The organism is Candidatus Lernaella stagnicola, from assembly GCA_030765525.1.
GTDB lineage: Bacteria > Lernaellota > Lernaellaia > Lernaellales > Lernaellaceae > Lernaella > Lernaella stagnicola.
This window is the reverse complement of the sequence record JAVCCK010000023.1, coordinates 1-57671: the sequence shown is the minus strand read 5'-3', so window position 1 is coordinate 57671 and position 57671 is coordinate 1. Positions and strand designations below refer to the sequence as shown.

Sequence of the window (57671 nt, the reverse complement as noted above, 5' to 3'; positions counted from 1 at the left end):
CATCGAGAGCGGCGACGACGAAACGCTGGGCCAAGTCAATAAAAAGCTCACGACGGCGCAGGCGTTGGAGGCGATTGCCACGGCGCGACGCGTTGGGTTGGAGATCGTGGCCAACTACCTGCTGGGCTTGCCCGGCGAAAGCCGCGCCGCGATGGGGCGCACGGTCGACTTCGCCGAAAAGATCGACGCGGATTACTCGATCTTCTTCCTCTTCGTGCCGTTTCGCGGGGCGGCGATCACGCAGCGCTGCGGCCTCGAATTCGACCCGGCGTATCCCGGTTACCGCAAACCTTCGCCCGCGTACCAAGTGTCGACGGAGGAGGTCGAAAAGCTTATCGATCGCGCCTACGGGCGGCTGTATTATCGATGGCGTTACATCCTGCGGCGGTTACGGTCGATTCGCAGCCCGTGGATCGTGTGGGACCTGGCGTACATGGCCACGTCGCACCTGTGGCGTCGCTTACTTAGTCGGCCTTCCGGAACCGCCACATATAGAACCGGTGGTTGACCGGGCGGCTGCCTTCTTCCCGCCAGCCGCGCTCGTGAAAAAAATCCGCCAACGAAAAATTCCAGAAGTCGGCGAGCGGCCCCTCTTCCAGTAACGAGATTTGCCACTTCTTGAACGCGGACATCTGCGGGTTGTAGTCGAAGATCAAAATTCGTTCGCTTGCCGTGCGCGCCGCCGCATCGAGCACGTCGCGACGTATCCCGGGCGGCAGTTCGTGCAAGACGATCGAAAACAGAACCAGAGGAATCCCCGCCAGCGCCGCGATGTGGTCATCGACCGTGCCCGCCAGAAACTCGGCATGCGGGTGCAGTTCGCGGGCTTTGCACATCATGAGCTCGTCGAGGTCCAGGCCGATGTATGGTCCGCGCATGTGGCGCAGGTTCATGCCGAAACCGCAGCCGATCTCCAGCACGGCGGATGTAGCGACTTCCTCGGCGATCGCGCGGCGCATGCCGCGAACGCTGGGGAACATCTCCCAGGTTCGCGCCACAAGAAGACGCGCCCACATCGGATGAGGTGACAAGTGGTCGGTGTTCACGGCTTGACGTCGATGCCGCTGGGGTGCCGGTCGTAGGCAATCGGCAGCACGTCTTCACCGGCCAGCGGGTCGTTGTACTTTTCGATGAATTCGCGATCCTGCGCGCCGTGGCACATGTGGTCGCGCTTGGCCAGCATGTCCCAGCCGGACATGCGCCGGTAGATGGCATCGAAGGGCTCGTCGGTGATGTTGCCGAAGGCGATTTGGATGAAGGGGCAGGGGATGATGTCGCCGTAGCAGGTGATGTAAATCTCGCGCGTGCCGCAGGGGCAGCGGAATTCTCCCTTGCCGACGTTGCCTTGGAAAAACACTGCCGGGTCCTCGGCGATGCGCCGCAGCTTGTCGCGGTGCGTATCTTCGATCATCACTTCGTGCTGCCGCGACCAGCCGCCGGTTACCGAGGGGAACACCATTCCCAACGTGGCGTCGTATTTCTTGGCCAAAGCCAAGGTTTGGCTCACCTGCCCGGACTCGACCGCCTCGCGCGTCGTGACCATGCACAGGTGCCCGCGAACGCCGGGCGTTTCCTGAATGATGCGCAGCGTCTCGAAAATGTGGTCGAAGAGTCCGGGGATGCCGCGGCTTGCGTCGTGCTCGGCAGCGATGGGCGAGTCGAGGCTGATCTTGAACAGGTCCGCGCCCGCCGCGCGCAGGGTCATGATGCGGCGGCGATCGAGCAATGCGCCGTTGGTGTTGATGCCGATGAAGGTACGTTCGGGATGGAAGAACGAGATGATATCTTCCAAGCGCTTGTCCACCAGGGGCTCGCCGCCGGTGAAATTCGCCTCGTACACGCCCCAGCGGTAGCAGTCGTCGCCGAGTTGCCGCAGTTGGTCGTCGGTGAGTTTGGGGCGCGTGGGGTCGTCCATCTTCAGCGCCGAGCATTTCTCGCACTTAGCCTGACATTTGTAGGTCACGCCGTATTCGATGGCGGTAATCAAACGTTCGCCGCGCCATTTCTCGCGCAGCACGTGGCCCGCGGCGTGGTAGGCAAACCCCGGCTTCTTAACCAAATAGCCGCCGAATTTCGGCAACCGGCGGAGTATTTCGAAAGGACTTTTCATGGACTTCCTTGTTTTCTGGTTGTCCGGGAAGCCACGCGCGACCGTGGCAAAACATGGGCAATCATGCTACCATCCCGCCTTCTGTATAGCAATCAAAGTGAGGCGGGCTTTTTGCACCTATTGGCACTCAATTTCTCCTTGGATTCCGCGGCTGTTGTCCTTGACGACGGCAAACCCGTGGCGGCGGCGTTGCAAGAGCGTTTCGACCGCGTGAAACACTCGTCGGCCTACCCGACCGGGGCGATCGATTTCTGTTTGCGCAGCGCCGGAGTCTCGTTGGAGAACATCGAAGCCGTCGCCGTCTCGTGGAATCCGGCCGTGCATCTTCACGCACCGAATCGCCTGCGCGAAACAACTTACCGCGACCAACGCGAGTATCTGGAGATCATCCCCGCCAAGCTGCTGGCCCTAGCCGACCGCGAAGATGTCGGCGACCACCTGGAAATGCGTCTCCCCATCGGCGACCGCACGTTGGCCGTACATTTTTTCGATCACCACCTGTGCCACGCCGCGGGCGCGTACTATGCCTCACGATTTCCGGACGCGGCGATCCTCACCGCCGACGGCTACGGCGAGCGGATTTCCACCCTGCGCGCCGTGGGTCGTGACGGCCGCTTGGAAACCTTGGGAAGCGTCCCGTTTCCGCATTCGCTCGGCTCGGTGTACGCGGCGGTGACCGAGTTTCTCGGCTTCCGACCCAACAACGGTGAAGGCAAGGTAATGGCGCTGGCCGGGATGGGCGATTCCGAGCGCTTTCGCACCGAGTTCGACCGCATCCTGCGCACCCACGCGGGCGGCTTTGAGGTCGACCTTTCCTACTTCTCGTACTTCCAGCGCGGACGACATCGCTTCTCGCCGAAATTCGTACAAGCCTTTGGATCACCGCGTCGGCCCGACGGCGACCTCACCGCCGACCACCTCGATCTCGCCGCAGCGCTGCAAGAGGCTGTCGAACGCGTGCTCCTGCATCTGGCGCGCGAATTGCGCGAAGAAACCGGCGCGCCGCGTCTGTGTCTGGCGGGCGGCGTCATGCTCAACGCCGTGGCTATGGGACGCTTGGAGCGCGAGGCCGGGTTCGAGGAGATTTTCATCCTGCCGCCCGCGCATGACGGCGGCGGACCGCTGGGCGCGGCGTTTCTGCTCTCCGACCATCTTGGCGTAACGCCGCGGTTGTCCGAGCCGTATACCGACCACCTCGGCCCCTCGTTCGACGATGAATCCGTGCTTCGCGCCTTGTCGAAATACAACCTGCATCACCAGAAGCTGGAGAACCCAGCCGCCGTCGCCGCCGATATGATTGCTCGCGGGAGCATCATCGGCTGGATGAACGGTGCCATGGAGTACGGCCCCCGCGCCTTGGGCGCGCGCAGCATCCTGGCCGACCCACGGGACCCGGCGGCAAAGCAGCGGGCCAACGCCAAGGTCAAATACCGGGAGGAGTTTCGACCTTTCGCGCCGGTTTGCACGCTGGGCGGTGTCGACGAGTTTTTCGAAAACGCGCGGGCGACGCCCTTCATGAACAAGGTGGTTCGCGCTTTGCCCGAAAGCGTCGAGCGCATCCCGGCGGTCGTGCATTACGACGGCAGCGTTCGCCTGCAAACGGTGACGCGGTCCGAAGACGAGGCGCTGTTCGATTTGCTGTCACATTTTGAAGCGGCTACCGGCGTGCCGATGGTTCTCAACACTTCGTTCAATAAGCGAGGCGATCCGATTTGCGCGTCGGTCGAGGACGCGCTGGCCTGCCTGTACACTTCGGGTCTCGACGCCGTCATTCTCGGCAGCTATCTGCTTGAGAAGTAGCGCGTGGAATCGCTCAGTGTCATCATTCCGGCCTTCAACGAATCGCAAACCATCGCGGCGGTGGCGGCGGGCGTGCGCGACGCGTTGGAAGGGAAGATCGAATACGAGGTGTTGATCGTCGACGACGGCAGTACCGACGAGACGGCCGCTGTCGCGGAAACATTGACTGATCGAAACGTGCGCCTGCTGCGGCACGACGACAACCGCGGCTCCGGACGCGCGATCCGCACCGGCCTCGAACATGCGGCGAAGGACCTGGCCACGTACGTACCCGCCGACGGCCAGTTCAACCCCGACGAGTTGCCGGAGTTCGTGCATGCCGCGGCGAACGCGGATATCGTCATCGGTTTCCGGACGCATCGCGAAGGGTACGGCGTGGTGCGCAAGATGCAGTCGGCGGTTTACGTGTGGCTGGTCAATCTTGTCTTTCGCCAGCGTTTTCGTGACGTCAATTGGGTGCACATGTGGCGGATGAACACGGTCGGTCGGCTACCCGTCCAATCCGAAGGCGTGTTCATGCAACAGGAACTGCTGGTGCGGGCCCGACGACGCGGCCTACGCATTGTTGAAGTGCCGTCCCAATTTCATCGCCGTACCGGCGGGCTGGCCAACGGCAGCCGGCCCACGGTGATTCTCAAAACGATCGCCGACCTGTTGCGCTTTGTTCGCGCCGGAGCGGGGAGGGCGTCATGAGCGACGCCTTGGTTTCCCTTTTCGGCGCATCCGCGGTCGCGGTGTGTCGCCAAGCTCATGCGAAAGCCGTGCAACGCTTCGGCGAAGCCGAGAACTTCACGGACGGGTACGCGTGGTTCCCCTGCCGAAGCGCGGGATTCGACGACACCGCGCTCTACCTCGACCATTTGATCAAAACGACCGCTACGGTGCGGGCGACGATCACGGTGGAATCACCCGCCGGTGAATCGTTTCCCCTGCTGGGAGAAATCAACGGCGAGATGTTGCTCTTCGTCGACCTGTGCCGCGTCGTGGAAGATCATCTGGCCGAGGCGTATCGCGTTCCAACCCGCCCGGTCAGCGCCTATCTTCCCTTCAACTATCGCGTGGTGCCCGGTCGCTGGCGGCAGTGGATTCATCACCGGCTCGTGCGGCGCCGGCGGGCGCGGCATGTCGATCTGGAACGCACCGTGTATCCGCGCTGGCCGGTGCAAGACATCGTGGAGTCCGTGCTGGGCTCTCTGGGTTGTGAAGTGCAACGCGGGCGCGCCCGTTTCGTGTTCAGTCACGACGTGGACGGAGCGGAACAGTTAGCGTTTGCCCGGCGACTGGCGGCGTGGGAGGCCGATCGCGGCATTCGCGCCACGTTTTTCATCCCGGCGAAAGTGCTGTGCGAGCATGGCGACGACGTGGCGGCCTTCGTCGCTGCCGGACATGAAATCGGCGTGCATGGTTGGCGGCACGACAACCGGCAACTTCTTTACGAACCCGCGTACTACATGGCGCGACTCACGCAGTGCCGCGACGAGCTGGAACGGTTCGGCGTCAAGGGCTATCGAGCGCCGTGCCTGCTGACCAACCGCCGGCTGCGGCAGGAACTTGCGTCGCTGTTCGCGTACGACAGCTCCATTCCCGACACCGACGTCTACGCCGAGGCCGGGCTGCATCACGGCTGCGGTTTCCTGCGGCCCTATCCGCTCGACGGCATGACGCAACTGCCGGTGACCCTGCCGCTCGACGACCGCCTGGCGACGCTGGGCCGCGCCGATTACGCGGCGGTTTGGTTGGAAAAGGCGCGATGGGTGCTGGCGCGGGGCGGCACGGCGGTGTTGTTGACGCACGCGTTCCAGGACTATTATCCGCAGGGTTTCGAAACGGTGTTCGACGCGCTGTACAGTGGTTTGCAGCGAATCGGACCCGTGGAGATCGTGACGGCGTTTGAAGCGGCGCGCGGCATGGCATAATCTGAGGCGAACGACGACGACGGTAGGAACAACCATGACTACGAAGAAATACGCGCTGGGCAAACGCGCGTCGGTGCTTTTTTCGGGCGGCACGGATTCCATGCTGGCCGCGTATCTCATTGGCGAGAAGGTGGAGGAGCTAACGCTGCTGACCTTCGATCCCGGGTTCATTTTCTTCGTCGAGAACTCGCGGCGGCATGTGCCCTTATTGCGGGAACGACTCGGTGCGGAGCGGGTCAAACACGAAATACTGCCCGTCGACCCGCTGATCAAAAAAATCTTGTTCGGCGAAAAGAAAACCGACTGGCGCAGGTACGGCTTCAACCTCACGGCCCTGGTGTGCCTGGGGTGTCGCATGTCGATGCACGCCGCCGCAATCATCTACAACCTGGAACACGATATCCCGGTCATCGCCGACGGCAGTATCGAGAAGCAATCGACGGTTCCCGAACAACTCGAATCCTTCGTGCGCCGCAACCGCGAGCAACTGTGGCAGCGTTTCGGCATCCGCCATTACTCGCCGATCTACCGCGAAGTCGCCAGCGACCGGCGACTCGACGACCTGCGCCTGTCGCTCAAGCCCGCGCTCAAGCACCAGTTCATCTTTTTCGACACCCAGCCGACGTGCCCTTTCGGCGTGCCCGCCGACGTATATGCGCGGCTCTTCTATGGCGAACTGTCGGGACCGGCGCGGGAAGTCGACACCTTCGAATACAGCGAGCAGAAACGCCCTCTGGTTCGGCAGGCCGTCGAAACGCACTTCACCGAAGGCGGCGATCTTGACGAGCGCATCGCCGCGCTGCGCACCGTGTCGGACAATCTGCCCGCCGAATGGGAGGATCTCGTCGATGCTTAAGTTGATCGGCCGGTATTTCATCGCCTTGGTCATGATTCCCGTCGGCGTTGCGTTGGGCGTCTTGGGCGTCGCGCAAAACTACTTGCGCCGCGAGCACTATCGCCGCCGCAACCGGGAGATCGCCGCGCAGACGGCTTCGGAACAACGGTACACCGACGCATCGTCATGAGCCGCCTGCCCGCCGACCGGCCGCTGCGGATTGCCTTGGTCAACCCGCCGTTCCGCCGTCCGGTCATGCGGCGCTTCGTAGCATCATATTTCGCGCCCAATTTCTTGCTGCCGCCGACCGATTTGCTCTATGTGTCGGCGGCGCTCAAGCAACGACTCGGCAGCCAAACCGACGTGATCGATTGCATCGCGCGCGGCTTCGACCGCGATGGGGGCGTGGCAGCGGTGACGGCCGCCGAGCCGGACGTCGTATTTGCGCAACTGGGCTTCGCCACGCTCGAAAGCGATTTGGCCTTTTGCGATGCGGTTGGCCGGTCGACCGGCGTGCCGGTGGTGGCCATGGGCTACCTGCCGACCATGTTCGGCCGCGAAGTATTAGCGGCGTCGCAACTGGATGCCGTGGTGGGCGGCGAGCCGGAAATCGCGCTGGGCCGGTTGCTCGAAGCGTGGCGCGACGGCGAGTCGCCGTCAGATATTCCCGGCATCACCGCGCGGCAGGACGGGCGCATCGTGGCCGGGCCGCCGCCCGAACGCATCACCGACCTGGACGCGCTGCCTTTTCCGGACCACGACGCGGTCGATTTGAATCTTTACCGCGAAACCTTGCTCGGCAGCCCCATCGCCGCGATTTTCACGGCGCGCGGCTGCCCGTACCCCTGCACCTTCTGCGTGCGCACCTTCGGCCGCATGCTGGTGATGCGGTCGGCGGCGTCGGTGCTTGCGGAAGCGGAGCGTGTTGTCACCGACCTGGGCATACGCAAGCTGCGCTTCATGGACGACACCTTCAACATCAACGAATCGCGCACCGTGGAAATCTGTGAAGGATTGCAGCGCCTCGGGCCCCTGGAGTGGACGGCGCTGGCGCGTTTGGACCGCATCACGCCCGCCTCGGTGGAACACATGGCGCGCGCCGGTTGTCGGCGACTATATGTCGGCGTCGAAAGCGGTTCGGATCGCATGTTGCGCGAGTACAAAAAGGGCACTGACCTGGCGACGATGCGCCGCGCGATTGGCCGCATACACCAGGCGGGCATGGAAGCGTCGGGCTTTTTCATCGTTGGCGGGCCGAGCGAGACGCGGGCCGATTTCGAAGCGAGCGTTGCCTTTGCCAAAGAGACGAAGCTGGACTACGTGATCGTCACGCGCCTGCAATATTGGCCGGGCACTGAACTGTTCGAACGCGTGCGCGACCAACTCGAGGTGAGCGTCGTGCCGTTTCGCTGCCAACCGAAAGACGCGGCGGCATACGAGCGCCATTTGCGTCTCGAACGAAGCTTTTACCGCCGTTTTTATTTCCGGCCGCGCACGATTTGGCGCCAATTGAGGCGTTATGCGACGCGGCCCGGCGAGTTGCTGCGCGGCGCGATCGAGTTGGGTCGGTATTTGCTTTCGAGCAACAAGGAAGATTTTATTTAGGCACCTTCTGATACGCGGGAGGAGACGCGATGGCTAACATTTCGGCAGACAGCATTCCTTATTGGCTAATGTTGACCGTTCCCGACGCCTGTTTCTTAGCGGCGCTGCTAATGATGGCCTTGGTGAGCTCCCTGTTGGCGCGCCGGTGGTGGAAAGGGTTCTTGCTCGGCGGTGCGTCGGGTATTTTTTTCGTATTGTTGAGCCTCGGATTGCATGTTGCTTTCGACGGCATCCGTGTCACCCTCTGGCCCGGCGCCTCCGCGCAAGCCTTGGCGCTGGCGGGCGCTATTCAAAATTCCTTCATCGGGTTCGTCAAATTCGGCCTGATGATTACCGTCTTCTGGTGGATCTTGAAACGTGCCGGCGAGGCGGCGCGGCCTTGGCGTAACGCTTTCTGGTTGGGGCTGGGGTGCCTGATCGGCATGGAACTAGTCAACGTTACGTCGAACGCGATTGCCATGCTGTTGCAAGGTTCGCTGGATTTCACTCTCGGGTGGAACCGGGTCATTCTTCTGCTGGCGGCGCAACTGACCGGTTACGTCGCGTATTTCGGCACGACGATGGCCGTGGCGATGCTCGCGCGGCGGGTCGTGCTCAAACGGCAGATGTTGTACGCGATGTTGGCGTTTGTCTTCCCAGTCGTTTTTCTTACGGGCAGTCTATTTGTATTCGCGGACGAACTCGGCCAATTCCTGCGCGGCATGCTGAATCTTTTAGTCGGCCTCGTGGCGTTGGAGTACGTGGTGATCATCGAGTATTTCATCGCGCCGCTGGACGTGCCGCCGTCGACCCCGGTTCCGTCTTACAAAACGCAGGAAATCTGAAATCCGGTGCTTTACCTCCGGCGGGCCGGTGGGGTAGGCTTCGCTTTCGCAACCTCAAAGGAGACGCCAATGAAAAAATGGACCTGGATAATCGTAGTTGTCGCCGCGCTCGCACTGGTCACAGTCGCCGTGGCGAAGGAAGTGAAAACCGACAGCGGCCTCATCTACGACGACCTAAAAGTCGGCGACGGCGACGCCGCCGTGTCGGGCAAGACGGTCACCGTGCATTACACGGGCTGGCTGCAGCAAGACGGCAAAAAAGGCAAAAAGTTTGACAGTTCGGTGGATCGCGGCAAGCCGTTCAGCTTTCCGCTCGGCGCCGGGCGCGTCATCAAAGGCTGGGACGAAGGCGTGGCCGGCATGAAGGTCGGCGGCAAGCGTGTGCTGACCATTCCGCCGCAATTGGGCTACGGCGCACGCGGCGCCGGTGGTGTGATTCCGCCCAACACGACGCTCATTTTCGACGTCGAATTGCTCTCGGTTAAATAAGACCTCTGAAAAAAAACGCGACGCCGGGCGCCGGGCTGCGACAATAGTTCCGGCGCTCGGGCCGCCGCGAAACGCCGCCCCTTCCCGCAAGATCGGCCCGCGATGGAATCCAATCGTTTGCTGTGACAACTGCTGAAACGAAAATCGCTCGTTTGACGTAGAGCGCGAGCCTCGTTTTTCGGTAATGACAGCCAATCTCCCGAGACCGCCTATAAGCTATTGAAATATCATTATTATTAGCGACCCCAAGCTTGCCAAACAAATACTACCGGTTAAGTTGGTTCAAGCAGAAAGGAGGCCCCTGTGGCCTGGATGAACGAATTTTTAATGGCGGTTTGGCAGATCGTAGCGGATCTGGCGCCCGCGTTGTTGCTCGGCCTTTTGATAGCCGGGGCGATCCACGAGTTCGTGCCGCGGCACTTCATTCGGCGGCGCCTGTCGGGCAGCCGCTTCCGCAACGTGCTGGACGCGGTGCTGATCGGCGTGCCGATGCCGCTTTGTTCCTGCGGCGTGGTGCCCACGGCGATTTCCCTTAAAAACGACGGCGCGTCGAAGGGCGCGGCCACCGGCTTTTTAATCAGTACGCCGCAAACCGGCGTGGATTCGATTTTGGTATCGGCCTCGTTTCTCGGCTGGCCCTTTGCGATCTTCAAGGTCGCGGCGGCCTTCGTCACCGGCTTGATCGGCGGCGTGATCGTCAACGCGGGGGAGAAGGCTGAGGCCGCGCCGGTCATGGTGGGCGAGGATGACGACGGCCCGCGCCGGAGTTTCCTGCGCCGCGTGGGCGAGGCGATTCACTACGCGGTGTTCGACCTGCTGGCCTCAATCGACTTATGGCTCATCGCGGGCATCGCCGCCGCCGCGTTGATTACCATTTTCATACCCACAGGCTACTTGTCGCAGGTGTCGTGGACCCAAGGCTTGGGCGGCATGCTTTTGGCGCTGGCGATTTCGCTGCCGCTGTATGTATGCACAACCAGTTCGGTGCCGATCGCCGCTTCGCTGATCGCCGCCGGGATGCCGCTGGGTACGGCGCTGGTGTTCCTCATGGCCGGACCGGCGACCAACGCGGCGACGCTGGGCATGGTCTACCGCGGCCTCGGCAAGCGCGTCGTGATCGTTTACGTCGGCGTCGTGGCGGTCATGAGCATCGTGTTCGGCCTCACCTTCGACTGGGTGCTGGGCGGTGTGGCGGGCGATGTGATGCAGCATCAACACGAAGGCGGTTGGCTGACGATACTTTCCTCGTTGCTGTTGATCGCCCTGCTGGCGTTTTTCGTCATCCGGCGCATTTGGGCCAAGCTGTTCGCGGCGCAACCCGACGAAGCGGCGACCGACGGCACGGCCATGACCGTCCTGGGAATGACCTGTATGGGGTGCGTGGATCGTGTCAAGAAAGCGGCCGAATCCGTGCACGGTGTGAGCGAAGCCATCGTGGAATTGGACGCCGGGCGCGTGGTGATTCGCGGCGACCGTCCCGATGCCGAGGCCGTCGTGCGGGAAATCACCAAAGCCGGTTACAAAGTACAGACCTGATCAATTCGCCACGGTGAATCGCAGGTATTTCACCCACCCGTCGAGCGTGACCGTCACCTCGCCGTCACCGCTGTCGAGTTCGTTGCCTTCCTGATCGTAAAGCGTCCACGAGCCCGTGGCGTCCGGATGCAGGGGCACCGTTACTTCCGACGTCTGGTTGATGTTGATGTTGTAGTGCCACAGGCCGACCGTCCACGTCCCCGCGTCATCGGCGAAAGCCAGCGCGTAGTCGTTGTGATCCCAACCCAAAGCCGCGCCCAGGTCGCCCGCGTAGCGCGCCTCACTCATCAGGCTGTTAAGGCCTTCGTACGCGAGGAAACTCGGCTTGGCGATTTGATCGTCGCGGGGCCACGCATAGAGGCCGAAGTAATCCTCGGTGGGCGGGGACGCAACGCCGTCACCGTCCCAGAATGTGTACCAATAGTAACTTTCCACGTCGCGCGCGGCGGCCAGCATCAGGCCGCGGGGAAGGAACGCGCCTTGGCGTTCGTCGCCGATCAGCAGGCTCGGCCAACCGATTTCGGTGAGATGAATCGGCTTGTCGCCGCAGCCGATTTCCGCCAGCAATTCGCGGGCGTGGTCGATGGAATCCACGAGGCTGGGATATTCCCAAAAGCCTAGGTCGACGGTGGGCTCGGGCCCCGGCTGTTGGAGGGCGGTGTAGGGGTGGATGGCCATGCTGTCGAAGTAGTTGCAGATATCCGGGTGAGCGTCGGCGACGCGCACGATCCAATTCCACACAAAGGGCTCGAAGAAAATGTGAATATCAAAAGGCGAGATGCCGCCGAACATGACATCCGCCGTGGGGTCGTTGGCGTGGATCGTCGCGTACGCGGCTTTGAGAATGTTGCCGTAGGCCTCGGGGTTCGGGGCCGGTTTCCAGAAGCGCTCGGCGTTTTCCTCGTTCCAGATTTCGTAGCGGTCGATGCGGTCGCCGAGATGCTCGGCCACGGCCCCGGCGAATTCGCCGTATTCCGCGGGGTCGATTTCGTCGTGCGAGCCGCCGGGCATAGCCCAATCGACACCGTAGGCCAGCATGGCGTCGATGCCGATGCCGGCGTCGATCAGCAGGTCGGTCATCACGTCGTAGCCTTCGAAGTTCCACTGATCGTCTTCGGGTTCGATGTCGCGCCAATGGTAATCGCGGCGGAACTGGGTGATGCCCGAGACGGCATACTGGGAAATCTCGAAGGTGCGCTGCGCGTTGGGCGCGACGCCGTCGCTCATATGGCTGGAAACGCCCGACATATCGCCGAGGGTGCGGCCGGTCGGCGTCATGCCCTCGTAGGGGCCGGCGGGCGTGGTGTCGTCGTCATCATCATTGTCGTCGTCGTTATCATCATCGTCGTCGTCGTTGTCGTCATCGTTGTCGTCATCGTTGTCATCGTCATCGTCGCCGGGAGCGGTGTCATCGTTGTCGTCGTTGTCGTCATTGTCATCGTCGTCGTCGTCATCGTCGCAGGCGAGGGCGAGGGGTAACGTGAGCAGGGCGAGCAACAGGATCATCAGGGTGAGTTTTTTCACGACGGGTCTCCTTTTTCGGCTGTCAATCTTAGTGGAAACCGGCCGATTCGTCACCCGCCCGGTTAAGTAGATGATCCGTGTTCAGCCCGGCTTCCAATTGACATCTTGCCCCTTTTTTCTATTCTAGAGCCTCTTTGGGCCGTGCAACCGACCCGAAAGTTTAGAAAGGTGCATCATGAAGCGAGAAATCCCGATCCACTTTCAACCGCAGGACGAGGAAAAACGAATCTACCAGAAGTGGATAGAGACCAAAGCCTTCGCCGCCACGCCGCGCGGCGTCGGCAACTCGTACGTAATCATGATGCCCCTGCCCAACGTCACCGGCGCCTTGCACATCGGCCACGCCATGGACAACGTCATGCAGGATCTGCTGATCCGCTGGCACCGCATGATGGGCGACGACACGTTGTGGATGGCCGGCACCGACCACGCGGGTATCGCCACGCAGGCGATCGTCGAGAAGCGCTTGCACGAACTGGAGGGCAAAACCCGCCACGACATCGGCCGCGAGGCACTGGTGCAGCGCATTTTCGACTGGAAGGACGAATTCCAGACACGGATCATCGGACAGCTCAAGTCGCTGGGGTGCTCGGCCGATTGGGACCGGCTGCGCTTCACGATGGACGCCGTCTGCTCGCGCGCGGTGCGCTACACCTTCTTCAAGATGTTCATGGACGGCATCATCTACCGCGGCACGCGCCTGGTGAATTGGGATTGCCGCCTGCAGACGGCCGTCGCCGACGACGAAATCGCCTACGAAGAGGTGGACGGCCACTTTTGGTACATCAAGTATCCGGTGATCGATCCGCAGCCCGGCGAGCCGGAGTTTGTGGTCGTGGCGACCACGCGTCCGGAGACGATGCTGGGCGACACGGCGGTGGCCTGTCACCCGGATCCACGCCGGGAACTCGAACGGCGGCTGGCCGAAACCAACGAAAAGCTGCAAAACGCCACGCCGAAGGAAAAACCGGGCGTGGAGGCCGAACTCGAGCGCCTGCAGGAGCGCATCGAGACGATGTTGCCCATCCTGGAGACCTTTACCGCGATGGCCCGCGACGGGCGCATGATCAATCTGCCCCTGCATAACCGGCCGATTCCGCTGATTGTCGATGAATGGGCCAAACCGGAATTGGGCACCGGCTGCGTGAAGATCACGCCGGGACACGACCCGAACGATTACGACGTGTGGAAGCGACACGCCGACGAGATCGACATCCTCAACATTCTCAACTCCGATGGCACACTCAACGAAAACGCCGGCCCCTACCAGGGTCAGGATCGTCTCGACGCCCGCGACAAGGTCGTGGCCGATCTCGAGGCGCAGGCGTTGGTGGAAAAAGTCGAAGACCGCCGCATGGAAGTGGGCCACTCCGAGCGCTCCGGCTCGCCGATCGAACCCTATCTGTCGCTCCAGTGGTTCGTGAAAATGGGCGACGTGGACGGCGGCATCGTCTGCGGTCGCGGCACCGACAAGGAATTCACCACGCCCGGCTTGGCGCAGGCGGCCATCGATGCGGTGGAAGACCAGTGGCATTCGCCCGGCGGGTTGAACACGACCTTCCACCCGGACCCGGTGCGCTACGGAAAAACCTATCTTTCGTGGCTGCGCGAAAAACGTGACTGGTGCATCAGCCGCCAGCTTTGGTGGGGTCACCGCATTCCGATTTGGAAAGCGACGGTCCCGGCCGCGGCGGCGCCGGAACTGTTCGAAAAAATCAAACCGTATCTGGACGGCGAGAAAATCGGCGTCCGCCTGGGTTATGAGGATGGCAGCAGCGTCTTGCTCGACTCCGCGCGGCCCTTGCCGGCGATCGACGCGCCGGAAGTGGACGTGTTGGTCTGCCTGCGCGACGCGCCCGACGAGGATGAATTCGCCGCGATTTTCGAGGAATTATCGCTCGTGCGCGATCCCGACGTGCTCGACACCTGGTTCTCCAGCGCCCTGTGGCCGCACAGCACCCTGGGTTGGCCCGATCCGGAAACTGCGCAGGTGGAGCAGGGCCAAACCCCACTGGGCAGCCTCGAGGGCAAGCCGAACTGCCTGGAGAATTACTACCCCGGTTCGTGCCTGGTCACCGGTCGCGACATCATCACGCTGTGGGTGGCGCGGATGATCCTCTCGGGACTTTACAATCTGGGCGAGTTGCCTTTCACCGACGTGTTTATCCACGCCAACATCCTGGACGGCAAGGGCCAGCGGATGAGTAAATCGAAGGGCAACGGCATCGACCCGGTGGACATCATCAAGCGTTACGGCACCGACGCCATGCGCTACGTGCTGTGCGAACTGCAAACCGGCACGCAGGATATCCGCCTGCCGGTACAGGCCCTCAGCCCCTTCACCGGGGAGCCGGTCGACCTGGCGACGGCCAAACACGGGCGCACGATTTTCACGTACATCTGCCCCGAGACCGGCAAGGAATTCGACGTGCTGGGTACGATGAAAGACCTGCCGCAGGCCGAGATGATGAGCGACCGCTTCGATGTCGGCGTGCATTTTTGCACGAAGCTGTGGAACGCGGCGCGGCTCGCTTTTATGAACATCGAGCCATTTACGTGGTCGGCGCAGCAGCCCGGCGAATTGCCCGCGGAGGATCGGTGGATACTTTCGCGCACGTCCAAGGCCGTGGCGACGGTGCACCGGTATTTGGAGGAGTACAACCCGGCGGCGGCGATCAATGCGGCGCGCAGTTTTTTCTGGGCGGAATTCTGCGACTGGTATTTGGAGATCATCAAGCCGCGCTTGGCCGATCCGGAAAAGCAGGCCTTGGCCGGGCAGGTGCTGGCGACGGTGCTCGGCCACGTGTTGCGCCTGTTCCATCCGTTCACGCCTTTTATCACCGAGGCGTTGTGGGAGACGCTCAACGAACTCGCGCCTGAGCGGGGCATCGAGGAGAAGCTCGCCCCGTCGGAACTGCTGATTCATGCCGCGTGGCCGCAAGCAAGCGCCGCGTGGGAGGACACGGATCTCGAACGTCGTTTTGGGATCATGCAGGGGATCACGCGGTCCGTGCGCGACCTTCGCGCCAAGTACGGCCTGCCGCCGCGCGGCGCGTTGCCGGTCATCATCAAGGCCGGCGTTGGGGCGGCGGGGGAACTGGAAGAACTCGCCGACGTGCTGCAGCACATCGCGGTGCTTGAATCGCTGACCTTCGACCCCGAAGCCCAAGCGGACGCGACGGCGGCTTCAGCGGTGGTGGGCGACTTGCAGGTCTTCATGCTCGGCGTGGTGGATGTCGCCAAAGAGAAGGAGCGGCTTACCAAGCAGCGCGACAAGCTGGCCGGCGATGTGGAACGGACGGGCAAGAAGCTGGCGAACGAGAACTTCGTCGCCAAGGCGCCGCCCGCCGTCGTCGAGAAAGAACGCGCCCGATTGGCCGACCTGGGGCAGCAACTGGCCGCCGTCGAAGAGAACCTGCGCCTGCTGGCCGACGCGTAAAATCTGATCGCCTGACCGACAGCCGGCGTCGAGTGCGCCGGCTTTCTTCTAGCGTCGCCGCGGACGAAGCACGAAATAAAGCAGTATTCCCAAAGCTAAAAAACCGCCGGACAGCGGACCGGTCAGGCGAATGGCCGTCGCGCCGCAAGACCCGTCAGACAGCGCCACCATCGCGCCGGTGATGGCAATCGACAGGCCGTTGAGCGCCTTGGTCGTGAAATTGTATGTCCCGAAATACACACTGACCGCCTCGCCGCCGCGGTTGCGCGCGCACGTGGCGATCGCTTCGCCTTCCAGCCCCAGCATGACCGCGACCAGCGGCCCGGCCAGCGCGTAAAGCAGTATTGCCGTGCCGAGTAGCGACCCGATCGAAACGATGCCGAGCAGGTAAGTCAGAAAATAGATGACGCACAAGCCGCATCCGGCCCCGACCACCGCCCGCTCCCAACCGATCCGCAGCGAGAGCCGTGAGGCCCCCGCGAAGCAGGGGATGGCCACCAACAGCAACGGGCCGAGGATCAGGGCGACGTCGCCCCGGCTGCCGCGCAACAGATCTACCGCCACAAAGGGGGCGGCGGCGCTCAGCATGGTGAAAGCCATCTGAGAACCGGCGAACACGCAAAGTACGGAAAGAAAACGGCGGTCGGTCAGTGCCGACTTCAACAACGCCGCGGAAGGGCGCGGGCGGCGCGGAGCCCGTTCGGCGCGTGACGCGGCGGGGGCCGCGAAGTAGGCGGCGGGCATTAATATCACCGCCCCGACGGCAATGGCCAAGGCAGCCGCGAAAAAGCCGAAGCGGTCAACGATATAGGGCGTGACGACGAAGGCGATCACCGTGGCGACCAACGTCCCGAGGCCGAGTAGGCTGGAGAGCGAGGAGCGCGTCTTGCGGTCGCCCGTCGCGTAGTCTTCCACGAGACTCCAATACGGAATGGCGAACGCGGTGTAGCCGATGAAATACACGAACATGCCCGCGACCAGCAGGGTCCAACGCCAACCGACGGACATGCCGTGGTAGGGCGCGAAGATCATCGCCAGGCCGATGCCGGGCAAGAGAAAGGAGAACCACAACAGCGATCGTCGTTGGCGGCCGGCGGCGACCCAGCGGTCGGCGAAGGTGCCCGCGACGGGGTCGGTGGCGGCGTCGAAGATGCGAAAGCCCAGCAGCACGAGGCCGACCAGCGCTACGGGGAAAAGGGGTGGAGCCGAAGCGCCGGGGGGCGGCGCGTGGGTGAAGTCGATAATCCATTGGAAGAAGAAGCGTACCGTACACATGATGCCAAGCTGACCGGCGAAAAAGAGAAGTCGCTGGTGCGCGCGCATGCTTCGACTCACTTTGGGTTTGGTGGTGACAAAAGATTTGCCATGGAGCATAACATGCCGCGGCTTGGTGCGCGCGAAGCCCACGCTGTGTTGTGAAGAAGCCTTTTGGATTGCGTGACGTGAGCGCAATCACTATGCTACTTTTCTTGTCGCGATCCGCGCGCAGGTGCGGCGGAAAGCGGAAAGCTAGAAGAAGGAAACACGTGATGGCTGAGGACAAAACGAAAACGATCGCGCCGTCGAATTTCATCAAAGAAATCGTTGACGGGGAATTGACCGCCGGGAAACACGAGGCCGTGGTCAGCCGATTTCCACCGGAACCCAATGGCTACTTGCACATCGGCCACGCCAAGTCGATTTGCCTGAATTTCGGCCTCGCCGCGCAATACGGCGGCCGCTGTCATCTGCGTTTTGACGACACCAACCCCTCGACGGAAGAAACCGAGTACGTCGAGTCAATCAAGGAAGATATCCACTGGCTGGGCTTTGATTGGGCTGAACACGAATACTATGCCTCGGACTATTTCGAGCAGCTCTACCAGTGGGCGGAATTGCTCATCGGGAAGGGCTTGGCCTACGTGGACGATCTCGCCGAAGACGAAGCGCGCGAGTACCGCGGCAATTTCTTCAACAAAGGGAAAAACAGCCCCTTCCGCGACCGCACGCCGGAGGAGAACCTCGACCTGTTCCGCCGCATGCGGGCCGGTGAGTTTCCCGACGGCAGCCGGACGCTGCGCGCTAAGATCGACATGACTCATCCCAACATGAACATGCGCGATCCGATCATGTACCGCATCAAGCGCGCGCATCACCACCGCACCGGCGACGATTGGCTGATCTACCCGATGTACGACTACGCCCACGGGCAGTCGGACGCCATCGAGAACATTACGCATTCGGTGTGCACGCTCGAATTCGAAGACCATCGCCCTCTGTACGACTGGTTCCTCGAAGCTATCGGCGTGGAAAAACCGCCGCGGCAAATCGAATTCGCGCGGCTGAACCTTTCCTACACCGTCGTGAGCAAGCGCAAGCTGCTGCAACTCGTGCGGGAAAACATCGTCGACGGTTGGGACGATCCGCGCATGCCGACTATCGCAGGCATTCGACGACGCGGCTATCCGGCCGAATCGATTCGCCGTTTCAGCGAGCGCGTCGGCGTGGCCAAAGCCGACAGCACCATCGATGTAGCCCTGCTGGAGCACACCGTGCGCGACGTGCTCAACGAAAGCTCGCCGCGCGTCATGGCCGTGCTCCGTCCGCTGAAGGTGACGATCACCAATTTCCCGGAAGACGAGGTTATGGAGATCGACGCCCCCTACATGCCCGAGGATTTCAGCCGCGGTTCGCGAAACGTGCCTTTTACGCGAGAGATTTTCGTCGAGCAGGACGACTTCCGCGAAGATCCGCCGAAAAAATGGTACCGCCTCACGCCCGGCGGCGAGGTGCGGCTACGCTACGCCTGCATCATCCGCTGCGAGGAAGTCGTCAAGGACGATGAGGGTCGGGTCGTGGAGTTGAAGTGCACATGGGACCCGAACTCAAAAGGCGGCAACCCGGCCGACGGCCGCAAAATTCGCGGCACGCTGCACTGGGTGTCGGCGCGCTTCGGCGTTCCGGCGCAGGTGCGCTTGTACGACCGGCTGTTTGTCGACGAGAACCCCGACGATGCGGCCGAGGGCGGCAGCTTCCTGGACAACGTCAATCCGGATTCGCTGGAGATCGTCGACGGCGCGATCATCGAGCCCAGCCTGAGCGAAGCCGCGCCCGGCGATCGCGTGCAGTTTGAGCGGCTCGGCTATTTCTGCGTGGATACCAAGCTCACGACGCCGGACCGGCTGGTGTTCAACCGCACGGTCACGCTGCGCGACACCTGGGCGAAGATCGAGAAAAAGCAGGGCGGCGACAAGGGTGCGAAGAAGGCGAAGGCCAAGGCGGATCGCAAGTCGGCCGACGGTGTGGCGGCCGTGGCGCCCGAGATCGAATTCGACGCCTTTGCGAAACTGGACCTGAGGGTGGGCGTCGTACGAGAAGCCTCGCGGGTCGAGGGAGCCGACAGACTCTTGCGCTTGCTGGTTGACATAGGCGAAGAGAAGCCGCGGCAGATTATCGCGGGCATTCGCCCCTCGTATCCCGAGCCGGCGGAGTTGGTCGGCAAGCAAGTGATGGTCGTGGCGAACTTGAAACCGCGTCAGATGAAGTTCGGCTTGTCCGAAGGCATGATTCTCTCGGGTGGGCGCGGCAAGAGCTTCCGCGTCGTCACCTTTGACGGCGAATTGAAGCCCGGCGACAAGGTTAGCTGACCGGCGCCTCTTCCTCGGTGGCAAAACGGTCGGGCCGCGCGACCGTGTCGAGCACCTCGCGCACTTTCTTGGCCAGGTCATCCACGTTGAATGGCTTTTCGATGAAGGCGACACCTTCTTCGAGCACGCCGTGCCGGGCGATGACTTCGGCCGTGTATCCCGACATGAACAGCACGCGCAGGTCGGGGCGGAACTCCGTAATGCGTTCGTACAACTCCTTGCCGTTCATCCCCGGCATGATCACGTCGGTCAGCAGCAGATCAAGGCCGTCGGCGTTCTTGGTCGCCAGCGCGAGGGCGTCGGCGCCGGTGTCGGCCACCAGCACGCGGTACCCGTTGAGTTCCAGAATCTTTTTGACGAGGGTGCGCAGCATTTCCTCATCTTCGACCAGCAGCACCGTCTCACCGCCCTTGCTCGGCGGTATCGGCTCGAAGCTTGTTACATCGTCCGGCTTTTTTTCGACGGCGGGCAGATAAATGCGCACCGTCGTGCCGACGTCGATATCCGAGTCGACAAGGACGAATCCGTTGTTCTGTTTCACGATGCCGAACACGGTCGCCAACCCCAGGCCGGTGCCTTTGCCGCGTTCTTTTGTGGTGAAGAAGGGTTCGAAAATGTGTTCGAGGGTCGTTTCGTCCATGCCGGTGCCGTTGTCGCGCACCACGAGCTTCACGTATTCGCCGGGTTTGGCGAAGGTGTGTTCGGCGCAGAATTCCTCGTCGACGGTGGCGTTGACGGTTTCGATTACGATGCGACCGCCTTCCGGGAGGGCGTCGCGGGAATTGACAACGAGGTTGAGCAGCACCTGGTCGATCTGCCCCGGGTCGGCCTTGATGTAGTACAGGTCGCTCCGCGTCTGCAATTCGAGTTGCAGGTCTTCGCCGATGACGCGCTCGAGCATGCGGTGAGCGTTTTCAACCACCGTGCTGATCTGTAGGATTTCCGGCGAGATCAACTGTTTGCGGCTGAACGCGAGCAACTGCTTGGTCAACGCGGCGGCGCGTTCGGATGCGTGGCGTATTTGCTGGACGTCTTCAAAGACCGAATCGTTTTGGTCCAGACGCCGCAGGATCATATCGGCATAGCCGGTGATGCCGGTCAGAATATTGTTGAAGTCATGCGCAACGCCGCCGGCCAACCGGCCTACGGCTTCCATCTTTTGCGATTGGCGCAATTGCGCTTCGAGGGTGTCGCGTTCCCGCTGTTGCCGGCGGTGGCCGGTCAGGTCGCGAACGATGATGGAGGCGCCGATCAAGTGGCCGTGGCCGTCGGAAATCGGCGAGATGGTCAAGGCGACGTCGATCAGTTTGCCGTACTTGGTGAGGCGCTGCGTTTCGTGATTGACGATGCTCTCGCGGTGCTGGATTTTGTCGAGGATCCACTGCAGTTCCGGACCGCGTTCTTCGGGGACGAGGACGGCGATCGACTGCCCCGTGATTTCATCCGCGGTGTACCCGAACATTCTCTCGGCGCTGCGGTTCCAACTGGTGATCAAGCCGTCCGGTGCGTTGCCGATGATCGCGTCGGTCGAGGATTGCACGATGGCAGCCAGTCGAGACTGCATTTCGACGGCGCGCCGATGCTCGGTGACGTCCTCGCCGATCGCGGCCGTGCCGATGATTTGCCCGTCACCCGCCCGCAGAAAGGTGTTGTTCCAACGGATATGCCGGCACTCGCCGTCCTTGCTGTGAATATCGTGCTCGACGTGTGCGGGAATGCCGCCGGTGCGAACCGAACGCTCGAAAACCTCGCGCGCCTGCGGACCGGGGCGCATCGGGCTTTCAAACCAGTTTTGGCCCACGATGTCTTCGCGCTGCCAGCCGGTAAGACGCAGCAGGTAGTCGTTGGCGAAGGTCACTTTCCCCTCGGTATCGAGGGTAATCGCGACCAGTTCGACATTCTGCAGCATCGTGCGGAATCGGGCTTCGCTGGTTTGCACGGTCAGTTCGGCGCGCTTGCGTCCGGTGATGTCGAGCATGACGCCGTGATACAGCGGTGCGGCGTCGATCCGCTTGGGGTCGATCCACACGCGCATATCCAACCAGTGGATGGAATCGTCGCGGGCGATGATACGCAACTCTAGTTCGACATGCGGCGTGCCGCCCGTGGCGGCCTCCTCCAAATGGCGCACAACCCATTTGACGTCGTCGGGATGGATGATGTCGGGCAAACCGGGGCGGCCGCGGGTCAACTGGGCGGGCGAATAACCGAACTGCCGCACGTTGTCCGTGACGAACTCCACCGGCCAGCGCTCCGTGCCGCGCCACGTGATCGCCACGGCGGGGCTGCGGTCGATAACGTCCACTAACGCTTGGTTTTTCAGTTGCTCCTGGCGTAACTTTTGTTCGGCGCGTTTTTGCTCGGTGATGTCGCGCACGACCAGCAGCAATAAACGATCCTCGCCGATCCGGGCTTCCAGCGCGCTGATTTCGACCGGGAAGAACGTGTCGTCGGCGCGGTGATGGAGGGCCTCGTACCGCAAGCCCTCGCGTACCGACTCGTCGCGCAGTGCAGCTTCTTCGCCGCCGTCGCGCCGCAAATCGCGGTAGTTCATCTCGAGGAATTGTTCGCGCATAAACCCGTAGGTGGATACCGCCGCGGCGTTCACTTCCCGAATCACGCCGGTGTGGGCGTCGACGAACAAAATGGCGTCGCGGCTGTGCCGGGCGAGAAGCTGGTACTTTTCGAGGATTTCATGCTCGCGGCGCTGTTCGGAAACGTCGCGCATCACCGCGACCCATCGCTGTGCGATCACCGGGTCCTTACGCATGGGCGAAACGGTGGTTTCCATAACGAGTTGTCGGCCGTCGGCGGCGAGCATGGTCCACGTCCCGCGCCAAAAGCCGTCGACGCTAATTGCCGTTTCGAGGTCGCTTTTAAGGTCGGCGAATGCGCCAGGGCTCTGCAGCGTGTGGACGGCACGGCCGAGTAACTGCTCGCGGGTGTAGCCGAAGGTGTCGAGCGTGGCTGGATTGACGTCGACGATTTCGAATTCGTCCTTGCCGCCGAGAATCAAAAGGCAATCGTTGGAGCTGTCGATAATCGTCCGCAAGCGCGCGCGGCTGCGCTCGAGTTCTTCCCGCGTCTGTTGGATGGCGGTGATGTCCACGATGACGTCGCAGAGCGAAACAACCCGCCCCAACTCGTTGCGAATCGGATTGGCCGAACAATCGCACCACAGTTCACGCCGATCTTTGCGAATCAGACGTTTTTGCATGCGGTAATGCGGAATCTTGCCGCGACGCAAGCGATCGAAATAGTCCTGCGCGGCCTCGACATCGTCGGGATGGGTGATATGCGCTTCTTGGATTCCACGCAGTTCATCGGCGCGATAGCCGGTCAACTTATGCCAGTATTCGTTGCAATAGAGGTAACGACCGGACAAATCGCGCACCGCGATGCCGCAACTGGCGTTCTCAAAAACGGCGCGATAGCGCGCTTCGCTTTCAATCACCTGTTGTCGCGCGCGATCAAAAAAGACCAACAGCAATCCCAGCGCGACGGCCATTTGCAGCGTCGCGCCCAGAATGAAACCCCAAGGCGCCAGATATTCCACCAAGCGCAAGAACGGGTAATCGGTTTTATGCAGGCCCCAGAGGATGAAACTCACGCCTAAGATCACCCGCCCGGTCACGCGCGTGGACGTGTCGCGCAGCAACGCGACGCCGGTGATGATGTAGGCAACACCGAGGAAAAGGTATGTGGGCAGGGCAAGCGTGACGAAGGATTTCTGCAGGTACATCGCGCCGACAATCCAGATTATGTCTAACACCGCGGCGACGGCGATCCAGGAAACGCGGCGAACGTTGATGAACAGCAACGTTCCCCACAGCAGAAACGCGCCGCTTAGCAGCGCGGCAATGTGTTCGGCGGCGAGTAGGGCGCGATATTCGTAACCGAAGTCCATCAAGAGGGTGAAAAGGAAACGGACGCCGTACAAGCCCCAACTAATCGTCCAGATGCCCAGATATCGCTGGCGTTCCCGCACGTAGATGAGGAAATACACGATCGCCAACATTAAGGTGCCGATTAACGTTGCGATGATCGCCGGTATGGTCCAACTCATGGTGTTACCGTTTTTCCAATCCCATTCGTACGTCCGCTACGGGGAGCCAACCCCTTCACTATCATCGGGTTTTTGTCGGTGGAACTCAACTATAGCGATTCTTTGAAGGTAGAGAAACGGGGCGGCATTTGCCGCCCCGTCGATGTGATTTCGTCCGGTGAAGTCTAGAAGGTAATCGGCACGAAAATCGTATGCAGGGTAATGCCTTCCTCGGCGAGCTTGGCCTGCGTCTCGGCCTCGGAGTGCGTCGAGCGCGGCGGCGTCAAGGCGTCGGCGTCGGTGATAACAATGATCATCCGCGCCGTCGTACTGGTCCAAGCCAGTCCCGTCGCCGTCTCCCACACACCGTCGTAAAGAGATTCGGGCCAGTCGCAGCCACCGACGACATTGATGGAATCAAAATAGCCCGTAATTTCCGAGCGGTTGCCGGCGTCGGCCATAGGTAACAGGCCGGCGGAATTCACGTCGTACCAGGGATTGTCGCAATCACGGTCTTTGTACCAAGCGATAGCCAGGTTGCCGTTTTGCGATTGCACTTCCGCGATAATGCCGTTGAATTCGGAGGACACGGCAGCTTGGTCGTCCCACATCGAACCGGTGGCGTCGAGCAGAATCGCCGTGTCCGAACCGTTACCGCCGCGTTCGTCGATAATATCCCGAATCTGGCCGGGCACGTCGCCGGCTGAATCGGCCGTGCGGTTTTCCCCCTCTTCAGCAGGCGGAGCGCCTTCATCCGTGGGCGGGTCGCCGGTCGGGTCGCTCAGATCCTCGGCCTTCTCTTTCGCTTGGCAATCGATAATGTAGGCTGCGCCCAACACATCTTCCTGTGCCGCGAGCAACTCCTCCATCGCCTCGTCAGCCGCCTCACCGAGATCGTCGCGCGTTAGGCCGACATATTCGAGCAAGTCGTTCAGACAGACTTCGCCGTCAAACACGACATCGGCCAGCTCTTTAATGGCGTCTTCCGCTTCATCGCAAGCCATCATGCTGCCACACGCCAACAAGGCGACGAGCGACACCAACAAAGCCAGTTTCTTCATTTTGTTTCACTCCTTGGCCTATCCCAGGACAGAACCGCGAAAAGCACTCCGGCGTCCCTCGGAGAGGCAATATTTGGACTCGATTGTTGATGAAAACAAGTTGCTTGCCGGTAACGTAGCGAAGAAACTCCGAGATGTCAATTTATCGGAGACTTCCGGAGAATCAACGGGCCTTGTTCGCGCCGGGAAAGAAAAATGCCGCTCCCGGAGGGGGGGAGCGGCAAAAAGGGAGATGAGGTTCGGCTGTGGTGAGAAGAACCTATGGTTACGGGATCTATGTCATGGTGTCGCCTGCGGCGTAAAACTCAGTTTTTCCAGGTCGTATCCGCGCTCGACTAAAGTTTCGAGAATCAGGTCGAGTCGGTCCGGATTCATCTGCGGTGTGCGGCTGAGTATCCAAAGGAAATCGTCGGTCGGCCCGCCCACAACTGCCCATTCGTAGGGCTGGTCGCCGGTGCGGCCGTCGAGTTCGATCACCCAGTACGGCGCGCCGAATAGCGGGACGAAGAAGACCTTCAGCCGCGCATTGGTGACTTTGTCGACAACCTTGGCGTAGGCCTGCGTCTTCTTGTAAAGGCCGTCCAACGACCCGACGTAGCATTCGTTCAATACGGTGATCGTGCTGTCGGGGCGAGGCGTGTACGTCGCCGTCGTGCCGGTGCAGCCGCGTTGAAACACCTGCTCGTACGTGGCGATTTCGTACCAACGGCCCACGTAACGATCCAGATCGAGCGTGGCGACCGTAGATCCGTCGGCCGTCAGCGGAGAGAAGGTTGTTGCTTGCACGAGAAGTTGCTCCCTGGTTAGATTCAGCAAATCGACGTTCGCCGCCGCCAATTCCGTTGTCGAAAGATCGAGCGTTGACGAGGTCACAGTCGTGCCGATGGGTTGGATCATATTCGTGTCTTCCGAGTCATCATCTCCAGCTTCGCCACATCCGGCAGCCATAAATGCGATGGCGATCAGCAGAAACCCGGACAGGGCGAACGTGACGAAATCCCTGTCAGAGCGGAATAACGACCGGGACGCGGTCCGAGGTGATACGTTGATTTTTGCTTTCATTTTCTTCCCTTTCAGCCTCTTGTTTTCTGTGTTCCAAAGACAAAGCAAACGTAGACACCAAACGAGAGTTGTCAATATTAAATATGGACAATATTCGTTCGGGCGAACAGGCTGTGTGGTGAATGACCCGTAAAATGTTCGGTATTGTCAGTTATTTCAAGGGTTTGCAGGTGGACGAGTGACGTCTCGGAAAAACCGAAAAAATTCGTCGCGAATGGGTCCCTCGTGACCGGGAATAAGGTCCACGATGGGCGAGAGGTGGCTGCCTTCAGGGATTTTGACGTATGTCACCGACGCGCCCGCGCTTCGGAGCGTCTCGGCGAAACGGGAGGCTTGCGCTTCGCTGGTCAACTGGTCGCCTTCGGCGTTGACGATCAGCACCGGCGGAATGTCGGCTTTGGCGTGCTTGATCGGTTGAGCGGCATTCAGATTTTCTTCCGACCCCATGACCTTCAATAGGATTTTCGGGTCCAACAGATTGTCGCGCTCTAAATCGTAAGCTCCGGAAAGGAGAACAACGCCCGCCAAATCCGTCGGCGCGAAGCTCAAGAGGGCGCGCAGGTCGTCTTTTAAAAGCATCAAGGCGACAAGGTGCGAGCCGGCCGAATGACCGCCCACCACGATCCGCTCCGGGTCACCGCCGTATTCGGCGATGTGGTCGTGTATCCAATTCAGCCCCGCCGCGACATCGTAGGCAAAGGCCGGGTAGGTGACCTCGGGATAGAGGCGGTAGTCGAGCAGCACCGTGACGATACCCTGGTCGTGCAACGCCTTGCCGAGAACGGGATACAAGCGCCGGTTGCCGGATTTCCAGTAACCGCCGTGTACGAAGACGAACACCGGCGCGGGCTCGTCACCGGTCGTGCGGATGATATCCATTTTTTGTAGGTCGGTCGCGTCGGGTGTATACGGCACGTCGCGCACAAATCCGGAATAATTGGCGCGGAAACGAAAGCCGCTGACCTGCGCCGTAAGCAATGCGCGCCAGCTTTTGACTTTCCCGTCTTCACAGCCAACCAACCCGGCGAGTAGGGCGATGCAGAGGACGGCGGCGACCGCCGTGGATATCGCCCGCGTGGCGCGCCTACTTCGCATTGACCGTCAGGTCTCCGAGATCATCGACCGAAAATCCGTTGGTCGTACCCGGGTCGAAATCGCAGTACCGCCAACTCACCGCGTTCGTGTACGCGAAGCGGTAGGCGTAATGATAGGAACCAGCCGTATCCACCGTGAGGGTTTGCTGAAACTCGTCGTTGTCGTCACCGGTGTGGCCGCTGTTGAACTCAGCATTGACCCACGTGAATTTGTCCGGCCACGTACGCGGATCCTTATCCGTCGGGCCGACTCCGACTTGCGCATGCAGGTCCGGCGCTGGCGAACCCAGGCCGGTCACGCCGGGAATGTAGACCTGCCCGAAAATGTCTTCGGTGGGCACGGAAATCGTCGTGGTGGTTGACTGCGGGTATTGCAGGTCGCACCAATCGACGTTGTTGGGCCTGGCGTGCACGCGGCCCATGTCTTCCGGATCGAAGCCGTTGGTCGTGCCTTCGTCGATATCGCAATAGGTCCACGTCCCGCCCGCGTCGGTGGAGGCGCGCACCACGTAGGCGTAGGTGTTGCCGGCGCCGAACGTGAGCGATTGCTCGTACTCGTCGTTGTCGTCGCCGCTGTGACCGTAGTTGAAGCCCATGGCGAACCACGAGAACGCGCCGGGATTGGCCGTCGGGTCCACGCCCGGTGAAGCGATGCCGAGTTGCACGGTCAGGTAGGGTAGCGGCGTGGCGCCGCCGGTCTGTCCGGGAATATACACGCGACCGTAGATCGTTTCAGTCGGCGTGCCTTCGACGGTGATCGTCTCGAACGGATATTGAATGTTGCACCAATCGACGCCCGGCGCGGTCGTGTCGTTGTCATCGTCATTGTCATCGTCGTTGTCATCATCGTTGTCATCATCATCGTCGTCGTCGTCGTCGTCATCATCGTCGGCGGTATCGTCGTCCGTGGTGTCATCGTCCGTGGTGTCGTCGTCCGCGGAGTCGTCGTCCGCGGAGTCGTCGTCCGCGGTGTCGTCGTCGTTATCGTCGTCGTTGTCGTCATCATCATTATCGTCGTCGTCATCGTCATCGTCATCGGCGCCGGCGGCGTCGTCGTCGTCGAGCAACGGACCGTCGGCGTCCACATCGTCGTCATCGTCGCGGCCGCCGCAATCGGAGGCGATCATGGCGAAGGCGGTGAGAATCACGAGCAAGAAAACGAGTAGTCGCGTGGTCATGATCTACTCCTACCGGCTATCGTTAACAAACAGCGCGCCCATTTGGGCGAGGGTGAAGTCGCCGGTCAGTCCCCCATCCAGGTCGCAGTATTCCCACGTCAGGCCGCCGTCGGTCGAGAAGCGGTAGGCGTAGCCGTAGGTGCCGGCGGCTCCAGGCGTGATCGACGTGGCATACTCGTCGTTGTTGTCGACCGACACGTTGAACGCGGCGGGTGACCAATCGAAGTCGCCCGGGTTGGTCGTCGGATTGCTGCCCTGCGTCGCATAGCCGAGTTGCGCCTGCACGATCCCCGAATCCTCGCCCGTGCCCGTGTAACCGTCTACGAAAACCTGGCCGTAAATCAGTTCTGTGGCCACGCCGACGACCGTGGTCGTCTCGCTCGGATACTGCAGGTTGCACCAGCCGATGGGCGCGACGATCTGCTCGACCACATGCAACGTGCCAAGCTGATCGGTGCTGACGCCGTCGCTGCTGCCGTTGAGGTCGCAGTAGGTCCAGCTCGAACCGCCGTCGACCGAGAAACGGTAGGCGTAGGCGTAGTCTCCGAGCGTGTCGGGGTCCATTTGCACCGCATACTCGTCGTTGTTGCCGTCGGAAATGTTGAAGGCGGCCGCTTCCCACGTATAAGCGCCGGGATAGCCGCTGGGGTCCGTGTCCTGCGGCCCGAAGCCCGCCTGGCCGGTGATCGAGCCCGAAGGCGTGCCGGTGCCGGTTTCATCGGCGACGTACACGCGACCGTAAATGTTTTCGGTCGGGTTGCCCAGAATCGTCGTGGTTTCCGCCGGCCAGTGAAGATTGCACCAGCCGACCTCCAATTCCTGCTCGCCGACGGTCAGCGCGCCCATTTGGTCGGTCTGGAAGCCGTTACTGGAGCCGTCGAGATCGCAATACACCCAACTGGCGCCGCCGTCACCGGAGAAACGGTAGGCGTAGGCGTAATTCCCTTCGGTGTCCTCCACGATGGGCGTTTGGTATTCGTCGTTGTTGTCCTCGACGTGATCGTTGTTGTACGACGCGTTGGTCCACTCGTAATCGCCCGGGCTTGCCGAGGGGTCGGCGCCGCGATCGCCCCAGCCGACCTGCGCCAAGACGCCGCTGCAGAACTGATCGCCGTCCGTGCAGCCTTCCACAAAGACGCGCCCGTAAATGCCTTCGGTCGCCGTGCCCGGTTCGGTTTGCGTCGAGGGCGGATACTGCAGCACGCACCAGCCGATGGTGTACTGCACTTCCGCAACCGTCAGCGTGCCCATGGTCGAGGGGCTGAAGCCGTCGTCGGTGCCCACGCCCCAATCGCAGTACGTCCACGTCGCGCCGCCGTCGCCCGAAACGCGGTAGGCGTATTTGTAAACGCCCTCTTCATCTTCGGTGATCGTGGCCATGAACTCGTCGTTGTTGTAGCTCTCGTCGCCCTCGATGGGCGCGAAATCGGGGTTGTACGCGGCGTCGGTCCAGGTGAACAAGGACTCATCCACCGAAGGATCGATGCCCTCCTCGCCGTGGCCGACCTGCATGGTGATCGACTCGCACGCCGAACCCTGTTCTTCGGTGCAACCCTCCACGAACACATGGCCGTAAATCGGCTCGCTGGGTACGCCCGGCGCGGTTTGCGTGGCTTCCGGCCAGCGGATGGCGCACCAGTCGATCTCCACGCCCGGCTCGCCGTAGTAGAAACCGTTTTCCAACTCGGCGAATTCGCCCCCGGGGTTTTCGACCTTCACCGTTACCGCGCCGTTGCCGCCGGCGGGCGAGGGAGGCGTGTTGGCCGACAGTTCGGTGCTGCTGCTGAAGGTGACCGAGTCGGCTTCGCTGTCGCCGAAGTAGAGCTTGCAGCCGTCCTCGAAGGCGCGTCCGTAAACAATGACCGGCGTACCGCCCGCGACCGGACCGGTGCCGGGCTGTACGGACAGCACGACGAATTCGTCGTCGTCATCGTCATCGCCCGCGTCGCCGCTGTCGTCGTCGTCATCGCCGCTGTCACAGGCCACGACATTTACCAAGAGACTGAGCGCCGCGAGGGCAGCCAGCAACCAAAACCATTTTGTGTGCATGTTTTTCCCCAATCTGCGCGTCAAACGGGTCGCTTCACCAAGCCCGCCTAGTTTATCCCTTAACGCCGCCTGCCGTCAGGCCTCCCACGAGGTGCCGTTGGAGGGCGAAAAACAACGCCATCACCGGTACCGACACCAAAATCGCGCCCGCCGCGAAGCGGCCCCATTCGGTCGAGTAGTCGCCGACGTAACGCTGCAACGCGACCGGCAGCGTGAACATGGTTTCTTCCGATAAGAAGGTGGCCGCCAAGATGAACTCGTTCCACGCCGTCATGAAACTAAACAGCGCCGTCACCACGATCGCCGGGCGGGCCAGGGGCAGCACGATCTTCGTGAAAATCGCAAAGCGGCCCATGCCGTCCATCACGGCGGCTTCTTCCAGATCCTTGGGAATCGTATCGAAGTAGCCTTTGAGCATCCAGACGCAAAAGGGAATCGCCGTCGTGGAATACACCAGCGCCATGCCGGTCAGCGAATTGAGCAGGTGCAGCTTCTGCATCAGGATGTAAAGCGGGATGGCCATCACGACGCCCGGGAACATCTGCGTCACCAGCAGCATTGTCATCCCGGCCTTGCGCCCCGGAAACACGAAACGCGAAAAGGCATACGCCGCGGTGGTCGCCAGCGTCACGCCGATCAACGTCGTAGCCAACGAGACCGCCACGCTGTTGAAAAGTTGATGCGCGAACAACCAGTGCCCCGCCATGTCGCGCGCCAAAATCAGGTCCGTAAAATTGCCCAGGTAGAAATGCCGCGGCAGGGGATTGGCCGACAGCGAAAACGCCTGGGACGGCGTCAGCGCCATCTTGATCACCCACAGCACCGGATAAAGCGTGACCAGGCAAACCAGCGTCAGCGCGGCGTTGAGCAAAAAGGATGTCCAGGCGCGGGGCGCGTTCATGCCGCCTCCTCCCCGCCGGTGATCCGTCGCGTCAGCCGCGAGTAGACGATCAACGTCAAAAAAATCAGCGTTGCGTAGGCCGCCGCGTATCCGTATTGCTCCTGCCGCGTGAAGGCCCAGCGATACGCCTCGCTTATCAAAATCTCCGTCGCCCCGTCCGGCTCGCCGCCCGAGACTAGGTAGATGATGTTGAACATGTTGAAGGTCCACACGCTGCCCAGCACCACGGCGGGCACCAGCGCGGGCCTGATTTGCGGCAGAATCACCCGGCGAAAGCGCGTCCACGGCCCGGCGCCGTCCATCAGCGCGGCCTCTTCGAGGTCTTTGGGGATCGCCTGCAGCGCGCCGAGGGCGACGACCATCATGAACGGAAAGCCGAGCCACGTGTTGGTCGTGACGTTGGCGGCGAACGCCGTCCAGAAATGCGAGAACCAACTCACCGGCTCAAGCCCCAGCAGGTCGAGCAAGCCGTTGATCGCGCCGAACTGGCTGTGGAACATGCCCTTCCAAATCAGGGCGGTGATGTAGTTCGGCACGGCCCACGGCACGATCAGCAGCACGCGGTACACGCCGCGCAGCTTCAGCCATTCGTTGCGCAGGAGCATCGCCATCGCCAGGCCGATCGACACGTGCAGCGCCACGTTCACTGCGGTCCACATCACGGTCACCGCGAGTGTGAAGTAAAACGATAGAGGGTCGGTCACGGCGTAATCGGCCCCGGCAAGGATGCTCGCGAAGTTCGCCAACCCCACAAAGGTGAACGTGCCGCCCTTGTGCGAGAAAAACGCCACCGCGGTGCCCACGACGAAGGGGATGAACACCAGCAGCAACAAACCGACGGCCGTCGGCAGCAAGTAAAAATACGCGTGTCGGCTCTTGCGCATCTGCGCCAATGCGCCGGCGCGTTTGACCCGTATCGCCGTCCAGCCCAACCACGCGACAATCGCCAGCAGCGCGAGGCCGATGTACGGCCACGGATTCTTCGCCGGCGGCGCGGGCCGCGCGATCACCATGAGATGGTGTTGCGCTTTGGCCATCGCTTCGTCGGGCGACAGCGAAACCCGTAAGGCACCCCGTAGCGCTTGCGCGGCCGGTTCCCACACCGAGCGCATGAGCGGGTTGTTGGGCATCGGCTCGCTGTGTTCGATCTGGGCGCGAAACTGCAGCACATGCGGATCGACATTCAGGTCGTCGGCGTCGTACACCGCGGCGGCGGCGACCAACTGCTTGCCTTTTTCCAGGCGATAACGTGCGCCGTCACCCAACGCGAGGAACTCGGCCACCGCCAGCGCGCCCGCCGGGTCCTTGGCGTAGGCGCTCACGAGCGCGGCCTCGACGGTCAAAAAGGGTGCGGCCGGTTTGCCCGTGGCCGACACGATCGGCAGCGGCGCCACGCCGTAATCGATGCGCGGGTCGATTTCGCCCAGCATCCACGGGCCGTTGATCACCAGCGCGGCCCTGCCTTCGTTGAATAGCTGCGAAACGAGCGCCCCGGTCGGCTCGGCGGGCAGCAGCTTGCGCTCCATCAAGTCGGCGACGAACGCGACGGAAGCCACGTTGCCGGGGTTGTGCAGGTCGGCCTTGCCCTCCGCGTCGAAAATGTGACCGCCGAAACCGAACAGCCAACCGGCGTGGTGGTAGAAGCTACCCGCCTCATAGGCCAGGCCGAACCGCTTCGCGGCGGGATTCGTGTGCGTTTCGAGAAACGCGACGAGTTCGTCCGTGGTGGCCGGGGGCTTGTCGATCAAAGCCTTGTTGTAGAGCAGGGCGACCGACTTGGTGGCCAGCGGCACGCCGTAACGCTTGCCCTGAAAACGCAGCGCGTCGACGGTGACCGGGAAAAAAGCATCCCACGAAGCGGGCGTGAGGTCGTCGTCCAGGGGCCGCAGCAAGCCCGAGCGCGCCCAGTCGCCCACCCGCTCGTGCGCGAAGATGAACAGGTCCGGACCCTGACCGCGCGGAATGGCCGAGGTGAGCTTGTTGGCGTAAGCCTCGTGCGGCACGGCGAGTAAGGTGACGCGCTTTTCCGGATGAGCCGCGTTCCAGGTTTCGATCAGGCTTTCCAGCGCGGCTTGCTCGTCGCCGCGATAGCTGTGCCAGAGGGTGAGCGGCGAGGCCGTCGCCACGACCGCCGACAGACAGAGGAAAACAACAAGGATGGCGAGCAGTCGTCTCATGACGGACGAATCGCGGCCTCTGTGTGGCGATCGAAAAGATAAACCTGCGCCGGGGCCACGCGAAAGGTGACTTCCCGCTCGGGCGTCAGCCGGGCGGCCGCCGCGGCGTCGATTTGGGCGACGCACGGTGACTCGCCGACGCGCACGTGAACGTAGGATTCGCCCCCTACCGGCTCAACGACCTCCACCACGCCTTCCACTGCCCCGCCGTCGCCGTCGAGTTGGAGACCGGCGGGCCGCACGCCGACGATTACTTCGGAGGGCGCATTGTGTAGGGCGCGATAGGCATCGGGCAAAGTCAGCGACAAGCCGGGCGCGGTCGCCGTCGCGGCGCCTGCGTCAAAGGTTGCGGGGAAGAAATTCATCGGCGGGCTGCCGATAAAGTGCGCCACGAAGCGGTTGGCCGGGGTGTTGAAAAGGTCGCCCGGCGTGCCGATCTGCTGGATGATGCCGCCTTCCAGCACGACGATGCGGTCGGCTAGCGTCATCGCCTCGACCTGATCGTGGGTGACGTAAATCATCGTCGTGGCCAGGTCGCGGTGCAGCTTCTTGAGTTCGACGCGCATCAAACTGCGCAGCGCCGCGTCGAGGTTCGACAAGGGTTCGTCGAAAAGGAACGCGTTGGGTTGGCGGACGATGGCGCGCCCGACCGCGACGCGTTGCCGCTGCCCGCCGGAGAGCTGCTTGGGGTAGCGACTCAGCAGGGGCGACAGGCCCAGCCGCTCGGCGGTCTCCGCGACGAGCCGGCGGACTTCATCCTTGGGCATCTTGCGTACCGAGAGCGAAAAGCCGAGGTTTTCCTCGACCGTCAGGTGCGGGTAGAGGGCGTAGGATTGAAAGACCATCGCCAGGTCACGGTCTTTCGGGTGTACGCGGTTGCTGAGACGGCCGTCGATGAACAGCGAGCCGGACGTGATTTCCTCCAGCCCGGCGATGCAGCGCAGCAGTGTCGATTTGCCGCAGCCCGAGGGCCCCACGAGCACCAGAAACTCGCCGCGCCGGATGCCCAGGTCGATGCCCTGGAGGATGACGTTATCGCCGTAGGCCTTGACGACATCCCGCAGTTCGATGAACGCCGCCGCTTTGTCCTCCGTCATAATGTGCGCCTTGTGCGTATCGGCGGGCGTTTAGTTGGCCCGCACGTAGATTTTCCCCCCGCGGGGCTGCACGGTGACCGCCAGCTTGCCGTCTTCGCCGACGATCACCTCGTCGTCGGTCACGTCTTGATCGTCGAACACGTTGACCAACACCGTGCCCTGCGGGAAGCTCGTTTGCATATCGTTGCCTTCCTGCCCTTCCATCCACGCCGCGCTGGTGACGCTTGCGTGCTCGTCGTTCGTGTTGACGACGACCAGCACCGTCTCGCCTTTGTATTCGCGCTCGAAGGCGAAAATGCCTGCATCGAGTTCGCTGCCGGTGCGCTCGCTCGACCAGCGAATCTGCATGTCGCCGCGCCGCAGGGGCAGGTATTTTTTGCGCAGCTTGATCAGGTGTTTGATAATCTGGAAGGTCTCGTTGCTCGTGCCGAAACCGCTCGTCCACAGATCCTCGCGGTTGAAGGGGTCGTTGCCGCCGTCGAATTGCTGCTCAGTGCCGTAATAGAGGCAGGGGATGCCGTCGATCGTGAACATGTAGATCAGCACGTTGTGCAGCATGCCGAGGTTCGGATTATCGTACAGGTAGCGCGACAAGTCGTGGTTGTCGATGAAATTGACCAACAGCTTCTGCGGCGCGATGCCCTTGCCGTCTTCGTCGGTCGGCCCCAGTTCGTTCGGGACGCTTGAGTAATTCGTCGCGCGGGCATTGAACAGATTCTCGATTTCCGAGGTCGGCCCACCGTACTTGAACACGCCGTCGATGACCGTGAACTTGTGTGAGAAATAGAAAACCGAATCGATCGCGTTGTTGAACGTGTACCCGCCGATCAACGCGTCGTCGCCGTCGAAGGCCTCGCCGAACATGAAGAAGTTGCGTTTGCCGTGTCGCGCGGCGAAGCGCCGGATGCCGGGGCAGAAGGTTTGCCAGAAGCCGTGCTCGATGTGCTTGAGTGTGTCGATGCGGAAGCCGTCGAAGTCGGCGGCGCCGATCCAGTAGCTGAACACCTCGATCATCTTCTCGCGGACGGCGGGGTTGGTCGTCTTGATGTCTTTTAGCCCGCCGGGGAAATCGCCGAGCACGACTTGGTCGCGGTTGTTCCAATCCCACACGCGGCCCATGCGGTTGTACCAGTTCGGATTCTGGAACTCCGCCGGCTGCGGCGGCACGCGATTGATCGCCGGATCATACAACCAGATCATCGGCGCCGGCCCCGCCTCGCCCAGGGAGGTGCTGGCTTGCACGCCGCGCTCGTCGTAATCGGGGTCGTACTCCGACACGCGCGTGACCATCGAGTTCGTGCCGCTGCCGTAGACGGATTCGTCGGGTCGCCCGTTGCCGTTGATGTCGTAGAAGAAAAGCTGGCCGATGTGGTTGGTGACGATGTCCAGAATCACCTTGATGCCGCGGTCGTGGCAGGCGTCGACCATCTCGCGCAACTTGGCCAGGTCGCCGAAATGCGGATTGACGTCGATGAAGCTCTGCGTCCAGTACCCATGGTAGCCGGCGACCCCGGCGTCCTGCTCGACATTGTTGACCACCGGCGAAATCCAGATGGCCGTAACGCCCAGTTCGTCGAGGTAGTTGAGCTTGTCAATCACGCCCTGCCAGTCGCCACCGTGGTAGGCGGCCGGGGCGTGGGCGTTGACGTTGTAGTTATTCGTTTTATCGCCGTCGTCAAAGCGGTCGACCATGAGTTGGTAGATGACTTCATCCCGCCAATCGCCGACGTGGGTGCCGATGTCCCACTGGTCGGTGATCGGCGTGAGGTCGACGCAGCCCACAAACAAAGCGACCAGAGCCAGCGTCAGCAGCGGCGGCAAAGCGAAAAGCAACAGGCGGCGCATCATTCTTTCTCCCATTGGATTCGGTAGACTTCGATTTCGTAGGGTGTCAGCGTCACCGACAGGCCCTGGTTTTCCACGTTCTTGGCCGGCAGGTGTGCGGGGGCCTTGTCCGGTTCGAACGCGTCGTAAAACAGCAGCGTGCCGCTTTCGGGATCCATGCCCATGAAGGCGATCGCGTCCTTGGCGAGTCGCAGATCAAACGCGTGGCTGATATTGGAAAAGTTGGCGACCACCAGCCACGCATCGCCCGATGCGGCGTCGTACCGCGCGAAGCTGTACACGTATTGGCCGTGGCTGTAGCGCCAATTATCTTTGTTGAGGTAGTTGAAGGAATAGAAATCGCCCGTCGAGAAACCCGGCTGCTGCGACAGCGCGATCAAATCGGCGTAAAACTTCCGCAGCGCGCGACGCCCTTCCTCCAGGCCTTCGCCGTCGTATTGGTAGCCGTTGACCCACTGGACCATGCGCGGCATCGACCCGTAGTCGAAGATCGACGTGCGGCCGTCTTCCCCGCCGAAGCCCTCAGCCTCCGCCGCCTCCTCGCCCACTTCCTGCCCGTTGTAGATCAGGACCGGCCCGGTGCCCATCAGAAAGAGCGTCGCCGCCACGGGCATCCCGGCCTGGTAGCTGCCGAAGCCGGAATCATCGGGGCTCTCCCCGGCCACCACCGGCGAGGCGATGCGCCGCTCGTCGTGGTTCTCTACGTAGTGCAGCGCGTTGCGTTTGAGGAAATCGGTTTGCTGGTTCAGGCTTTCTTCCAAGTCGTTGGCCCACTTGCCGCAACAGAAGATGCCTTTGACCGCGTCGTAGGAACTATCGTCGTAAACGGCGTCGAACCCGACCTTCAGCATGTTCTCGAAAGAAAACTCCGGCACGCCGTCGCCCGTGTAGTAAGCCTCGGCGAAAAAGAAGACTTCCGCGTCGCGCTCCCGCGCCGCCGACACGAGGTATTGCCACGCGTCCAGCGGCACGTAATGCGCGAAGTCGCACCGGAAGCCGTCGACGCCCTTGCCCTGCCAGTAGGCGAGTACTTCGTTCATGATCGCCCAGGTGTCGGGCACCGGTTCGTACACCGCTTCGCCGGTCGTGAAGTCGTAGCCGTAGTTCAGTTTGACCGTCTCGTACCAGTCGAATTCGCTGACGTCCGGCGAGGTCACGTTGTTGCCGGTCGCCTTGGGCACGTCGCCGGGCGGGTTGCCGTCGTTGTTTTCGGTTTCGACGGTGCCGTCGGCGCCGGCGGGTCGCGGCCAGTGGCTCGGTTCGGGAATGCTGAGCACTTGTCCTTCCGGCTCGACCAGATAGAAGAAATTGTTCTGCGGGTGGAAAAACAAGCTCGTGTCGTCACCGTCGCCGAAATTCAAATCGGGCCGCACGTCCGAGTCATAGGTGCGGGCCACGTGATTGGGCACGAAGTCGATGATGACCTTCATCTCCGCATCGTGGATGCGCTGGACCAGCGCTTCAAACTCGGCCACGCGATTTTGCGGGTCCAGGGCGTAATCGGGGCAGATGTCAAAGTAGTCCTTGATGGCGTAGAAGCTGCCCGCCTTGCCCTTGAGCACGTCGGGGTCGTCGGCGGGTTGCGGCGGGTCGAGGTGGGAGTAGTCGGTGTTCGTCGCCTGCTGCAACACGCCGGTCAGCCAGATGTGCGTCGCGCCCAATTCCTTGATTGCCGTCAGGGCGACCTCGTCGATGTGCTCGAACTTGCCCACGCCGTTAGCGGCCAGATCGCCGTCCCACTCGCGGTTTTCGTTGATGTTGGAGAACAAGCGCGGCACGAGTTGGTAGATCACCACGCGCTGCCCGGCTTCCGCCGCGGGGGGAGCGTCGAAATCCTTGGTCTCGTGCTTTTCGCCGCAGCTTGGCAGCAGCAACGCGCCCAGCAGCGCCGCGACGATCAGTAGGTGCTTGAGTTGAACCACCATTCCACTCCAAAGCCCAGGAAGTGATCTTCCTTCTTGAGTTGCCGCTCGTCACCGGACGGATAGGTGCGACGGGCCGCCGCGTTGGGCGTGCTGTAGGTGTAGGTCAGGCGAAATTGGGGCCGCTTGTAGTTGCCGCGGCCCAGGCTGACGATCTCGATCGCCGAGTACTGGAACACCTCGGAAATTTCATGCTCGTCGGTCTGCGGATCGAGGCCGAAGGGGTAGTGCTGCTGGTAACCGAATTCGAAGCCCTGATGCAGGTGGTTGGTGATGAACACCACCGGCCGCACCGCCAGCGCCCCTTCCACAAAGTCGTCGGTGTCGTACTTGTTGACGTCGGCGTCGACGAACTTGCGAATGTATCCCCCGGCGAGTACGCCGAGCCAGTGAAATTCGTAGTTGGCCGAGAGTGCATAAACGGTTTCGGTCGCCCCTTTGGCGGTGCCGTCGTTGTTGGTGCCGAAGGGCACGCCGAACTCGCCGTACGCGGCCAAATCCCACGCGTGGCGGTAGAACAGGTTCACGTGGCTGTCTTTGCCGAAGCCGAAGAAACCGATTTGCCCGCCCACGGCGTAGCCATCATCCTCCGGGGCGGTGACGGTGATCGAATCCGGCTCGTAGTTAGGCACTTCGTCCTCGATCAACGCGCTGGGGATGCGCTCGCCCTTGGGGATTTGGTGCTGCTCGGCGTACGCGACGAACTTCATGCCGAAATCGCGGTACACATTCGGCCACAAGTACTGCAGGCGCAGCGAGCCGATGTAACGCTGCCGGTCGAGCATCACCTTTTCCCGCGAGCCGATCACCTTGCCGGGCACTTCAATTGTTTGGAACTGATACTCGTTGTCCAACCGATTGACGCCCGCGTGGAAACGCGCGTCGATGCCCTGCCAATTCGCGCCGATGCCGCCGCCGACCGTGTTCAGGTTATCCAGCGGCCAGTAGTCGAGCAGGTAGATGTCGTCGCCCCGGACCATGCGCGAACCGGCCCACAGGTAAATCCACGGCACATACGGAATGAATCCCCACGCTTCGGCGTAGAGATTGCGCACCGCGAAGGTGTCGTTGAAATCGCCGTCCTGGTGGGCGTAGGGCTCGAAGAGCGCCAATGTAAACAGCACCTGTGTGCCGAACTCGTCCACCGGAGACTGCAGGCGGTACCGGAATTCCAGCTCGGCGTAGGAACGCTCGAACAGTCGCGGACCGTGGCCGACAATGTTGCTGTCGCGCCCCTTGTTTCCTTCGGTGTCGTTGGTGACCTGTATGCGTCCGTAACTGCCGAAGGTGAACGCGCCCGCGTTCTGGTCGAGCGCGGCGGGCGGCTCCGGCTCGGGAATTGGTGCCACGGTCACGGGTTCCGGCGTGGGCTCCGCGGGCGGATCGTCGGCCTGGGCCAGAGCGAATCCAGCGAACACGCACACCAAGGCCACGGCCATGGCAAGGCGAAAAATGGAAGTTCGCACGGAGATGGCATCCTATAAAAAAGGTTTCAATATCAAAGGTTTTCTATGCGGCGGGGGCTGTCTTGTCAATGCGAGACGGTGCGCGGGCGACAACCGGGGCGTGGAGAAGGCGTTTTGAAGCCTTACTTACCCGATGCTGTCGGTTTTTCGGCCTTGTAGACGTTCACGTAAACCGGAATTCCTTGGACTTGGGAAGCCAAGCGCCCCGGGTACATGCGCTGCCGGGTTTCGATCGTGCGCCAGGCGCGCCACTGTAGGCGCACTTCCTCCAGTTTGCGGATCAACAGATCGGTTTTTTGTTGCATCACCCCGTAGACCAGCGGCGATGTTTGGATGCGTCGCAGGTCCGCGACGGGCCAATCCCATTTGGGCGTGTTGCGCATGACAAGCAGGAAATCTGCCTCGTGCAAATGGCGGGCTGCCAGGTCGAAAAATTTGTAGCTCCGTACATTATCCAATTGGTACACGGTGGCGTGCGGGCGCAAGCTGCGGATCACGAATCTTGCATAGTGCCCCGGGAAGCGGGGCAGTTGATCGAAAGGACGAAACGAAACCACGCGTAAGTCTTTCTCATGCGGCAGGGTTTCATCCAGGCTGTGCAGAAAGGTGTCGTAGTTTTCGAGAACTCGAATGCGCGGCGCGTATTGTGTTCTGGTGCAGTACTTGCTTGTCACGATGCCGGCGACGGTCAGCAGGTTGGCCAGCGATGCCGAAACAATTACTAAAACCAGCGCCGCGTTTACCCATTGGCGTTTCCGCGTGACCGTGATCGCCGCCGCCGCGAGTACGGCCAGGGCGCCGAGATTCGCCAACGCGAATCGGTGCATGCTTTCCGGTTTGTAGAAAAACAACAGCAAGGAAGGGAGAAAGAAAGCGGTGATCGTCGCCGCGTGGCGGCAACCTTTGCGATAGATGAACAGCGGCACGGCCGCCGCGATCAGTACCAGCAATACCGGGCCAAAGGTTTGATAAACCAATTCGAGTGTATGGTGACCCAACAAATCGTGGAAGGGCTCGTCGCGGCCCGGGGACAAATGCGACGTCCATCGCTGCCACAAATTCAACAGGCAAAGCCCACCTCGCAATAACGTCACTGCCGCCAGTGCGAGTAAGGCCGACAAAAAATTGAGCACGCGGACTCCGGTGGGGCATGCGTCGCGGTCGCGCGGTTGCAGGAGGCCGAACGAGAAACAGGCCACCATCGCGGGCCCAATGCAAAATGGAGCGCTGATCTTCGCCCAGATCGCCAGCCCGGCCACGACGCCGAACATCACCGACCACACGCTGCGCGAAAAGCGGCGGGTTTGCAGCAGCAGCACCAGTGACAACAGCGTCATGGCGGCGACCGAAAGGTCGAGGTTGAACACCAGGCTGTGACCGTAAACCGCCGGAAGAAGCCCGCCGATGGCCGCCGCGATCGCGCCGGTCCACGCAGAACCGGTTTGCCAACCCAGCAGCGCCAGACAGACCACGAAGAGAATATAGAAGAAAGTGCCGGTGATCGCGTAGGAGGTAAATGAGGGGCCGAAAACCCGCGCTGACATGGCGGCGGCGTTCATCAGTAAAATGCCGTTCGGATCGTCGAAATTGTCGGTCGGCAGGAACTCGGTTACGCCGGTTCCCCGCAGATAGATGTTTTGGGCGACCTCCAGGTAGCGTTCGGAATTCGAACCGCTGTGATACAACCCCGCCGACTCGATAAACGTGTAGTTCATCACCGCCGCCGCAATAGCAAACAATGCTACGACTAGCGTCAGTGCGAAGAATCCGATTCGTGCGTCTCGCTGATTTACAGGATCCAATCAACAACTCTTGGGATCGAATGGATATGGCTTTCGAATTACTCCTAGATGTCAAAACGCGTATGTGTGGGGTGGTTGCGTGCATTATATCCACATAAATCGGCTCGGGGATCAAGCCCCTTGCCGGCGATCTCAATCTTCCGGCGCGATTCGCGGCGTTGTTCAGGCGAAGGCTTCCCGCACCGGGTGAGGGCCGCATGTCGTGCTGGATTTCAATAAGGGCCGGCATGCTTCCTGAGCCGTAAAAAAAATAAACAATCCATTTCGCCACGCGTATAATACCGGGCCATGAAAGCGTTCATGAAATCCAGAAGGCGCGTCGTGATCGTCATCTTTGCCGTGCTCGTGACGGCGGCGTTGGTGGTGTGGCTCGTCGTGGGGTTGCGATCCTCGCCTCCCGAACCGAAACCACAACCGAAAATCGCGGATTCCCGGCCGGCTCGCGAAAAACCGGCGCCCCGGCAGCGGCCGCCGGCCCCACGAGGCGACACCACGCCCGCGGCCAAAGGTACGATGCCCGAAACGCCGGAGGAGGCGATCAACCAGTATGTCGGCGTGATCATGGAAACGTGCGCCGAGGTGCATCGCGACTGCTTCAAAATGGATGAAAACGAGGCGCACAATTACTGCCACCTCGTCTACCCGACCCAGGCGCGACTGAAAGATCCCTGCGATATCTTCGGCGTGACGATGTTCCTGCAATGCGTCAAGCAAACCATCGACTGCGACACCTACAATTTCCACAAAAAGAACAAGCCCGACGACGACCCCTACCGCGTCTGCCAGACGCAGGTGCATTCGGCCTTCATGGAGCAGTGCAAGGCCGCCATGGCGCAAAACCCCGACGCCATGCCCTTCATGCCCTTCGGCAAAATGCCCCGCGATTAACCCGCGAGGGCGCCCGCCCGGGGGAAAATACTCACGAAATGTTTTGTAGAGGTTTCCGGTCGAAGCTCGATTTCCATTGTCGCCGGCCCTGTTATGCTCAGCCCTGGTGCGCCAGCAGCCATTCGGCCAGCGGTTGGAAAACGAGATCCTGCGCGTAGCGCGAAATGTACATATCCGCGTGCGCCATGGGAATTTCGTCGGTGCCGGCAATCAGCGTGTCCTTCACCGTCGATGAGGCCAACTCGAGCGCCGAAAACGCGGTGGCCATCGGCACGACACCGTCGGCGTTGGCCTGAATGCACAGCAGCGGATTGGTGATCTCGCGGAACGCCTCGCTGATATTGATCCCGTCGATGAGCAAATCCTTGCGACCGACCCATTCGGCGATCTCCCGGTTGAGCAACGGGTTGGGGTCCTCGATGGTTTTGACCAATTCGCCCGCTTGCGAGATATCGACGATTTCCGGATGCAGGTAGATGTGCAGCAGCCCCGGAATCTTGGCCGCCAGCGGCAGCGCAATGCGGCACAGCAGGCGCGTACCGCGCATGTTAATTTTGCCCAAGAGCTCCGGCGAACAAAAAGCAAGTCGCAGGGCGGGGTGGACTTTCTCCCACCGCAACGGCGCGCCCAAGGCCACGATGTTACCCAGCGGGTTGGGCTTATTGAGCACGGCGTACGCAAACACGTAGGTGCCGCCGAGGCTGCAACCGAGAATATCAATCGTGCGGCGTCGGCTTTGGGTCGTCTCGACGATGTGTCCGAGGATCGCCGGCAGGTCGACGCGGGCCACGTCGCGAATGCCGTACAGCCGCCCGCCGTTTTCGCTGAACGTGAAATCCTGGCCCCGCAGGTTCATCGTCCAGACTTCAAAACCGGCCGCCGTGAGGTACTCTTCCATCGACTGGCCGCCCGGGTGGAAGCCGATGATGAAAGAGTTCATGCCGTAGCCGGGGACAGCGGCCACGGGACGCAGTTTCGGGTTGAAGTGCTCGGGGTCGATCGATCGCTTGGCAAACAAACGCCAGCCGGCGCCGTTGGATACGTTGTACTTTCTGCTTTCCAGCACGGTGTGCTCCACAGTGTTTCGTTCCGGGATCTATTGGCGGATAGTATTACAGCAACTCGAGTGTTTTCGCGACCTGATAGCCGCCGGTCTCCGCGGCAGCCAGGATTTTATCCGCCGCGTCCGTGGCTTTTGCCAGGCCCTCGGCCGTCAACTCGTCACGGGCGGCGCGGTCGATGACATACGCCAGCAAGACGGCGTCAACCAAGCGTTCCAAGGGCTCTTTACCGATGTATTCATGACCCTCGTGCTCGTTGATCGCCAGCAGGTCGCGCACGCGGGCGTCAGCCAACGCTCGTTCGATCGCCGCGGCGGGAGGCTCACTTTGCGCTTCCAGGAAGTCGCCGTGCGCCAGCAGAAAACGCACGAGCAGGCCGTCGATGCGCCCCTGCTGTTCGTCCTGCCGGTAACCCATCAGCGTGTCGGTAAACACCTTGCCCAAAAGCCACTCATCGAGACGGTTCGCGCTCAACAAGGGTGCCGGCGTGGTTTCGCGCGGTCCCCGGAAACGGCCGGTCCGGCGGGCGATCAACCAGGCGATAAGCACCGGTTGCAGCGGCTTTTCGGCGGAGGTGAGCTTGGCGACCAGCTTACCCGCCGCAGCTTTGTCGATGCCGGCCTTTTGCAGCGTCGCGGCCGGGTCGATTACGACGGCGGTTTCCTCGGCGACTTGGGCGGCCGGGGGCTCGGGCGGGGCGTCGCTGCGGGCGAAGGAAGCGACGGCGGCGAAAAAGCCCTGCAGGTGTTGCCGGAATTGGGCGTCGGCTTGCGGGGCGCGGGCCAGAAGTGCGCGTACCGTGTCACCGTGGAACAGGGCGCGGCACGGGCCGAGCACCGGGTCGAGTTCCATCTCGCGGCGCGCTTCGGTCAAGTTCGGCACACCACGTTCGCCCAAGCGTCCGGCCAACGCGGCCCAGGAACCGTCGGTGTCGCGGATTTCGTGGAAGTCGATCAACGCCTGGTACTGGTACCCGCCAAGTTCGGCGCGCAATCCTTCGGCGGCCAACGCGCGCCCGTGCCGCAGGAACTGCAACCCCGTTCGGTGCTCGGTGTAGGCGTAGTAGACGTCTTCGTCGGTGTTGAGCGCCAGCGCTTCGGCCAGGCTGCGCCGCACGATGTTCGGCTGTTCGCTGGAACCGATGTTGACGGCCGTCGACATCGTAATGCGGCCGGAGGTGGCCTCGTAGGCGTTGTTGAAAAGGATGATGGCGCGTTCGTTGTCGGCGCGATTGGTGTGGGCAAAGACGTTTTCGTCCACCCAGCCCGCGTCGGTGACGAAATCGAAAAGAGCGAAGTTCGCGGCGCCGCTAAACAGCTTGCGGCGGCGCATCAGCGGGAAGATTTCCCGTTCGTGCCGCCCCACCAGGTGCTCGCTGGGCGTTTCGTCCCAATACGCGCGGCGGTATTCCATACCGTATTTTTCGGTGAAGCCTTCGACCTGGCCGTGTCCGAACATCGGCAGCCCGGGCATCGTGACCATCAGGACGGCCACGCCGAAGTACTTGTCGCCGTCGCCGAATTGCGCGATGGCGGTGTCTTCGTCCGGATTGTTCATGAAGTTCACGAAGCGCTTGATCACCTCGGGGCTGAACTCGAGGACGTTCTTCACCGTCTGCCGGTACTTGGCGTTGTCCTCCATCTTCAGCATGTTCATAAAGGCGCTGTTGTAGACGCGGTGCATGCCCAGCGTGCGTACGAAGTAGCCTTCCATGAGCCAAAACGCCTCGGCCAGCAACAGCGTGTCGGGCGCTTCGGCCTTCACCCGATCGACAACCTCCCGCCAAAACTCCTTGGGAAACACGGTGTCGAATTGTTCTCGTGTCATGCCGTGCTCGGCCCGCGAGGGAATCGCGCCGCCTTCGCCCGGAGTGGGAAACCAAAGACGCTGGAAATGCTTTTTAGCCAGGGTCATGGCCGCGTCGAAGCGAATGATCGAAAATTTCCGGGCGACATGCAGCACGGTTTGGATCACCGCTTCGCGCACCTCGGGCAGTAGGAAATTAAGCTGCGCCGTGTCGTTCCACGGCATGTTGGTGCCGTCGTTGCCATGATAGATGTAACGCGCATCGCCGGTCTCGTGGTCCACCCGCTTGAACACCACGGCGGCGTCGCTGCGACTCCAATATCCGTCTTCCAAAAACAGGCCGAGACCGGGATTACCCGAAAGATCGCCGCCCGTAAAAGCGTAGGCCGGAAAAGGCGGAAAGGCCGATTGGACGAACCAGTCCGGGTGCTCGACGATCCACTTCGAGTAGAGCCCCACGTGGTTGGGCACCATGTCGCTGGCCAAGCGGATGCCGCGGCGCGCGGCGCGTTCGCGCAAGTTTTCATAGGCCGCCTCGCCACCCAGGTCCTCGGCGATGACGTAGTCGTAGAGGGAATAAGCCGAGGCCACGGCTTCGGGGTTGCCCGTCCAGTTCTTGATTTGCCGCGAGGCGGGCGAGCGTTCCCAGAGGCCGATCAGCCACAAACCGGTAAAACCCCAGCGTGCCAGGCGGTCGAGTTCCTCATCGGGGATATCGGCCAGCGTGTGAATGTCGCGTCCGTACCACTTGGTAAGTTGGTCGAGCCATACGTAGGTGGACTTGGCCAGCAGCACGACGTTGGACATCCAGTCGGCGTCTTCACTGAACGCGGCGGGCTCGTAGGTGTCGTCGCGGGCGCCGTACGCATCCGCCCCGAACTCCAGCACGCGCCGTTCGGGCGGCCCGAAACCGCGGCGCATTTCTTCTTCGCGCAGGATGTTGATCGCCACGGCGATGCGTTGGCGCAGGAAGCTGGGCAGCAGGTTTCCCCATGTTTCCTTCATGAAATCGAGTTGGCCTTCCAGCGAATCGGGCGCGGCGCGCATGGGGGCGCGCAATGCTTCAAAGAACGTGGCGTCGATTCGATCGACGGGCTGCTGGCGTTTGAACCAGCGCTCCATTTCCTCGACGAAAGGAATGTAAGGCGCGGCTTTTTTCAGTTCCTCGTCGTCGAAGAGTTCGCGGAATTGTTGGAACGCCGGATTATTCGCCGCCAACCACAGCAGAATCATTTCCACCGCGACGATCTCGCGGGCCGGCACGTCGATTTCGACCGCCGCCGGCGCTTCACCGGGAAGGTACTCGTCTTCCGGCAAGCGTCCCCGGGCGACGTTCTGCGGCGGGAAAAGGCTCACGAAAGCGGTGGGCGGCTTCTCGGCCAGGATCGCGCCGCGTCGGGTCAGGGCTTCCGTGAGACCGCGCGCCAACACGCCGGGCAGTTGGTCGTGGCAATACAAATGGGCGACGAAACGCAGGATGTCTTGGATCAGCGCGATCGTCGTCAATTGGCCGGCATGAACCGCGGGTAGGTTGTACGTGGAGCGCAAGCGCTCTTGGTTAATGCGCAGCGCCAGCTTTCGCAGACGCAGGATATCATCGACGACGGTCCATTCGCCGTCCTCATCGAGCAACTCGGCGACGTCGTACTGCGCCCAAGCCTGTCGCGACAGGTGAAAGCCGAAGGGAAAATACGCGCGTAAACTGGTTTCCACGTCCAAAGTCGCCCTCACAATCCTTCGCCCCCGGCGGGACAACGATCGTATCTTACCGCTATGGAATCAGTACGAAAACAGATAAAGGACCGCCCCCGCGATCCGGTCAAAATATAGGTCGCAACCGCGACATTACAAATCTTTTTGCCGATCCGGCGCCGTTTTTCGAGCCGCGGCCCGTCGCCAACGCCAAGCTGCCGCCGCCAACACCGCCAAGCCGAGCAACGCCGCCGCCAGCGCCAAAACACGCCCGATACCGGCCCCCGGCGGTTGTTGCTGCGCCGCCGCTTCTCTCAACGCCGTCTCCAAGGGCAAAGGCGTGGTGACTTTCGCCGACTCCCGCACGACACGGTCGCCCACCACATAGGTCGGCAGAGGGCCGTCCGGATTCGCCAACGCGGTCAGGCGGGCGCGGTTGTCCGGCGCGTCCACCGAGCGGTACGTCGCCACGATTGTCACTCCGGTCGCGACCGCAGCTTGCTGCAAGGCTTCGGAAGCGTTTTGCCGCGACTGGTCGCCGGGGCGGAAATAAACTGTGACCGGCACAGCGATCGTGCCGCCCGCGTATTGCTCGACGAACACGGCCGATTCCCGTCCCGGCAGCTCGGGCGTGAAACCGGCGAGCGACACGGCATAAAACTCTTGCCCGTGTGAGTCGACCGCCCTGATGCGCGCCCCGAAACCGCCGGTCTCCAAGACGATGAAGTGATGAACCGGGCTGAAAAAGCGAAAGACACCCGCTCGCGCCGGCCGGGCGTCGAGCAGCGCACCGCCGCCGCCGTTGGTGAAGTAATGCACATCCCCGCGCACCGCGTGCGAGAAATAGTGCGCGCCCGAAAACACGGCGGTAACGTCGTAGCTTTCGAGAATCGGCATGAAGACTTCGCGCAGCGCGTCGGGAGTACGGCCCGCCGGATCGATCGGCGGTTCGTGGATGACGACGAAAAGAAAACGGGCGCCGCGCTCGCGGGCGGCAGCCAGGTCGGCGCGCAACCATTGCGCCTGAGCGCCGGTCGCGGCCACGGCGCTTTGGTCCTGGCGGGCCGTGTCGCGCAAGTCGGTGACCACAAAATGGGCGTCGCCGCGGTCGAAGGAATACCACGGCGCCTGGTCGAAGAAGGGAAACCAGCGCCGCGCCAACTCGGGCGGGGAATCGCTGCGGCCGACGGCCGGATAGAGCGGCGTGCCGCTCAGGATATCGCCCTCGATGAGGAAGAAGTTGCGCCACAACTCGTCTTTATCGGCACGTTCGACGAAATCGCCGGTGTGGATGATCGCGTCGGGAACGGTGGTTTCGCGCAACGCCTTGACGACCTGCGCGTGGGCGAGGTCGAAGCTATCGTCGCCGCTGCGCGTGTCGCCGTAGATGGCAAAGGTCTGCACGGCGGTCGCCTCGGTCAAAAAGGATGCGGGCTCCTCGAGCACCATGTGCCCGTTAACCATCGCCATGTAGCGGTACGTGCGGTCGGGCACTAAGCCCGTAAAGCGCAGGCACACGGGACCGCGGCGTTCCTGCGCGACGGAGAGGTTCTGATTGGAGTTGAGAAGGCTGACTTCCACCGTGTCGCCGGTTTCAGCCTGCAAACAGACTGCCGCCGTGTCCGGCCCGAGAACCTGCAGGTAAGGGCCGAATTGCCACGCCGCCGCTGTGGGCCCGGCCGAGGCGACGAGGAAAAGCAACAGAAGCGCCGTGCGTTTCATCGGCTTTCACCGGCGAGCTTCGTCAATTGCGCGGCCAGCAGGCTTGCTTCGATTTGGCCGATCGGGCCGTACTGCGAACGGATCAAGCCCTCGCGATCGATCACGAAGGTCACCGGCAACTCCGCCACCCCGTAAGCGGCCATGATCTTTTGGCCGTCGTCGAGCAGCATGGGGTAGGGGATGTCCAACCCATCGACCAAGACGCGCAGCTTGCCTTTGTTTTCCGGATCGACGGCGACGCAAAGGATTTGCGCCCGGCCGGAAAGTTTTTTGTGCAGGTCGATGAGCAGCGGGATTTCCTCGCGGCAGGGTAGGCACCACGTGGCGAAGAAGGTCAACACGAGCGGCTGGGCGAGTTCGGCGTTGAGATAGTGAGTGCGGCCGGTGAGGTCTTCGGCGCGGAAATCCGGCGCCGTACGCCCGGCTTCGAGCGGCCCGCCGCCGCGGGTGCAGCCCGCCACGGTCAGCAACAACAGCGCGAGGCTAATTCGACGCAGCGTCATCGGTACGCCGTCGCTTGAGCCAAAGCCGTAGAGCGGCATCGAGCACGTTGACCAACACCGTTACCGCCGCGGCCGAAAACAGCAGCAGCGACACGTCGGTGCCGATGGAACTGGAGTTGGGGTTGACGCCCCACTTGATGCGCAGGATTTTTCCTCTTCTCATTTCCTATCCTCAAAGGCCAAAAATGTAGAGCGCGTGGAATCGATAACACACGAGATACCACGCCGCCACCGACGCGCTCAGGGCGTGCAACACCACCAGCGCCGCGCAATCCCAACGGCGGGCCAGCGCTCGATTCCACACGAACACCAACGCCATCGACACGGCAAGCGCGGCCAGCGTGCCCAGCATCGCTTGGGCTCGATCGTATTGTAACGCGAAATAACCGCCGCCCACCAACGCGTACGCGGCCAGCACTATCGCCCCCGCCCGCCAGTCGCCGGCGCGCGGTACGGTTTTGCGAACAAGCGAAAGCAACAGCCAGACGCCGAGGATCGCCCACGCCGTCCATCGCGCGATTTCGCGACCGACGTTGCGACCCGCCTTGCGCAGCTTGTCCTGTAACGAGATGTGATACTTGGGCGGCACCGTCTCCAAAGCCCGCTCGTAAGCGGCGATGGCGGCACGGTTCTGGTTGGCGCGGTAATGAATGTCCCCCAGGGCGATGGCCGCCAGGGCCGCGCTTTCGCTTTGCGGATAGCGTTCCATCAATTGTTGGAAATAGCCGACCGCGCGGCGCGGCTGGTCGGTTTGCAGTAGGTTGCCCAGCCAAAATAAGGCGTCTTCTCCGACCGCGGCGTGCGGGAAATCGGCGAGCATCGCCTCCACCTTTTCCACGGCCGGGTCGGGATCCTCGCGCACCAACTCCGCCTTGGCGCGTTCGAAAGACTCCAGCGGCTGAAAGTCAAAATCGTCGCGGGACCGCAGGTAGTTCCCCCGGTACCAGGCCAGCGGCACCCGGCGGCTGTCCGAGTACCGCGCGAGAAAGGTGTCGTAAGCGAGCAGGGCGTCGGCGAACCGGAAGAGCTTTTCGTCCAAGATGCGCGCGACGGTGAAGAAAGCGTCTTCCACCTGATGCTCGTTTTGATTGTCGCGGATGAAATTCTGGTACCACGCGATGCTCTCTTCGTAACGTCCGGCTTCCAACAGGCGGTCGCAATACAGGCAGCTTTTGCGGCTGTCGGGCGGCGCGGGCACGATCACCCGGCGCACGCGATCGTCACCTTCCGCGCCCGCCTGGGCGATCTCGAACGCGTCGATTTCCAACCACGCGTCTTGCGAAGCGGGCCACTGGACACGACGCTCGGCGGTCAATGCGCCGCGCGGGCTCAGCACGACAGGCGTTTGCTCGCCGGGCGCGTCCTGGGGCAAGCGAGGCACGACGACCAGGCGGCGGGTGTCGGCATCGGGCGGCAGAGCGGCTGCGGCGGCGCTTGGCGTATCCACGACGATGATGCGGGCGTCGCCGAATGACACCGGATGAGCTTGCGGACCTCGGATCGTGAGAATCGAAGCCGGGTGTTGCGCCAAGACACCGGAACATTCACCGAACACCACGACGACATCCGGTGCGGGCGTCGGCAGCGGCGCGGCGGGGCCGCAGGCCGGGGAGGCCGCGTCCAGCACGACCAAATCGAAGGCGCCGCCGCGACCGGCGGCCGAGCGAAATCGGAAAGTCGGGCCGCCTTCGCCGAAGCGATAGGCGTAGCGGGTCGAGGGCTTGAGGCCCGTCAGGTTGATGCGGTGCGACGTACCGGCGTCGGTTTCGGAGACCGAGCGATCGAACAAAGTGCCCTCGCCATACGCGATGTCGTAACGGCCGGGCGTGGCGGACTCCCAGGCAACCGTCGCGCTGAAGGGGCCGACGGCTTCCAGGCGGACGTCGGTGACGCTCGGTTCGCCGCCGCATGCGTTAAGGAGTACCGCCAACAGCAAGGCGGGAATCCACGAAACGATTTTAGCCCGCGCCGATCTCACGCCGAATCACCCTCCGAACAGCGTCGGGTTGATGCCGCTCAACTCGAGCAAATAGTCGTTGCGCAGAATCGTGCGGACCAAGCCGACATCGACATCGGCGGGGTCGCCGGCCAACTGTGCCGAGACCGTGGCTGCGCCTTTTTTGTTTCGTTGCTGGTGGTCGGGTTGCAGGCTTTGGTAGTAGATGCGCGCCTCGACGATCTTCTCGGCGGCTTTCCCTTCGTCCGTGCCGCGGGCGTCGCTCAAACCCTTAAGCTCGTACAGAACCGAAAGCAGCAGCATCCGGTCGGCAAAATCGGCGACGTTCCCGGCGGCTTCGCTGACGCGTGCGGCGGCGTTGTCATTAACCGCAGCGAACAACTCCACCAACCCGCGCTGAAACGCATCGGGGAAATCTCGGCCCTTACCGACCCACTGGCTGCGGCGGTCGGCCACCGAGTCGACGGCCCAGGAGGCGGCCACGACGCGGGTATAAGCTGCGCGGTCGGAGCCGTCGTTTTGAAGGTCCTGTAGGCTGCGTAGGAAGGTCAGAATAAACGCCCGCTGAATCGATTTCTCGGCGGTCTGGCCGTTGACGGCGGGGTCATCGCCCGCCAATCCGGCTTGCATGGCGGCCTCGGCCGCCGCGGCGAGCTTGGTGCCGTACCGCTGGTCGGCGGCTTTCACATAGGTCTTGAGGTGATTGTCGTAGATGTCCGTCATCTTGGCGAAATCGATCGGCGGATTGCGCCGCGCGGTCACCAGCGCCGTGTAGTGTTCGACCTCGGCGGAAGGGCCGAGCTTTTCGACCACGGCGGTCGCGGGCATGTCTTCCTTTTTCGCACGCTGACAGGCGACGGCCGCAAACAGCACGCACAGAAGAATAACGAGTATGCGACGAGGGAGCATCGTCAACCTCCAACCTTCATTCGCAGCGATAATACACGCTGCCGCGGCGCTGTTCGAGGGGTGAAACGCCGCGCTCGCCTTAGTCGTCGCGCCCCTGTTCGGCCCGCACGATCGGGCAACCCGGATCGGGCGCGTCCATCGTGCCGTGTACGGCCAGGGCCACGGCATGGCAGCCGCCGCGGCAGAGGTCGAGGTAGTCGCAGGAGCGGCAGGGCTCCGGGGCGTTGTCGGCCCAGGTGCGAAAGAGTCGAAAGGCTTCCGGCTTGTCCCACCAGGAACGCAACTCGTCGGCGGGCCACGCTTCGACCGGCGCGAAGGAGCAGGCGTTGACGGCGCCGTCGGGTCGCACACCCACGAGCATGTCGCCGCCGTAGCAGCCGGCGACGGTAAAGCGTTCGGCGCGCTCGCGGTCGGGCCGGTGCGCGAAAAGCATCGGCATAAACGAGCAATCCAGGCGCAGGTTCACGCGGTATTTCTTCTGCAGGGCGACGATGCGCGGGTAGAAGTCGGCCGCTTGCGCGGGCGTGAGGTCCATCTCGGTGAAGGTGGCGATGCCGCGCCCGGCGGGTTTGAAGCGCAGGAATTCGATCTGCCCGGCGCGCTTTTTACGGGCGTAGCGCACGATGTCTTCCAGGTCGTCGAAATTGAGACGGGAGACAACGGTGTTGATGCCGAACGAGCAGCGGGCGCGTCGCAGCAGCGTCAAAGCGCGATCGGCCCGCGCAAAGCCGTCCACGCCCCGCACCGCCTGATACCGGTCGCCCACGCCGTCGATACTCACGTTGATTTGGCCGAAGACCCGGCATTGGCGGGCGCTTTCGGGCGTGACCAGGTAGCCGTTGGTCGTCAAATTCGGCACCAGGCCGAGACGGCGGGCGTCCGCGGCGATGTCGAACAGCCAGGGCAGTTCCATGCTTTCGCCCCCGCCCATGGCCACGTGAAATACCCGCGCGGCGGCCAGTTCCTCGATGATGCGCCGATGGCCTTCGTAGCCGATTTCGCCCGCGGCTTCTTCCTGTCGGGAACCGGCGGCGTAGGAATCGGTGTAGCAGCCGGGGCAGCCGGCGCTGCAGCGGTTGGTCAGCGACAAATGCACTTCGGTTGGGGCAGAAAGGTAACTCGCCGGGGCGTCCCACAGCGGGGAATCGGCGTAGCCCAGCGAGCGCATGAAGTCCCGATCGACCCACACCAGTGCCGGTGGGTGTTTCAGGTGAACGATGCCCCCGAAGGATTCGTATCGGTAGCGAATGACGTCAGTTTTGCGCATTCGGCCTGCGGCGTACCAGGCGGATCAACGTCGTGATCCAAAAGGTAAGGATCATCGCGCCGGTCGAGCCGAGCACCAGGTAGATGATGTCCGTGCCGATGGAACTGGAATTCGGGTTGACGCCGAGCTTCATTTTCAGGATGCGGCCGCGTTTGGTTTTCATACCGCGAATTATACGGGAATTACGCGCGCCTGAAAATCCATTATGTAATTGAAATTAGGGCGCAAGTGGCATGCCGGAAACCGCCCCGGCCGGCCGATTTTTTTTCCCGCAACAAAAGGTGTAAGGCAAGCGAAACTAAATCGCACTAACCGGGCAGCAGATAAAACAACAAACGGGAAGAAAAAAATGAAGAAGGTTTTTTGGAACGCAATGTTCATCGTGGCGGCCGCGGCCGTAACGCTGCTGGCGTGGAACCTGCAACCGCGAACAGCTCACGCCGGGGAAGATGCCGCCAAGGTCGGCGCGTCGGCGCCGGATTTTACGCTGCCGGATCAAAACGGCAAGGCGCACAAACTCAGTGACTACCAGGGCAAGATCGTCGTGCTGGAGTGGACGAACGCCGACTGCCCCTTCGTCAAGCGGCATTACAAGGCCGATACCATGGAGAAGCTGGCTGCCAAATACCAGGGCAACGACGTGATTTGGCTGGCGGTCAATTCCTCGCACTTCATCAACGCCGAGGAAGCCAAAACCTGGCAGCAGAGCCAAGGTCTCGACTATCCGATTTTGCTCGACCCGGATGGGCGGGTCGGCCAAACGTATCGCGCGCGCACCACGCCGCACCTGTTTGTGGTCGATGCGAGCGGGACGCTGGTCTACGACGGCGCGATCGATGACTCGCCGCACGGCATGATGGGTCCCGACGTGAACTACGTCGCCAACGCCGTGGACTCGCTACTGGCGGGCCAGCCGGTCAGTCCTTCCAAAACGAGGCCGTACGGCTGCTCGGTCAAATACAAATAATTCGGGGACTGCAACACAGATCGACTCATCGGAAGAGTTGATCCAGTCCCCATTGCAGCAAAGCCACGTAAAGCGACACCCGCACGATGCGTATCAGCGAGACCGCGAAGAAACGGCGGAACGGCATGCCGAGCGCGCCGGCGGTCCACGAGGCCACCACGTAAGGCAGAGGAGTCAACGCGCATAGCGCCACGCCCAGGACGCCGTATTTGTCTACAACGCGGTAGGCGGTTTCGCTTTTCCCGGCAATCAGGCGCTGAAAAAAGCGGGTGTGCGACAGCCGCCGACCCAATAAATATCCCAGCGTTCCGCCCGTCAAACTACCGGTCACGCCCCAGACAATCACTTCCCAGGGAGCGATATTTCCCATCAGAGCAAAAGCCATGGCCGGGTCGGGAGGCACGGGGATGGGAAATGCGTCGGTGAGGAAAAAGGTCAACCAGACGCCCGCGCCGCCGAAGATCGCCACAAAGCCTTCGCTGATTTGCGCAAATTCGTCGCGGAAAAGAAAGGTGATGACCCCCAGCGCGCCGGCCATGACGACGATGCCGCCGATCATTTGAAGAAGGAGTCGGCGACTGGACAACGGGGCGTCCGGGGCACCTTGGCTTGCGGTTTCGGTCATGAAGACACTTCTAACTCGCGTTGCAATTTGTGTAAATCACGCGGTGGTTATAGGGCGAGTCGGAAGATTTCCTTCGCCTCGGGTTCGCCAATTTTGCGCAACTGCCCCAGCGGCCCGCGTTGCGTCGCGTTGGCAGCCAGGACGGGAATTTCATCTTCGCCGACGCCCAGGTCGCCGAGGGTGACCGGTGCGCCCCATTGGCGGTGCTTGGCCTTCATTTTCGCGACGGCCTCTTCGACCGTGGCGGCGTCCCAAACGGCTTGCGCCCAACGGGTGAACTGCGCCGGGTTTTCACTTTGCTGGAACGTGATCCAGGCCGGGAATATCACCGCGAGACCTTCGGCGTGCGCCACCTTCGGGTGGTAGGCGCTGATCGAGTGTTCGAGGCCGTGCGTGGACCAGTCCCCGCCCTTGAGCGCCATGCCCGCCACGCCGTTGAGGGCCATGGTGGCGGCCCAGGCCAGGTTGGCGCGCGAGGCGTAAGCCGCCTCGTCTTTTTGCAGGGCGTCGGTGGCGGCTATCAAAGTGGCAAGCAGCGATTCGTCGAGGCGTGTGATGCCGTCTTCGGCAGCGGTGCCGAGGAAGAAGAACTCGTGGATGTGCGACATGGCGTCCACGCAGCCGTTGACGGTTTGCCGCCACGGCAGGGAGCGCTGCACGGCCGGGTCGATGATCGACGTAACCGGAAAGAGCCGCGGGTCGACCAGGGCCCATTTCTGCTTGTTGGCCGCGTTGGTGATCACTGCGTTGGGGTTCATTTCCGTGCCGGTGGCCGAAATCGTCAGCACCGTAAACAGCGGCAACGCGTTCTTGAGGGGCTCGTATTCGGCAAAGGCGCTCCATGTGTCGGCTAGATAGAACCCGGCCGCCACGGCCTTGGTGGAGTCGATCACGCTGCCGCCGCCGACGGCGAGCAAGCCGTCGACTTTTTCCTCGCGGGCCTGCCGGATGGCGGCGTTGACGTCCTCGAGCACCGGGTTAGGCCGCACGCCCCAATACTCGGCCCACGAGACGCCCGCTTCGCGCAGGGACGTGGTGACTTGTTCGTACACGCCGTTGTTCTTGATGGAGCCGCCGCCCGCCAAAAGCAGGACACGGTGCAAGCCGCGCGCGGCAATCTCGCGCCCGATTTTCCGGATCGTATCGTTGCCGAAAATCACTTTTGTGGGGTTGTGAAAGGTAAAATTATTCATGGTCGGTCTCCTCCATGCGGCTTGTTTTCTAACGTGTAGCAAGATGCGACTGCGACGAGAAAAGTCAAGGGATTTCCGTGGGAACGATCCGGCTTAGGGAAAGCAGGGCTTGGTTTGCGCCACTTCGCGAGCCGCCAACGCGGCGCAGGGGAAATCGCGACAATTCACGTCCACTGCGTAACGTCCGGTTACGTTAACCGTCACCTGCAATTGCGCGACCTCGGCGGGAATGTCCCACGCCAGGCCGGGGTGTTTCTCGTTGGGCGGGAGTACCGGCAGGCGATCACGGGTCGTATCGACGGTAAATGCGTTGGCGGCGGGGAGCCGGCGTTGATTGTCTTCGTCCAAGCCGCAGACGCGCAATTGCCGTGAACTCAGGCAGCCGTCGGCCAGTTGCACGTGGAAGGTGTCGCCGGCCTGCAAGTCGCGCTGAAAGGAGTGCCCGAGGTTGTGTGTTTTTCCGGCGGACTGAACTTTCACGAGCGCATCGCCGGTGGGCATGGAGGGGGCGCGGGCGATCGTCGCACCGGCCGTGACCGCGCAGCCTTCCTGCACCTTTTGGCAGGCGACGAGCGCCCCGCCGATCATCATCAGCAGACAAAGCGCCGCGACAAGATTTCGCGTATGGAATCGTTCTCTAATCATCTGCGTGATTATCTCACAACCGGGGATGCGGCTCAACACCGCCGGAGCGCAAAGAGCTATTCACAGGCTTTTACGATATCGGTTGGAGTGTCGGATACGCGCCTTGAGGCTGCTGTGATTTTACGGCCCATCTGGCCGGGCGGGAAGACCGGCCGGCCAAGGTCAAGCTGTTACTTGAAATGATCCCCATGGGAAACAATATCTAAAGGGTGACTTTCTATATACTGTCCCCGGAAAACCCGCGGAAAACCCGGAAATCCCCTCCCCGGAAATCCCCAACCAATCCGTGTTGCACTTCGAAGACCGGCGTTTGCAGACACCCGGTACTTGCTGAGAGCGCCTGTTTGCTTCTCGCTATCGTTGGGCGAACGTGCGAAGGTTCTATTGCACCGAGATGATCAGCGCTCCGTCCTCTTTTTGTCTCAAGAAACCCAGTATGCGGGGAGTTGTGTTTTTGGCCAAGACGGACCGCCGAATGCGGTACAGGGCAGGAGTTTTATGCTGAAACTAGGAGTAATCGGAACATCGAAAAAGGAAAACGAGAAGCGCGTACCTCTCCATCCGGATCATTTGTCGCGTATCCCAGAGGATGTTCGCCGGCAACTGATATTCGAACAGGGCTATGGGGAACGATTTGGGATATCGGATTCAGACCTTGCGTCTCGGGTGGGCGGCACCGCAACACGTAGCGAGATCTTGGCAGACCTGGGGGTGGTTCTCCTCCCCAAGCCAGAGGTGGAAGACCTCAAGACCCTCCGAGAAGGCGGCATCCTTTGGGGGTGGCCCCATTGCGCACAGCAGCGAGCTTTGACCCAGGTGGCGATCGAGCGCAAGCAGACTCTCATTGCGTTCGAGGAGATGTTCGTCTGGGGGCCTGATGGGCACGCCGGCCGCCACACCTTCTATAAGAATAATGAGTTCGCCGGCTATTGTGGTGTGCTGCATGCTCTTCAATTGAAGGGGATCGACGGGAATTATGGCGACCAGCGCAAGACGATCATCGTCAGCTTTGGTGCGGTAAGTAGGGGGGCTA

The 57671-nt window shown here is 61.9% G+C and carries 44 protein-coding genes (1 of these 44 running past the window's edge); 15 read left to right on the top strand and 29 right to left on the bottom strand.

Annotated features, from left to right (window positions below; all coding sequences use genetic code 11):
• A protein-coding gene (locus tag P9L99_10825; GenBank protein MDP8223843.1) for a radical SAM protein crosses the window boundary here: on the top strand, positions 1-508 show its 3' portion. It extends 890 nt beyond the left edge of the window; only the last 508 of its 1398 coding nucleotides appear in the window; its start codon lies beyond the left edge, outside the window; the stop codon is at positions 506-508.
• Here P9L99_10825 and P9L99_10820 read toward each other — a convergent pair.
• Both P9L99_10820 and P9L99_10815 read right to left on the bottom strand, forming a co-directional pair.
• Positions 465-998 (bottom strand): class I SAM-dependent methyltransferase, encoded by a 534-nt coding sequence (locus P9L99_10820; protein MDP8223842.1) that lies wholly within the window; start codon positions 996-998, stop codon positions 465-467. The two genes, P9L99_10825 and P9L99_10820, sit on opposite strands and share 44 nt — an antisense overlap.
• 44 nt (positions 999-1042) lie before the next feature.
• Entirely contained in the window at positions 1043-2110 is a 1068-nt protein-coding gene (locus P9L99_10815) for a radical SAM protein (protein MDP8223841.1), read from the bottom strand.
• Positions 2111-2221: 111 nt separating this feature from the next.
• Here P9L99_10815 and P9L99_10810 point away from each other — a divergent pair, with 111 nt between their 5' ends.
• From P9L99_10810 to P9L99_10770, 9 genes are all read left to right on the top strand, one after another.
• Complete coding sequence (locus tag P9L99_10810; protein ID MDP8223840.1) at positions 2222-3910, top strand: carbamoyltransferase C-terminal domain-containing protein; 1689 nt, start codon at positions 2222-2224, stop codon at positions 3908-3910.
• A 3-nt stretch (positions 3911-3913) separates the two neighbouring features.
• On the top strand, positions 3914-4603 hold the full coding sequence (locus tag P9L99_10805; protein MDP8223839.1) for a glycosyltransferase family 2 protein: 690 nt from the start codon (positions 3914-3916) through the stop codon (positions 4601-4603).
• A complete protein-coding gene (locus P9L99_10800; GenBank protein MDP8223838.1) occupies positions 4600-5826 on the top strand; it encodes a polysaccharide deacetylase family protein in 1227 nt (408 codons plus the stop codon). Before P9L99_10805 ends, P9L99_10800 begins: the two co-directional genes overlap by 4 nt.
• A 34-nt stretch (positions 5827-5860) precedes the next feature.
• On the top strand, positions 5861-6682 hold the full coding sequence (locus tag P9L99_10795) for a hypothetical protein (GenBank protein ID MDP8223837.1): 822 nt from the start codon (positions 5861-5863) through the stop codon (positions 6680-6682).
• The gene (locus tag P9L99_10790; protein MDP8223836.1) at positions 6675-6851 is read left to right on the top strand and encodes a hypothetical protein; all 177 of its coding nucleotides are present in this window, start codon (positions 6675-6677) and stop codon (positions 6849-6851) included. The genes P9L99_10795 and P9L99_10790 overlap by 8 nt, the downstream gene beginning before the upstream one ends.
• Entirely contained in the window at positions 6848-8266 is a 1419-nt protein-coding gene (locus P9L99_10785; protein ID MDP8223835.1) for a radical SAM protein, read from the top strand. The genes P9L99_10790 and P9L99_10785 overlap by 4 nt, the downstream gene beginning before the upstream one ends.
• Positions 8267-8295: 29 nt before the next feature.
• Positions 8296-9090: a hypothetical protein gene (locus P9L99_10780; protein MDP8223834.1), complete on the top strand. Its 795-nt coding sequence runs from the start codon at positions 8296-8298 to the stop codon at positions 9088-9090.
• 69 nt (positions 9091-9159) lie between these two features.
• Complete coding sequence (locus tag P9L99_10775) at positions 9160-9579, top strand: FKBP-type peptidyl-prolyl cis-trans isomerase (protein ID MDP8223833.1); 420 nt, start codon at positions 9160-9162, stop codon at positions 9577-9579.
• Between the two features lie 312 nt (positions 9580-9891).
• Positions 9892-11115: a permease gene (locus tag P9L99_10770; protein ID MDP8223832.1), complete on the top strand. Its 1224-nt coding sequence runs from the start codon at positions 9892-9894 to the stop codon at positions 11113-11115.
• Here P9L99_10770 and P9L99_10765 read toward each other — a convergent pair whose 3' ends face one another.
• The gene (locus P9L99_10765) at positions 11116-12639 is read right to left on the bottom strand and encodes a hypothetical protein (protein MDP8223831.1); all 1524 of its coding nucleotides are present in this window, start codon (positions 12637-12639) and stop codon (positions 11116-11118) included.
• Positions 12640-12814: 175 nt separating this feature from the next.
• On the opposite strand from P9L99_10765, the gene P9L99_10760 reads away from it, so the two are divergent.
• Positions 12815-16078 carry a valine--tRNA ligase gene (locus P9L99_10760; GenBank protein ID MDP8223830.1) on the top strand — a complete coding sequence of 1088 codons (3264 nt, stop codon included), beginning with the start codon at positions 12815-12817 and terminating at the stop codon, positions 16076-16078.
• 48 nt (positions 16079-16126) lie between these two features.
• On the opposite strand, the gene P9L99_10755 is transcribed toward P9L99_10760, so the two are convergent.
• Positions 16127-17401, bottom strand: coding sequence for an MFS transporter (locus P9L99_10755; protein MDP8223829.1), 1275 nt, complete (start codon positions 17399-17401; stop codon positions 16127-16129).
• Between the two features lie 206 nt (positions 17402-17607).
• Between P9L99_10755 and P9L99_10750 the strand changes: the two genes are divergently transcribed.
• The gene (locus tag P9L99_10750; GenBank protein MDP8223828.1) at positions 17608-19704 is read left to right on the top strand and encodes a glutamine--tRNA ligase/YqeY domain fusion protein; all 2097 of its coding nucleotides are present in this window, start codon (positions 17608-17610) and stop codon (positions 19702-19704) included.
• Here the strand turns inward: P9L99_10750 and P9L99_10745 are convergent.
• The 13 genes from P9L99_10745 to P9L99_10685 all read right to left on the bottom strand — a co-directional run bounded on the left by P9L99_10745 (position 19697) and on the right by P9L99_10685 (position 41316).
• Positions 19697-23770, bottom strand: coding sequence for a PAS domain S-box protein (locus P9L99_10745; protein MDP8223827.1), 4074 nt, complete (start codon positions 23768-23770; stop codon positions 19697-19699). The two genes, P9L99_10750 and P9L99_10745, sit on opposite strands and share 8 nt — an antisense overlap.
• Positions 23771-23934: 164 nt before the next feature.
• Positions 23935-24810 carry a hypothetical protein gene (locus P9L99_10740; protein MDP8223826.1) on the bottom strand — a complete coding sequence of 292 codons (876 nt, stop codon included), beginning with the start codon at positions 24808-24810 and terminating at the stop codon, positions 23935-23937.
• Positions 24811-25089: 279 nt separating this feature from the next.
• Positions 25090-25872 (bottom strand): lipocalin family protein, encoded by a 783-nt coding sequence (locus P9L99_10735; GenBank protein MDP8223825.1) that lies wholly within the window; start codon positions 25870-25872, stop codon positions 25090-25092.
• 156 nt (positions 25873-26028) lie between these two features.
• A complete protein-coding gene (locus tag P9L99_10730; GenBank protein MDP8223824.1) occupies positions 26029-26967 on the bottom strand; it encodes an alpha/beta hydrolase in 939 nt (312 codons plus the stop codon).
• Positions 26957-28144 (bottom strand): hypothetical protein, encoded by a 1188-nt coding sequence (locus P9L99_10725; protein ID MDP8223823.1) that lies wholly within the window; start codon positions 28142-28144, stop codon positions 26957-26959. The genes P9L99_10730 and P9L99_10725 overlap by 11 nt, the downstream gene beginning before the upstream one ends.
• Before the next feature lie 9 nt (positions 28145-28153).
• Positions 28154-30193 carry an IPT/TIG domain-containing protein gene (locus P9L99_10720; protein ID MDP8223822.1) on the bottom strand — a complete coding sequence of 680 codons (2040 nt, stop codon included), beginning with the start codon at positions 30191-30193 and terminating at the stop codon, positions 28154-28156.
• Between the two features lie 52 nt (positions 30194-30245).
• A complete protein-coding gene (locus P9L99_10715) occupies positions 30246-31094 on the bottom strand; it encodes a sugar ABC transporter permease (GenBank protein MDP8223821.1) in 849 nt (282 codons plus the stop codon).
• Positions 31091-33271 carry an extracellular solute-binding protein gene (locus P9L99_10710; protein MDP8223820.1) on the bottom strand — a complete coding sequence of 727 codons (2181 nt, stop codon included), beginning with the start codon at positions 33269-33271 and terminating at the stop codon, positions 31091-31093. The genes P9L99_10715 and P9L99_10710 overlap by 4 nt, the downstream gene beginning before the upstream one ends.
• Positions 33268-34368 (bottom strand): sn-glycerol-3-phosphate ABC transporter ATP-binding protein UgpC, encoded by a 1101-nt coding sequence (ugpC, locus tag P9L99_10705; protein ID MDP8223819.1) that lies wholly within the window; start codon positions 34366-34368, stop codon positions 33268-33270. The genes P9L99_10710 and ugpC overlap by 4 nt, the downstream gene beginning before the upstream one ends.
• A gap of 30 nt (positions 34369-34398) precedes the next feature.
• Positions 34399-36216, bottom strand: coding sequence for an alpha-amylase family glycosyl hydrolase (locus P9L99_10700; GenBank protein ID MDP8223818.1), 1818 nt, complete (start codon positions 36214-36216; stop codon positions 34399-34401).
• Positions 36213-38135, bottom strand: a complete 1923-nt coding sequence (locus P9L99_10695) for an alpha-amylase family glycosyl hydrolase (protein ID MDP8223817.1) — start codon at positions 38133-38135, stop codon at positions 36213-36215. The genes P9L99_10700 and P9L99_10695 overlap by 4 nt, the downstream gene beginning before the upstream one ends.
• On the bottom strand, positions 38111-39601 hold the full coding sequence (locus P9L99_10690) for a carbohydrate porin (GenBank protein MDP8223816.1): 1491 nt from the start codon (positions 39599-39601) through the stop codon (positions 38111-38113). Before P9L99_10690 ends, P9L99_10695 begins: the two co-directional genes overlap by 25 nt.
• A gap of 122 nt (positions 39602-39723) precedes the next feature.
• Positions 39724-41316 carry a hypothetical protein gene (locus tag P9L99_10685; protein MDP8223815.1) on the bottom strand — a complete coding sequence of 531 codons (1593 nt, stop codon included), beginning with the start codon at positions 41314-41316 and terminating at the stop codon, positions 39724-39726.
• 387 nt (positions 41317-41703) lie between these two features.
• Between P9L99_10685 and P9L99_10680 the strand changes: the two genes are divergently transcribed.
• A complete protein-coding gene (locus P9L99_10680; protein ID MDP8223814.1) occupies positions 41704-42291 on the top strand; it encodes a hypothetical protein in 588 nt (195 codons plus the stop codon).
• A 97-nt stretch (positions 42292-42388) separates the two neighbouring features.
• On the opposite strand, the gene P9L99_10675 is transcribed toward P9L99_10680, so the two are convergent.
• From P9L99_10675 to P9L99_10635, 9 genes are all read right to left on the bottom strand, one after another.
• Positions 42389-43357, bottom strand: a complete 969-nt coding sequence (locus P9L99_10675) for an alpha/beta fold hydrolase (GenBank protein MDP8223813.1) — start codon at positions 43355-43357, stop codon at positions 42389-42391.
• Between the two features lie 46 nt (positions 43358-43403).
• A complete protein-coding gene (locus P9L99_10670; protein MDP8223812.1) occupies positions 43404-46889 on the bottom strand; it encodes an alpha-amylase family glycosyl hydrolase in 3486 nt (1161 codons plus the stop codon).
• Positions 46890-47003: 114 nt separating this feature from the next.
• Complete coding sequence (locus P9L99_10665) at positions 47004-48572, bottom strand: metallophosphoesterase (protein ID MDP8223811.1); 1569 nt, start codon at positions 48570-48572, stop codon at positions 47004-47006.
• Positions 48569-49075, bottom strand: coding sequence for a TlpA disulfide reductase family protein (locus tag P9L99_10660; GenBank protein ID MDP8223810.1), 507 nt, complete (start codon positions 49073-49075; stop codon positions 48569-48571). Before P9L99_10660 ends, P9L99_10665 begins: the two co-directional genes overlap by 4 nt.
• A complete protein-coding gene (locus P9L99_10655; protein MDP8223809.1) occupies positions 49056-49238 on the bottom strand; it encodes a hypothetical protein in 183 nt (60 codons plus the stop codon). The genes P9L99_10660 and P9L99_10655 overlap by 20 nt, the downstream gene beginning before the upstream one ends.
• Positions 49239-49247: 9 nt before the next feature.
• Entirely contained in the window at positions 49248-51053 is a 1806-nt protein-coding gene (locus P9L99_10650) for a tetratricopeptide repeat protein (GenBank protein ID MDP8223808.1), read from the bottom strand.
• A 6-nt stretch (positions 51054-51059) separates the two neighbouring features.
• Positions 51060-51941, bottom strand: coding sequence for a hypothetical protein (locus P9L99_10645; GenBank protein MDP8223807.1), 882 nt, complete (start codon positions 51939-51941; stop codon positions 51060-51062).
• A gap of 79 nt (positions 51942-52020) precedes the next feature.
• Entirely contained in the window at positions 52021-53208 is a 1188-nt protein-coding gene (locus P9L99_10640) for an SPASM domain-containing protein (protein MDP8223806.1), read from the bottom strand.
• On the bottom strand, positions 53195-53371 hold the full coding sequence (locus P9L99_10635) for a hypothetical protein (protein ID MDP8223805.1): 177 nt from the start codon (positions 53369-53371) through the stop codon (positions 53195-53197). Before P9L99_10635 ends, P9L99_10640 begins: the two co-directional genes overlap by 14 nt.
• A gap of 186 nt (positions 53372-53557) precedes the next feature.
• On the opposite strand from P9L99_10635, the gene P9L99_10630 reads away from it, so the two are divergent.
• Positions 53558-54175, top strand: coding sequence for a thioredoxin family protein (locus P9L99_10630; GenBank protein ID MDP8223804.1), 618 nt, complete (start codon positions 53558-53560; stop codon positions 54173-54175).
• 25 nt (positions 54176-54200) lie between these two features.
• On the opposite strand, the gene P9L99_10625 is transcribed toward P9L99_10630, so the two are convergent.
• From P9L99_10625 to P9L99_10615, 3 genes are all read right to left on the bottom strand, one after another.
• Positions 54201-54800, bottom strand: coding sequence for a VTT domain-containing protein (locus P9L99_10625; GenBank protein ID MDP8223803.1), 600 nt, complete (start codon positions 54798-54800; stop codon positions 54201-54203).
• A 47-nt stretch (positions 54801-54847) separates the two neighbouring features.
• Entirely contained in the window at positions 54848-55993 is a 1146-nt protein-coding gene (locus P9L99_10620; GenBank protein ID MDP8223802.1) for an iron-containing alcohol dehydrogenase, read from the bottom strand.
• A 93-nt stretch (positions 55994-56086) separates the two neighbouring features.
• The gene (locus P9L99_10615; protein MDP8223801.1) at positions 56087-56638 is read right to left on the bottom strand and encodes a hypothetical protein; all 552 of its coding nucleotides are present in this window, start codon (positions 56636-56638) and stop codon (positions 56087-56089) included.
• Positions 56639-57136: 498 nt separating this feature from the next.
• Here P9L99_10615 and P9L99_10610 point away from each other — a divergent pair.
• On the top strand, positions 57137-57671 hold a 535-nt coding region (locus P9L99_10610), incomplete at its 3' end, for a hypothetical protein (protein ID MDP8223800.1).

Bases quoted from the DNA above. Each gene is read 5' to 3' on its own strand.
- P9L99_10725 (MDP8223823.1), bottom strand. From the start codon at position 28,144: ATGACCACGCGACTACTCGTTTTCTTGCTCGTGATTCTCACCGCCTTC.
- P9L99_10750 (MDP8223828.1), top strand. From the start codon at position 17,608: ATGGCTGAGGACAAAACGAAAACGATCGCGCCGTCGAATTTCATCAAA.
- P9L99_10625 (MDP8223803.1), bottom strand. From the start codon at position 54,800: ATGACCGAAACCGCAAGCCAAGGTGCCCCGGACGCCCCGTTGTCCAGT.
- P9L99_10630 (MDP8223804.1), top strand. From the start codon at position 53,558: ATGAAGAAGGTTTTTTGGAACGCAATGTTCATCGTGGCGGCCGCGGCC.
- P9L99_10655 (MDP8223809.1), bottom strand. From the start codon at position 49,238: ATGAGAAGAGGAAAAATCCTGCGCATCAAGTGGGGCGTCAACCCCAAC.
- P9L99_10785 (MDP8223835.1), top strand. From the start codon at position 6,848: ATGAGCCGCCTGCCCGCCGACCGGCCGCTGCGGATTGCCTTGGTCAAC.
- P9L99_10745 (MDP8223827.1), bottom strand. From the start codon at position 23,770: ATGAGTTGGACCATACCGGCGATCATCGCAACGTTAATCGGCACCTTA.
- P9L99_10740 (MDP8223826.1), bottom strand. From the start codon at position 24,810: ATGAAGAAACTGGCTTTGTTGGTGTCGCTCGTCGCCTTGTTGGCGTGT.
- P9L99_10815 (MDP8223841.1), bottom strand. From the start codon at position 2,110: ATGAAAAGTCCTTTCGAAATACTCCGCCGGTTGCCGAAATTCGGCGGC.
- P9L99_10795 (MDP8223837.1), top strand. From the start codon at position 5,861: ATGACTACGAAGAAATACGCGCTGGGCAAACGCGCGTCGGTGCTTTTT.
- P9L99_10640 (MDP8223806.1), bottom strand. From the start codon at position 53,208: ATGCGCAAAACTGACGTCATTCGCTACCGATACGAATCCTTCGGGGGC.
- P9L99_10715 (MDP8223821.1), bottom strand. From the start codon at position 31,094: ATGAACGCGCCCCGCGCCTGGACATCCTTTTTGCTCAACGCCGCGCTG.
- P9L99_10635 (MDP8223805.1), bottom strand. From the start codon at position 53,371: ATGAAAACCAAACGCGGCCGCATCCTGAAAATGAAGCTCGGCGTCAAC.
- P9L99_10780 (MDP8223834.1), top strand. From the start codon at position 8,296: ATGGCTAACATTTCGGCAGACAGCATTCCTTATTGGCTAATGTTGACC.
- P9L99_10800 (MDP8223838.1), top strand. From the start codon at position 4,600: ATGAGCGACGCCTTGGTTTCCCTTTTCGGCGCATCCGCGGTCGCGGTG.
- P9L99_10645 (MDP8223807.1), bottom strand. From the start codon at position 51,941: ATGCTCCCTCGTCGCATACTCGTTATTCTTCTGTGCGTGCTGTTTGCG.
- P9L99_10730 (MDP8223824.1), bottom strand. From the start codon at position 26,967: ATGCGAAGTAGGCGCGCCACGCGGGCGATATCCACGGCGGTCGCCGCC.
- P9L99_10755 (MDP8223829.1), bottom strand. From the start codon at position 17,401: ATGCGCGCGCACCAGCGACTTCTCTTTTTCGCCGGTCAGCTTGGCATC.
- ugpC (MDP8223819.1), bottom strand. From the start codon at position 34,368: ATGACGGAGGACAAAGCGGCGGCGTTCATCGAACTGCGGGATGTCGTC.
- P9L99_10680 (MDP8223814.1), top strand. From the start codon at position 41,704: ATGAAATCCAGAAGGCGCGTCGTGATCGTCATCTTTGCCGTGCTCGTG.
- P9L99_10700 (MDP8223818.1), bottom strand. From the start codon at position 36,216: ATGATGCGCCGCCTGTTGCTTTTCGCTTTGCCGCCGCTGCTGACGCTG.
- P9L99_10790 (MDP8223836.1), top strand. From the start codon at position 6,675: ATGCTTAAGTTGATCGGCCGGTATTTCATCGCCTTGGTCATGATTCCC.
- P9L99_10775 (MDP8223833.1), top strand. From the start codon at position 9,160: ATGAAAAAATGGACCTGGATAATCGTAGTTGTCGCCGCGCTCGCACTG.
- P9L99_10735 (MDP8223825.1), bottom strand. From the start codon at position 25,872: ATGAAAGCAAAAATCAACGTATCACCTCGGACCGCGTCCCGGTCGTTA.
- P9L99_10760 (MDP8223830.1), top strand. From the start codon at position 12,815: ATGAAGCGAGAAATCCCGATCCACTTTCAACCGCAGGACGAGGAAAAA.
- P9L99_10665 (MDP8223811.1), bottom strand. From the start codon at position 48,572: ATGAAACGCACGGCGCTTCTGTTGCTTTTCCTCGTCGCCTCGGCCGGG.
- P9L99_10720 (MDP8223822.1), bottom strand. From the start codon at position 30,193: ATGCACACAAAATGGTTTTGGTTGCTGGCTGCCCTCGCGGCGCTCAGT.
- P9L99_10660 (MDP8223810.1), bottom strand. From the start codon at position 49,075: ATGACGCTGCGTCGAATTAGCCTCGCGCTGTTGTTGCTGACCGTGGCG.
- P9L99_10710 (MDP8223820.1), bottom strand. From the start codon at position 33,271: ATGAGACGACTGCTCGCCATCCTTGTTGTTTTCCTCTGTCTGTCGGCG.
- P9L99_10770 (MDP8223832.1), top strand. From the start codon at position 9,892: ATGAACGAATTTTTAATGGCGGTTTGGCAGATCGTAGCGGATCTGGCG.
- P9L99_10620 (MDP8223802.1), bottom strand. From the start codon at position 55,993: ATGAATAATTTTACCTTTCACAACCCCACAAAAGTGATTTTCGGCAAC.
- P9L99_10685 (MDP8223815.1), bottom strand. From the start codon at position 41,316: ATGAACTACACGTTTATCGAGTCGGCGGGGTTGTATCACAGCGGTTCG.
- P9L99_10615 (MDP8223801.1), bottom strand. From the start codon at position 56,638: ATGATTAGAGAACGATTCCATACGCGAAATCTTGTCGCGGCGCTTTGT.